This is a genomic window from Pseudoalteromonas sp. Of11M-6 (assembly GCF_022347905.1).
Classification (GTDB): domain Bacteria; phylum Pseudomonadota; class Gammaproteobacteria; order Enterobacterales; family Alteromonadaceae; genus Pseudoalteromonas.
The window spans coordinates 173,014-223,992 of sequence record NZ_JAKRFW010000013.1; the positions used below are offsets into that span (position 1 = coordinate 173,014).

Annotated in this window: 40 protein-coding genes and 1 pseudogene (1 of these 41 only partly in view); 20 read left to right on the forward strand and 21 right to left on the reverse strand. The window is 42.0% G+C overall.

The window, feature by feature from the left end:
• The 7 genes from MHN32_RS09290 to MHN32_RS09320 form a co-directional block, all read left to right on the forward strand.
• Window positions 1-634: the 3' portion of a LysR family transcriptional regulator gene (locus MHN32_RS09290; RefSeq protein WP_010605430.1), read on the forward strand. 254 nt of this gene lie to the left of the window's left edge; only the last 634 of its 888 coding nucleotides appear in the window; its start codon lies off the left edge, out of view; it ends in the stop codon at window positions 632-634.
• A 144-nt stretch (window positions 635-778) separates the two neighbouring features.
• Window positions 779-1,747 (forward strand): substrate-binding domain-containing protein, encoded by a 969-nt coding sequence (locus tag MHN32_RS09295; protein WP_343224383.1) that lies wholly within the window; start codon window positions 779-781, stop codon window positions 1,745-1,747.
• Between the two features lie 253 nt (window positions 1,748-2,000).
• The gene (locus tag MHN32_RS09300) at window positions 2,001-3,233 is read left to right on the forward strand and encodes a DUF642 domain-containing protein (RefSeq protein ID WP_239421581.1); all 1,233 of its coding nucleotides are present in this window, start codon (window positions 2,001-2,003) and stop codon (window positions 3,231-3,233) included.
• Between the two features lie 180 nt (window positions 3,234-3,413).
• Complete coding sequence (locus MHN32_RS09305; RefSeq protein ID WP_239421582.1) at window positions 3,414-4,622, forward strand: site-specific integrase; 1,209 nt, start codon at window positions 3,414-3,416, stop codon at window positions 4,620-4,622.
• A gap of 36 nt (window positions 4,623-4,658) precedes the next feature.
• The gene (locus MHN32_RS09310; RefSeq protein ID WP_174169221.1) at window positions 4,659-5,363 is read left to right on the forward strand and encodes a response regulator transcription factor; all 705 of its coding nucleotides are present in this window, start codon (window positions 4,659-4,661) and stop codon (window positions 5,361-5,363) included.
• Window positions 5,360-6,619, forward strand: a complete 1,260-nt coding sequence (locus MHN32_RS09315; RefSeq protein WP_227387914.1) for an ATP-binding protein — start codon at window positions 5,360-5,362, stop codon at window positions 6,617-6,619. Before MHN32_RS09310 ends, MHN32_RS09315 begins: the two co-directional genes overlap by 4 nt.
• 85 nt (window positions 6,620-6,704) lie before the next feature.
• Entirely contained in the window at window positions 6,705-8,171 is a 1,467-nt protein-coding gene (locus tag MHN32_RS09320; protein WP_239421583.1) for a S41 family peptidase, read from the forward strand.
• Between the two features lie 100 nt (window positions 8,172-8,271).
• On the opposite strand, the gene MHN32_RS09325 is transcribed toward MHN32_RS09320, so the two are convergent.
• Window positions 8,272-9,825, reverse strand: a complete 1,554-nt coding sequence (locus MHN32_RS09325; RefSeq protein ID WP_239421584.1) for a PAS domain-containing methyl-accepting chemotaxis protein — start codon at window positions 9,823-9,825, stop codon at window positions 8,272-8,274.
• Window positions 9,826-10,061: 236 nt separating this feature from the next.
• On the opposite strand from MHN32_RS09325, the gene hemH reads away from it, so the two are divergent.
• Window positions 10,062-11,081, forward strand: coding sequence for a ferrochelatase (hemH, locus tag MHN32_RS09330; RefSeq protein ID WP_239421585.1), 1,020 nt, complete (start codon window positions 10,062-10,064; stop codon window positions 11,079-11,081).
• 55 nt (window positions 11,082-11,136) lie between these two features.
• Here hemH and MHN32_RS09335 read toward each other — a convergent pair whose 3' ends face one another.
• The 4 genes from MHN32_RS09335 to MHN32_RS09350 all read right to left on the reverse strand — a co-directional run bounded on the left by MHN32_RS09335 (window position 11,137) and on the right by MHN32_RS09350 (window position 18,604).
• Window positions 11,137-13,683 (reverse strand): GGDEF domain-containing phosphodiesterase, encoded by a 2,547-nt coding sequence (locus MHN32_RS09335; protein WP_102058048.1) that lies wholly within the window; start codon window positions 13,681-13,683, stop codon window positions 11,137-11,139.
• Window positions 13,684-13,857: 174 nt separating this feature from the next.
• Entirely contained in the window at window positions 13,858-15,261 is a 1,404-nt protein-coding gene (locus tag MHN32_RS09340; protein WP_239421586.1) for a TIGR00366 family protein, read from the reverse strand.
• A gap of 93 nt (window positions 15,262-15,354) precedes the next feature.
• Window positions 15,355-16,944, reverse strand: a complete 1,590-nt coding sequence (locus tag MHN32_RS09345; protein ID WP_102058046.1) for a sensor domain-containing diguanylate cyclase — start codon at window positions 16,942-16,944, stop codon at window positions 15,355-15,357.
• 475 nt (window positions 16,945-17,419) lie between these two features.
• Entirely contained in the window at window positions 17,420-18,604 is a 1,185-nt protein-coding gene (locus MHN32_RS09350) for an ectonucleotide pyrophosphatase/phosphodiesterase (RefSeq protein WP_239421587.1), read from the reverse strand.
• A 249-nt stretch (window positions 18,605-18,853) separates the two neighbouring features.
• On the opposite strand from MHN32_RS09350, the gene MHN32_RS09355 reads away from it, so the two are divergent.
• From MHN32_RS09355 to MHN32_RS09365, 3 genes are read left to right on the forward strand one after another with little or no spacing between them, the layout of a single operon-like run.
• Window positions 18,854-19,399: a MarR family transcriptional regulator gene (locus MHN32_RS09355; protein ID WP_010605404.1), complete on the forward strand. Its 546-nt coding sequence runs from the start codon at window positions 18,854-18,856 to the stop codon at window positions 19,397-19,399.
• A gap of 15 nt (window positions 19,400-19,414) precedes the next feature.
• Window positions 19,415-20,761 (forward strand): cytochrome ubiquinol oxidase subunit I, encoded by a 1,347-nt coding sequence (locus MHN32_RS09360; RefSeq protein ID WP_039495168.1) that lies wholly within the window; start codon window positions 19,415-19,417, stop codon window positions 20,759-20,761.
• Window positions 20,754-21,752 carry a cytochrome d ubiquinol oxidase subunit II gene (locus MHN32_RS09365; RefSeq protein WP_010372949.1) on the forward strand — a complete coding sequence of 333 codons (999 nt, stop codon included), beginning with the start codon at window positions 20,754-20,756 and terminating at the stop codon, window positions 21,750-21,752. The genes MHN32_RS09360 and MHN32_RS09365 overlap by 8 nt, the downstream gene beginning before the upstream one ends.
• A 195-nt stretch (window positions 21,753-21,947) precedes the next feature.
• Here MHN32_RS09365 and MHN32_RS09370 read toward each other — a convergent pair whose 3' ends face one another.
• Together MHN32_RS09370 and MHN32_RS09375 are read right to left on the reverse strand one after the other, a co-directional pair.
• Window positions 21,948-22,964 carry a lytic murein transglycosylase gene (locus MHN32_RS09370; RefSeq protein WP_069019253.1) on the reverse strand — a complete coding sequence of 339 codons (1,017 nt, stop codon included), beginning with the start codon at window positions 22,962-22,964 and terminating at the stop codon, window positions 21,948-21,950.
• On the reverse strand, window positions 22,961-23,242 hold the full coding sequence (locus tag MHN32_RS09375) for a YcgL domain-containing protein (RefSeq protein ID WP_010605401.1): 282 nt from the start codon (window positions 23,240-23,242) through the stop codon (window positions 22,961-22,963). The genes MHN32_RS09370 and MHN32_RS09375 overlap by 4 nt, the downstream gene beginning before the upstream one ends.
• 135 nt (window positions 23,243-23,377) lie before the next feature.
• Here MHN32_RS09375 and minC point away from each other — a divergent pair, with 135 nt between their 5' ends.
• From minC to minE, 3 genes are read left to right on the forward strand one after another with little or no spacing between them, the layout of a single operon-like run.
• Window positions 23,378-24,079 (forward strand): septum site-determining protein MinC, encoded by a 702-nt coding sequence (minC, locus tag MHN32_RS09380; protein WP_239421588.1) that lies wholly within the window; start codon window positions 23,378-23,380, stop codon window positions 24,077-24,079.
• Between the two features lie 5 nt (window positions 24,080-24,084).
• Entirely contained in the window at window positions 24,085-24,894 is an 810-nt protein-coding gene (minD, locus tag MHN32_RS09385) for a septum site-determining protein MinD (RefSeq protein WP_010372960.1), read from the forward strand.
• A gap of 1 nt (window position 24,895) precedes the next feature.
• Window positions 24,896-25,156 carry a cell division topological specificity factor MinE gene (minE, locus tag MHN32_RS09390; protein ID WP_010372964.1) on the forward strand — a complete coding sequence of 87 codons (261 nt, stop codon included), beginning with the start codon at window positions 24,896-24,898 and terminating at the stop codon, window positions 25,154-25,156.
• Between the two features lie 125 nt (window positions 25,157-25,281).
• On the opposite strand, the gene rluF is transcribed toward minE, so the two are convergent.
• The 11 genes from rluF to MHN32_RS09445 form a co-directional block, all read right to left on the reverse strand.
• Window positions 25,282-26,259: a 23S rRNA pseudouridine(2604) synthase RluF gene (rluF, locus tag MHN32_RS09395; RefSeq protein ID WP_174169393.1), complete on the reverse strand. Its 978-nt coding sequence runs from the start codon at window positions 26,257-26,259 to the stop codon at window positions 25,282-25,284.
• Window positions 26,260-26,324: 65 nt separating this feature from the next.
• Complete coding sequence (locus MHN32_RS09400; protein ID WP_239421589.1) at window positions 26,325-27,398, reverse strand: ABC transporter substrate-binding protein; 1,074 nt, start codon at window positions 27,396-27,398, stop codon at window positions 26,325-26,327.
• Window positions 27,391-28,488 carry a DUF418 domain-containing protein gene (locus tag MHN32_RS09405; RefSeq protein WP_239421590.1) on the reverse strand — a complete coding sequence of 366 codons (1,098 nt, stop codon included), beginning with the start codon at window positions 28,486-28,488 and terminating at the stop codon, window positions 27,391-27,393. Before MHN32_RS09405 ends, MHN32_RS09400 begins: the two co-directional genes overlap by 8 nt.
• On the reverse strand, window positions 28,488-29,705 hold the full coding sequence (locus MHN32_RS09410; protein ID WP_239421591.1) for an HDOD domain-containing protein: 1,218 nt from the start codon (window positions 29,703-29,705) through the stop codon (window positions 28,488-28,490). The genes MHN32_RS09405 and MHN32_RS09410 overlap by 1 nt, the downstream gene beginning before the upstream one ends.
• A 258-nt stretch (window positions 29,706-29,963) precedes the next feature.
• Window positions 29,964-31,499, reverse strand: coding sequence for a glycogen/starch synthase (locus MHN32_RS09415; RefSeq protein WP_239421592.1), 1,536 nt, complete (start codon window positions 31,497-31,499; stop codon window positions 29,964-29,966).
• Between the two features lie 16 nt (window positions 31,500-31,515).
• Window positions 31,516-32,790, reverse strand: a complete 1,275-nt coding sequence (glgC, locus tag MHN32_RS09420; RefSeq protein ID WP_010372983.1) for a glucose-1-phosphate adenylyltransferase — start codon at window positions 32,788-32,790, stop codon at window positions 31,516-31,518.
• A 32-nt stretch (window positions 32,791-32,822) separates the two neighbouring features.
• On the reverse strand, window positions 32,823-35,306 hold the full coding sequence (locus MHN32_RS09425; protein ID WP_227387910.1) for a glycogen/starch/alpha-glucan phosphorylase: 2,484 nt from the start codon (window positions 35,304-35,306) through the stop codon (window positions 32,823-32,825).
• Window positions 35,299-37,350, reverse strand: a complete 2,052-nt coding sequence (gene glgX, locus MHN32_RS09430) for a glycogen debranching protein GlgX (RefSeq protein WP_227387909.1) — start codon at window positions 37,348-37,350, stop codon at window positions 35,299-35,301. Before glgX ends, MHN32_RS09425 begins: the two co-directional genes overlap by 8 nt.
• On the reverse strand, window positions 37,344-39,584 hold the full coding sequence (gene glgB / locus MHN32_RS09435) for a 1,4-alpha-glucan branching protein GlgB (protein WP_239421593.1): 2,241 nt from the start codon (window positions 39,582-39,584) through the stop codon (window positions 37,344-37,346). The genes glgX and glgB overlap by 7 nt, the downstream gene beginning before the upstream one ends.
• A complete protein-coding gene (gene malQ, locus MHN32_RS09440) occupies window positions 39,585-41,564 on the reverse strand; it encodes a 4-alpha-glucanotransferase (RefSeq protein ID WP_239421594.1) in 1,980 nt (659 codons plus the stop codon).
• Window positions 41,565-41,572: 8 nt separating this feature from the next.
• Entirely contained in the window at window positions 41,573-41,872 is a 300-nt protein-coding gene (locus MHN32_RS09445) for an isoamylase early set domain-containing protein (protein ID WP_010372991.1), read from the reverse strand.
• A gap of 567 nt (window positions 41,873-42,439) precedes the next feature.
• Between MHN32_RS09445 and MHN32_RS09450 the strand changes: the two genes are divergently transcribed.
• Complete coding sequence (locus MHN32_RS09450; protein WP_239421595.1) at window positions 42,440-44,341, forward strand: EAL domain-containing protein; 1,902 nt, start codon at window positions 42,440-42,442, stop codon at window positions 44,339-44,341.
• Between the two features lie 139 nt (window positions 44,342-44,480).
• Here MHN32_RS09450 and MHN32_RS09455 read toward each other — a convergent pair whose 3' ends face one another.
• Window positions 44,481-44,909, reverse strand: coding sequence for an Lrp/AsnC family transcriptional regulator (locus MHN32_RS09455; protein ID WP_239421596.1), 429 nt, complete (start codon window positions 44,907-44,909; stop codon window positions 44,481-44,483).
• 184 nt (window positions 44,910-45,093) lie between these two features.
• On the opposite strand from MHN32_RS09455, the gene MHN32_RS09460 reads away from it, so the two are divergent.
• The 3 genes from MHN32_RS09460 to MHN32_RS09470 all read left to right on the forward strand — a co-directional run bounded on the left by MHN32_RS09460 (window position 45,094) and on the right by MHN32_RS09470 (window position 48,235).
• Window positions 45,094-46,299: an aspartate aminotransferase family protein gene (locus MHN32_RS09460; protein WP_174169237.1), complete on the forward strand. Its 1,206-nt coding sequence runs from the start codon at window positions 45,094-45,096 to the stop codon at window positions 46,297-46,299.
• A 30-nt stretch (window positions 46,300-46,329) separates the two neighbouring features.
• Window positions 46,330-47,355: an arginine N-succinyltransferase gene (gene astA / locus MHN32_RS09465; protein ID WP_010605388.1), complete on the forward strand. Its 1,026-nt coding sequence runs from the start codon at window positions 46,330-46,332 to the stop codon at window positions 47,353-47,355.
• A 76-nt stretch (window positions 47,356-47,431) separates the two neighbouring features.
• Entirely contained in the window at window positions 47,432-48,235 is an 804-nt protein-coding gene (locus tag MHN32_RS09470) for a DUF1338 domain-containing protein (protein WP_239421597.1), read from the forward strand.
• A 79-nt stretch (window positions 48,236-48,314) separates the two neighbouring features.
• Here MHN32_RS09470 and MHN32_RS09475 read toward each other — a convergent pair whose 3' ends face one another.
• Window positions 48,315-49,205, reverse strand: a complete 891-nt coding sequence (locus MHN32_RS09475; protein WP_239421598.1) for a hypothetical protein — start codon at window positions 49,203-49,205, stop codon at window positions 48,315-48,317.
• Between the two features lie 234 nt (window positions 49,206-49,439).
• Between MHN32_RS09475 and MHN32_RS09480 the strand changes: the two genes are divergently transcribed.
• Window positions 49,440-49,799 carry a hypothetical protein gene (locus tag MHN32_RS09480; protein ID WP_206471988.1) on the forward strand — a complete coding sequence of 120 codons (360 nt, stop codon included), beginning with the start codon at window positions 49,440-49,442 and terminating at the stop codon, window positions 49,797-49,799.
• Between the two features lie 161 nt (window positions 49,800-49,960).
• On the opposite strand, the gene MHN32_RS09485 is transcribed toward MHN32_RS09480, so the two are convergent.
• Window positions 49,961-50,503, reverse strand: coding sequence for a cysteine hydrolase family protein (locus MHN32_RS09485; protein ID WP_010605386.1), 543 nt, complete (start codon window positions 50,501-50,503; stop codon window positions 49,961-49,963).
• 228 nt (window positions 50,504-50,731) lie between these two features.
• On the opposite strand from MHN32_RS09485, the pseudogene MHN32_RS09490 reads away from it, so the two are divergent.
• Window positions 50,732-50,979 (forward strand): annotated as a pseudogene (locus tag MHN32_RS09490) (hypothetical protein); the annotation flags it as partial.

A 50,979-nucleotide genomic window follows, 5' to 3' on the forward strand; every position in this document is an offset into this window, starting at 1 on the left:
TAAGCAATCAGTACTGGCAGGGCAGTTAACAGTGACAACATCCTATGCTTTGATGCAAACCATCGTTGCACCTGCACTATGTAAGCTGATTAAAACGCACCCTAAAATCCGCCTGAATTTAATTAATGAAGATCGCCATCTCAATCTAGTGGAGCGGGGGATAGATCTTGCTGTTAGAGTAGGTAAAAGCACAGATGTGGAGCAATCACAACAATATATTGGTTCATTTAGAGACGTGCTATATAAAGCAAAGGACAGTGAATTTAACGACACAACCGCTCCTTACATTGCAAACTCTTGGGAAAGCAAAGTCACAAATTATGAATTTATACATACAACACAAAATATCGTTAAACCGCTTTCATTCAAAGCACATCACAAAACCAATTCCGTTAGCGATACAATAGGGCTCATTGAAAGCGGTTTGGGTATTGGATTAGTGCCAGAAATCATCGCATTTAATAATCATAACTTGGAGCGAGTAGATCCCGAATTCGAGCTGGAAAAAGTGGAGGTATTTTGCATTCATAAAGGTAGTACTGATGTACCCGCGACGATACGAATTGCGCAAAGTGCTATTAAAAGCTATATGGATGCTCATCAATTTGTATTGAAAAATGCTGCGATGCACTAGTGAGCGCCAGATGGAATGCAGTCCTCATTTGCGTTACTAAAAATCTACGTTATGCTTGCAGTAGTTTAAGAAAATTATTTCACTCTAAACATGAAGTTAAAGGAAAATCTATTCTCCCGTTGTACCTTGGTATTTGGGCTAATATTGTTTGCGATACTGAGCCAAAGTACTCAAGCGGAAATAACCATCGCGGTTGTAGGCAAAACTAAAAATGACACCTTTTATGAACAATCGTATAAAGGGTGTGTAGACTTTGCGAAACAACATCCAAATGTAGAGTGTATCTACGATGGTGCAGACGACTATCAAGATTTTAGAACACAAAGCCTAATCATTAATGAACTATTGAGTAAAAAGGTAGACGGGTTATTAATATCAACTACCGATTCAAACTACCTCGTGTCACGTTCACTCAAAAAGGCAAAGCAATTGAAGATACCAGTGATCACTTTTGACTCTGACCTTTTAACAGAGCATAAAGATTACCGTCTCGCCTATGTAGGAACCGATAACTTTGCATTTGGTGTTGCACTTGGAGAAGCCGCTAAACCTTATAAAAAGGCCGCGCTTCAATCGTTTTGTATTCAAACAGGTCATCACTCAACACCTAATTTGGATAAAAGAATCAATGGCGTTAGATATGCACTCTCTACACATACAATAGACAATCTTACAAAAACAGAGAATGATCTCAAGCAAGGCTGGCAAGAGTACGAACGATGCCCACTTTACACAATGGGTAAACGCGAAGATGCGATAAGCCAACTATTGACCTTGCTAAGTTATGAAAATCCCCCGATTTTTATTGCTGTCGCTGGCTTCGCTCAATTTCACTCTAATTATATTGAACGCGTATTACCATACAAAGAGAAGATCAAAAATAACAATGCTGTGATCATTTCCGCAGATACAGAAGAAATGCAACTTAAAGCTTTGGAAAAGGGACTTTCAACAATCAATATTGGCCAAAACCCCTTCGAAATGGGCCAAAAAGGAGCGGAATTACTTTACAATACGATAGCTCTTGGCCAGTCACCTTCCAAGGACAACTACTACTTAGACTTTCATTACTGCAACCAAACAAACGCTCTTAGATGTACCGTTAACCATTAGCTTTAATGACCTTGCTATACGAAACCCTAGTCTCGATCAAAATGACGGATAGGTTTCGACATCTATTTTCCACGCCAAGAAAACAATACTAAAGTACCAATTAAAAAGTCTATTTAAAGACGTAAAACACCATAAAATCTGGTTTTTCGGTTATTCATTGACCGCTGACTCAAAAAATACGACAATGGTAGTATATTAAGTGATGTTATTGTAAACAAAAAATTTACATTAACTCTATTTTATTGGAGTGGCTATGAAACTTAACTTTACAACCTTAGCGTTAATATCAGTTGTTGGTACAGCAAGTGCTGCCGACAATTTAGTCGTTAACGGCTCGTTTGAAACATCAGGCAATATTTCTGGTGATTGGGCGTTATTTGACAACCTCCAAGGTTGGAATAGAGAGGGTGCCAGATTCGAAATTCAAAAGCAAAGCCTTGGTATTATCGTGCCTCAAAACGGCAATCAATACCTAGAGCTTGACTCAACTGCAAATTATACAATCTACCAGAATATCCCAACAACGGCTGGAAAAAAGTATAAAGTGAGTTTTTATTACTCGCCTCGAGTGGTAAACAATAACTCAACTAATCGTGCACGTGCATGGTTTGGTGACAACACACTAGTGACGATGAATGCAACGACCCGAGGCTGGACAAAGTACGAGTATACGGTTGAAGCGACTGGTAGTTCGACACAATTACGCTTTCAGGGGTTAGGCACTTCTGACTCATATGGTGCGTTACTAGACAACGTAGTCGTAACAGAAGAGGAAGACGTTACACCTCCAGAGCCTCCAGTAACTTGTAAAGTAGGCGTGTATGGCATCAATAACTTTGGTGAAGACAGCAATAGCTATGTTTATAAATTCGACATGGTTAATGGTACCTATGCATACATTGATGGCGTCGCTAATACAGCTTCAAACATTGCTGCGCACAATGGTGCACTTTACTTTATGGAACAAAACGACAGTGCATCTAAAGCTTCATCACTTTGGAAGGTTTCACTAGATAGTGCAGAGCAGACTTTAGCTGCTAATGCAGTTTCATGGCCATTATACCGTTCAGCAGTAACGCCAGACGGTACTAAATTACTTGCAAGCAGCAAAACTTATCTTTATGAGTTTGACATGCAAACAGGCGCAAAAACAGTGCTTGGAAAACTAAGCTATGCAGGTGACGACTTCTCACACGGTGATATCGCTTATTCAGCAGATACTAACGTGATTTACGTACTAACAGGTAAAGCACTTTACACACTAGATAAAGGCGACATGTCTTTAGATCTCGTTGGCGAGCATGGTGTAAATTGGGCATCGGGTTTAGCAGTAAGCTCAGACGGCACGTTATACGTATCTGGCCGTAATTCAGGTGAAGACGCGAAGATCTACACACTAGATCCAAACACTGCAGAAGCAACCTTTGTAATGGATGGCCCTGAGCACATCAACGACTTAACGTACGTAGCCAACTACTGCGAATAAATTAAGAAACAAGTAGACTGTAGACAAGGCGAGGGGAAACCCTCGCTTTTTTCGTTTTGGCGCTTTGACGCGACCTATCTATTTAACATAACGTAAATTATAGGCTTATCTACACAGTATTGCATAATATGTGCAGATGTCACTATAATATGTCCAATACTAACCAATATCGGACTTATCATGATTTTACCATTGGTCGACACCTTAAAGCAGCTTAGGTATCAAATCGCCCATCTTGAAGATGATACGCTTGGGCATGAATATCCAGAGCTGGAAAAATTCTTGGCTCGTCAAGGTAAATCAATACCGGTACATAGCGAGCTACAGTTCCTATTTCAGTTTTTGTATGTTTACGGTCGTAAGTCTGAAGCAACTTTTAACCGCTTTCGTAATGAGCTTGAGCGCTTTTATTTATGGTCGTGGCTGGTTGCTGAGAAGTCAGTGTTTGAGCTAAAACGCGAAGACATCGAGGCATATGTGGATTTTGTGGTAGAGCCAGATAACGCATGGACACAAACTTCTGTGCAGTGGCGTTATAAACAAAACCAAGGTATCCGTCAGGTTAACGAAAATTGGCGGCCATTTGTTCTCAAAGAAAACGGCGCTAGCCAGCAAACGTTGGCAGCAATGTTTACCGCGCTCAATGTGTTTTACAAGTTTGCCATTTTAGAAGAAAAATCATTTGCTAACTTTGTTCCAGTGGTTAAGAAAAATAGCCCGTATTTAGTTGTTCAATCGCAAATCAACCTTCCTGATACGCTGAGTGATTTGCAATGGGAATATGTTTTTGGTGTAACACATGATTTAAGTGAACAGCAGCCGGACCTAGAACGAAATCTTTTCGTATTAGCTTGCTTAAAAGGCTTGTATTTACGCATTTCAGAGCTATCTGACCGCCCTCATTGGTCACCAGTAATGAGTCACTTTTGGCAAGATCAAGATGACTTTTGGTACCTAAGAATTATGGGTAAAGGCAATAAGCTAAGGGATGTAACGCTTAGCGAAGACTTTATCAGTTATTTAAAGCGTTACCGGCAGTACCGGGGGTTAAGCGCCCTACCTCGCGTTGATGAGCCCTACCCAATTGTTCATAAACTAAGGGGCCAAGGCGGTATGAACGTTCGTCAATTACGCCGTATTGTTCAGCAAAGTTTTGACTTAGCAGTGGCTAAACTAAAGGAAGATGGCTTTACAGAAGAGTCAGAGCAACTCGAAGCCGCAACTTCACACTGGCTAAGACATACAGGAGCAACGCATGATGCGCAACACCGCCCGCTAAAACATCTATCTGAAGATTTAGGTCACGCTAAAATCGCAACAACAGATCAAATTTATATTCAAACAAATATTAAAGAACGCGCCAAATCGGGTTTGAAACGGAAGATTTAGGCTCAGAACGTTCGGTCTGGATTTTAAGGAGTATATATGAGCTCAAGATCATTGGTAATAATTGAAGATGACTTAGGCCTTGCGGAACTGCTTAGGCGCTTCTTTGAAAAACATGGTTTTATCGTGAGTATCCAAAATGATGGAGTGAGCGGATTGGCGCATGTCCTGCAACTTCAGCCGGATTTTGTATTGCTTGATTTGATGTTGCCAAATAAAGATGGTTTCGAGATCTGCAGGTCACTACAAAACAGGTACAATGGTAAATTGATTGTGTTAACCGCGAGTCACGATGATATAGACGAAATTACGCTATTAGAAATGGGGGCTGATGACTTTATTCATAAGCCAGTCAACCCACGAATTATCCTAGCGAGATTTCGAAAACTAGTTCGCCTAGCAGAAGAAAGTGAGAATAAACAGCAAAACGGGCACGTGATCCGTGTTGGCCCCTTCTCATTTAACTCATCGACAAGGCAAGCAAGCCAAGATGGTATACCGCTTGGTCTCTCAGACAGTGAATACACATTATTCCATTTTTTGGCGTCTAATGTTGACTCTATTCTAAGTCGCGACCAGATTTCAACTCAGCTGTACGGCCGATCATTTGATGGTTTCGATCGTACAGTTGACAATAAAATCATGAAGATAAGAAAGATTATCGGTGATGAAATGCCCTATCAACACCTCATCACTGTAAGAGGGAAAGGATATATTTTTGTAAATAGCAAGGAAACTGAATGACAAGCATACGTTTTGCATTTGCAAGCTTACTCTTTGCTAGTTTGTTTTTAGTGATAAATCCCCTTTTGACTTCTCTAGCTACAAGTTATTTCTCAAAAGAGCTGAAAAAGGATGTAGAGCTTGATTATCTAGCCTATGTTTATGCTTTAGATGCAGCTCGCCCTGGCTTGGATGATGCTCAGTGGCAAGCTTTACTTGCCCAGATCTCAGAAAAAAGTAATCTAAAAGTACAGACACTAGATAGACCAGCATTTGAGCAAACGACTAAGTTAGTCATCGAAAACGTTTATGATGAGGAATTACAAACCGTAATCGCAAAAATACAAGGTAAAGAGTTAATAGCGTTTTCTGCGCTTGGAGTGCAAGGCTCTGCAGGGGCGATCCTCAATTTTATTCAGTATGGTTTACCCTTAGGACTAATCCTAGTCCTATTTTTGTTGCACTCACTTTGGTTGCAATTTCGACTTTCTAGGTTAGAACATGCTAGTAAATTAATTGCACAAGGATTGTTATCTAAACGTGCTGATACCGGACTTTTAGCAGTCGGACGTGTCAATTACGCCTTTAATCAAATGGCTGAAAAATTAGAGTTTGCCTTTGCACAGCAAAGGAATATGATCAGAGCCGTATCTCACGAGCTCAAAACGCCATTATTCCGACTTCAGCTCAAGCTTGAGTTGCTTGATGTTCCACCAAAGAACAAAAATCTGGTTCGAGAGTTATTTGAGGAATGTGAAGAGCTTGAAATGCTGGTGCATGAGATTTTGGAGTTCAGTAAAGTAGAACAGTTTTCCGCAAAGACCAGCGTTTCCAATTTTGATTTGAGTACACTAATTAATGAATACATCGTCACTTTAGAAAAGTATTGTAATCACCCTATAATTATAAATTGTCCAAACTCAGTATGGATAAGAGCCTGCCAAACAGATGTTAAACGCGTGCTTCATAACTTAATTGTTAATGCTGATAAATTTGCAGTCGAGCAGATCCGTGTTTCACTAAGTTTATGTAACGCTCAACTTCTCTTAACTGTGGAAGATGATGGCATTGGCATTGCAGAAGATAAACATGAGTTAGTCTTCCAAGCCTTTTTTACGGTAGATGAAAGTCGCTCAGGAAGAAGACGGGGTGCAGGCCTTGGCTTGACCATCGTAAAAGAAACTTTATTGAACTATGACGCTGAGGTCTCGGTAAGCAGAAGTGAACTCGGTGGCGCATGTCTAACTATCAATTTGTCCCCAATGTTGATCTATTAACTATGACAAACCCCTGACAAATCCGCGACAATCAAATCACTACTTACACTTTAAAATAACTTCATATTTTAATCGATAGGAAGTTATGATGAAAAAATTCAACTTAAGACCGATCACTTTAATCTTGTGTATCGGCCTTGCTGGTTGCCACTTTGACGAAAATAAAAGCAGCGTAGAGGTTGTTCAACAAACGCAAAGAAATGAGCTTTGGTATTCGGAACATTATGGTGAAATAAAACAAATAGTTGATGAGCGTCTAGTGACCTGGCAAGTAACAGGCTCCTCTTGCTATCCAATTCTGACATTAGACCCTCTTCCGTTATTTGACGCGTTTAGCGCCAAAAGTGCAGGCTTGCTTACCTATAAACGACCCTACGATTCTGGCCCTGTAAAATACACTGAAATATCCAGTCTCGATGAAGTCTGTAAAGACGGATTTATATCTACCTCTGATAAAAGTGACTATACCTTTGACGCACAGGCAATCTTTGAACTTTTTTGGCTGGATATGAAAAATCACTATGCATTTTTCTCTGAGCGTAATGTAGATTGGGACGCTGTTTATAACCGGTATGCTGGGCAGCTAAGTGATGCCAATGAGACAAACCTACTAGGCGTATTTCGTGAAATACTTGAACTACTAAATGATGGTCACACCAGGCTTTATTTTAGCCTTGAAGAAGAACCGATAAATTTTGAAGCTAAACCTACCCTATTCAAAAGGTTAGAACGAGAAGCAGTTGATCTAAACTTGACTGGTGAGCTTGCTGAAAAATATATTGAAACGCAAACGAATCAACTACAAATGACGATTGCACAATATCTGGATCAAGAGACAAAGCAAGACTTTATAATACGTAAACAGCAAAGTTCGAATGGCCCTAATTGGGGAGTGATTAACACTGGTGGTCAACATATTGGTTATTTGAAACTCTATCATTTTCAAAACTTTATTGATGTAGCAGGTATTGAGCGTCAAGATATTAGTTATGCCAATGCGGCTTTCAACGATTTACTGGATGAAATTTTCACAGACTTATCCCGTACTAATCAGCTGATTATTGATATTCGCGATAATGAAGGTGGCCATGACATACAAGCACTAGAATTAATCAAGCGCTTTATCTCACAAAATACGCTTGTTTGGGATATTAGTACATTTTATGATGGGGCGTTGCATCAGCTGACATCGGTTTATGCAGAGCCTGATAATGACAGGCCATATTATCTTAAAGATATTTATCTTCTAACCTCAAACGGTACTTTCAGTGCTGGCGAAACCTTTGCGTTGGCGATGTCTGCGCTCCCTCAAGTAACACTGGTAGGACGCGCTACAGCTGGTGCTACCTCTGATACTTTTCCACGGATGCTGCCTAATGGTTGGATTTATGAGCTTAGTAATGAGTACTATGAAAATAGTTTGGATTTGAATGTGGAAGTGCTAGGTGTTCCTGTTGACGTTGAAGTCGATCCCTTCGACATCACATTTAGAAAAGAGAACAAAGATGCGGCGATTGAAAAAGTATTGTCACTACTAAGCTATGAGCCTTAACTATGAAAAAAGGACATCCACTGATGTCCTTTTTATCATTTAAGGATTTTAGCAAAAAAACGATGGATTGAACTACTACATTTAACTCAACTAAATAGCATCACTTACGCTTAAAACGAACAATCAACTCGTGCATTTCTTTAGCAGTCGATTCTAGGTCTTTACTCTCTTGATGCACTTTGTCCGCGCTATCTAGGCTGTTGTTTGCAAGCTGTGCAATGTTTACGACTTGCTGATTAATGTCATCAGACACGGCCGCTTGTTGCTCAACCGAAGTTGCAATTTGCATCGACATATCACTAATTTGGATAACCGCTTGGGTGATTTGTTGTAGCATATCGGTGCTTTGATTCAGCTGTTCAATACCGTGAAGCGATTCTTCTTGGCCTTGCTGAGCAATGTCTACTGACGCTTGTGTGCTGCTGGTTAGTTCTTCAATAATTGCATGGATCTCTTTCGTCGACTCTTGTGTGCGCTGTGCTAGATGTCTAACTTCATCAGCAACTACTGCAAAGCCCCTACCTTGCTCACCAGCTCGCGCAGCTTCAATTGCTGCATTTAGTGCTAGCAAATTAGTTTGCTCAGCGATTTGTTCGATAATTTGTGCGGCTGCTGCAATTTTATCAGTTTGTTTAGAGACACCTTCAACAGAATTGCGGATGTCAGCAATGGTATTACTTAAATCACCAAAAGCAATTTTAGTTTTATTAGCGATCTGTTCTGTTTGAGAAGTCAAATCAAGGGAGTTCTGAGCATCTTTAGCACTCAGTTGCACGCTGTTAGAGACATCGTTGATGGTTGTTGTCATTTCATTCATTGCTGTGGCAACAAGCTCAGTCTCAGTTTGCTGCTTTTGTAAATCAGCATAGGTGGCTCGCGCTTCTTTACTCGCCGTATGCGCTCCTTTAGATACGTTTTGCGCCGCATGTTCAACACGCGTAAGAATTGTATCTAGGTGTGCCCTTTCGCTCTTTAAGCGGACTTGGATTGATGCCATAGTACCATCCCAAGTCGAATAAACTTGCTCAGATATCTCATCGCAAAAACTGTGCGCCAACTCAGATTCTAGTCTTCTCAGCTGTTCTTTATCGCGCCAAGTTGCATAGGCTGAATATGCCAGCATATTTGCCATCAACCAAAAAAATCCTGCAGACTCAGAAGCAAAATACCAAAGTGCCAGTGATGAGATGATGTTAAAGACTGGCCAAATCACGCGTAATTTGGGAAGACCGAAACTGCTTCCTTTATTAGTATTTACGTTTGTATAAAGTTGACTTGCCCGTTCAACCGTAGCCCTATCTGGGCAGCTTCTAACCGACTCATAGCCAATGATTTTGCCATTTTCTGTTATTGGCGTTACATAGGCATCTACCCAGTAGTGATCACCATTTTTACAGCGGTTTTTTACGATCCCCATCCATGGCTTGCCTGTTTTAAGCTGCGTCCACATTGTTTGAAACGCCACAGGTGGCATATCTGGATGTCGTACTATATTATGAGGTTGACCAACTAACTCATCACGAGAAAATCCACTAACATCAACAAACGCTTGATTGCAGTCAATAATATTTCCTTTCAGATCAGTGACGGAGATGAGTTTTACATCGCGAGGAAAGGTTTTTTCTCTTTGGGTTACTGGGTGGTTGGTTCTCATTAGACAAGTCCAAAACTAACAAAAAATTGATTTTCCCTTAAATATTTGCAGAAAAATACGCCCTCAATCCATGAATAGCAATAGAGAAGGGATTAATTAACGATAATTACAACTATAGTGTGAGTTAATTTTAGGCGCAAATTGATTTATGCCAGTTTAGATCGAAATTAGGCTTACTCCCGTATAGCCTTTCTTGTAAAATAATCCTAATAAAATGATAATCTAAGGAGCGTTAAGTGTCTCGCTTTTCAGCCATTACAGATAATCCCCATGAAGGCCGATTTAATTCCAAAACGGGCATTCTTATTACGAATTTAGGTAGCCCGGATGCACCGACGGCTAAGGCACTTAGAGTTTATCTTGCGGAGTTTCTCTCCGATCCCCGTATAGTCGAAATTCCAAGGCTAATTTGGTTAATGATTTTACATGGCATAATTTTACGTGTTCGCCCTAAAAAGTCAGCACATGCCTATCAATCAATTTGGACCGATGAGGGCTCCCCGTTGATAACCATTAGTCGAGCGCAAACTGATAAAATAAAGAAGCAGTTACGCAGTGAAGGTTTTGAAAACATCGAAGTTGAACTCGCCATGCGCTATGGCAACCCGTCAATTGAATCAGGGCTTGAGAAATTAAGAGAAAAAGGCATCACAAGAATTATCATCGTGCCACTATATCCTCAATATTCCAGTGCAACGACAGGCTCAACCTTTGATCAGATCTCAAAGGTGCTAAGAGGTTGGCGCTGGGTACCAGAGCTACATTTTATTAATGGCTATCACAAACATCCGCTCTATATCGAATCTTTAGCTAATTCCATTAGCGAAGATCTTGAGGCGAATGGGGAGCCGGATAAATTGGTATTTTCATATCATGGTACACCAAAGCTATTTTTAGATAGAGGCGACCCGTATCACTGTTTTTGTCAGCAAACGACTCGATTAGTCGTTGAAAAACTTAATCTTGATAAAGAAAAAGTAATAACTACCTTTCAAAGTCGTTTTGGTAAAGCAGAATGGTTACAACCTTATACGGACAAAACACTTGAGAGTTTTCCCAGTCAAGGTATTAAAAACGTCGCTATTTTAAGTCCGGCTTTTAGTGCAGACTGCTTAGAAACACTCGAAGAGTTAGAAGTTGAAAACCGAGAGGTATTTGAGTCTGCTGGCGGCGAAAAGTATCGCTATATTCCCGCACTAAACGACCGTGATGATCACATTAAAGCGATCACAGCGCTGATAAAACCACTGCTGTAATAAAGACGCAGAAGCAATCTGCTATTTTTAGGTGTGATATCAAAATATCACACCTTTATTTTTCTAACGCACTTTGTGTTTGTTCAGCAAAAGCGTCTGTTGTGAGTAGCTCAAGACAGGCATCTATTGGTTTTGCGGGACTGTAAAAGAATCCTTGAATGTGATGACAACCGAGCTCTCGTAATTTTTCGAGTTGAGTAAACTGCTCTACCCCTTCGGCTATCACACCAATTCCCAACTTATCACTGAGCTTAATGAGGCAGTCAATCATTACTTGTTTGTTGTAATCAGACATCAGGCTGTCGACAAAGCTTTTGTCTATTTTTAGGTAATCCACCTGATTTTCTATCAAGTTACTTAATGATGAATAGCCAGTACAAAAATCATCAAGCGAAACCTTGATCCCATGTTCTCTCAGTTGATTAAGCGTTTTCCAAGTATAGCGATTTGTAGCAAGCGATTCGGTAACTTCAATGGTAATTGCTTCATACGGGATCTTTGCTTTTTCGATGGCACTGGTAATTAACTTCACCTGATTAATACTGGCTTTAAACTCACTAACAGAACGGTTAATAGAGATCCCAACCTCTGTAAAACCAGCTTGGTGGATCTTTGCTAAGTCTTGGCAACTACGCTCAAGTACAAACTGTCCAACTAAATGAATAAGACCAAATTCTTCAGCAATAGGAATGAAAGTACCTGGTGATACCATTCCGTATTCATCATCAAACCAACGTACTAGGGCTTCAAACTTTGTGATGTGGTTGGTATCTGCATTAACGATCGGTTGATAATAAACAGTAAGCGCTCCTTCTTTCAGTGCCTGCTTTAACTTGTCTTTAAGCTTTATTTTATTTAAATAGGCATTTTGAATTGCCGCATTGTGTAAGGCTACCTGTCCGCGCTCGGTCTTTTTCACGCTATTGAGTGCATGCGCTGCGTTTCTGAGTAAGTTAGCCGCGGTGATCCGAGAGCCAGCCTCGAGCTGTGCAATACCTGTAGAACAAGTGACTTCTATAGTAATTTCATTAAATACATAGGGCTGAGAAAGTTTCAGTGAAAGCTTTTGAGCAATTTTAAGCGCGCTTTCTACATCGCTATGAGTGAGCAATAGCGCAAATTCATCACCACCATATCTTGCGATAATGTCATTTTGGCGAACTGCATTTTTTAATCGTTTAGCTACAGAAATAAGTACCTTATCGCCAATCTCCGGACCAAAAACATCGTTCACTTCTTTAAACCTGTCTAAGCCAATGAAAAGCAGTGAACAACTGGTATTGTTACTTCTAGAGCCCGATATTTGTTCTTCCAATCGCTGCATAAAACTGCGGCGATTTAATAATGCTGTTAATGGTTCATGGTTGGCGTAGAAGGTAAGTTGAGACTCATTACGCTTCCATTCGGTAATATCTCTAAAAATGCCGACGTAGTTAGCAACTCGACCTTGCTCATCCTTCACCACACTCAGTGTTAATTCCTCAGGATAAATCTGACCGTTCTTGCGACGGTTGTGGATCTCTCCTTTCCAATGGCCAACCGTGCTCAATGATGCCCACATGGCTTCATAGAATGATTTATCTTGCTTACCAGATGATAACACCGCGGGGTCTTGGCCCAATAATTCGTAGCCGGTATAACCCGTTAGCCGCTCAAAAGCACGATTCACCATAATGATTTTATTTTCATTATTGGTGATCATAATGGCTTCTGTAGCATGCTCGAACACAACATTAGTGAGTTCGAGCTGTTTATTTAGCGATGAAATATAGCTAATATCTTGAATAGTCGCAGTGAATACAAACTCATCGCTATGCTGCTCATCAGACTCTACTTGCCCAATAATTCTTAATAACCCATGATTTTCCGTGCGAGCGGCCAATGAAACTTGCAAATCAGTATTGCGAACGGCACCTAACCTCACTTTTTCTAATGCAATCCGCAGCCTTTCACTATCTTCTATCGTGAGTTTATCGAGCAATAATGACAGCGACGGAGAATGAGCTTTTGTCTTAAGTAGATGATTTAGGTGGGGGGAAAAGTAGTGCTTATTTTGTTTAAGTTGCCATGTCCATGTGCATAGGTCCGCTATTTGCTCACCTTTTGCAAGTTGCTTTAGTAAAATACCTTGTTTAGTCAATTCTAAATTGTGGTTAAGCTCCGTTGAGATCAGGTGTCCTAACTCTTGAAACCACAATTTTTCTTCAAAGCTGACTTGTTTTTCTTTATTAAACAAACAGACCATTATTCCTATTGGTTTGTGATCTAAGGCCCTTAGCGTTACCCCTAAATACCCCTCTATACTAAGAACACGAAGAATTTCATCTTCTTCATAAAGTTGTTGCAAGCCACTGGTAACACTGCAAACTTCGTTACTTGCTTTAGCATCAAAACACGGCGTCCCTTCTAGGTCATAAATAATATTATCGACTTCTTTACCATCCGCCAGGTACATAACGGTCTTTACGCGCTTATCGTTATCGATAAACTTACCCACAAAACAATGATCCGCATCAAACCGTTCAAACAGCTGTTTCAATGCAAATTGATATCGCTGATTAGTGGATGTTAAATTGTAAAAATGGCTAAACGTTAAATTCATAGAAGTCTGTATGGCTAATTCTCGACCAAGATTTTTGTTTAATAAATAATAATAGCTTATTAAACTACATAGAATATAAATACAGATCAATAAATTTGCTTTTTGAAAAGAAATTGAGTCTAGTAAAAGCAAGATAGCGCCGATTGGCGCTATCTAAGAAGAAAATTTGTTTATCTACAGTTGTGGTTGCACGTCCAAACCATAACCAAACATCACAGCGAGTACCAACACAGTTGCCGCTGCTACCATGAGTTTAGCCATTAACGGCATACAGAATCTAAACCAATGGGTATATGGGACACCAGCCATGCCGAGTATCCCCATTAATACTGCATTGGTCGGTACTATCATGTTTGAGAAACCATCACCAAACTGATACGCAAGTACTGCAACTTGCCTTGGTACACCAACTAGGTCACCTACTGGAACCATCAATGGCATGGTAACATAAGCCTGACCAGAGCCCGAAGGTATGAACATATTTAAAAGCGTTTGGATAAGTAACATACCAACAGCTGAAACTTCCGCAGCGACATAAGAAAGTGGTGTTGAAAGACCATGTACAATCGTATGAAGAATTTGACCATCCTCTAGAATTAGTGCAATACCACGAGCTACACCAATAAGCACTGCAGTAGTAACAAGATCTGAGACTCCTTCGATAAATCGGTTTGCGGCTTCATCAGCTGAAAGTTTACCAAGAATTGAAATAACGATACCCCAGGCGATAAATAAGCCACCTAGTTCGTAGAGATACCATCCTTGAGTCGCAATACCCCAAACCGCACAGACAAGCGTAACAATGAAGGTAAGTAGAATAGTTCTATGACGACCATTAAGCTGCGGATAGCTTGGCGCAGCCTGACCTGCCAGTGGGCAAGGCACGTCTTTCATCATAGAGTGCTCAGGGTTTTGCTGTACCTTTTTTGTATAGCTCCATACATGATGAAAGCCAATCAGTACAAATGGAACAAAAATAGCAAATCTCAACCATATGCCCGAATAGACAGGTACTTCAGCAATTTGCTGAGCAATTAATACCGTAAATGGGTTGAATGCCGAGACACCGTAACCAATACCATAGCCGGCAATGATCATACCAACAGCGGTCATGGCATCCAGCTTCATTGCTTTACAGAGTGCAACTAAAATCAGCACAAACGGGATGTATTCGCCTGCTGTACCAATAGCGCTTGACGCGATTGCAAAACAGAACACTACCATAAAAATGAGTTTTTGTGGTTTATCGCCATTTTTCTCAAGTAAACGACCGATCAACGCATCAACGGTGCCTGTTGCACGTGCGATTGCGAGTACACCACCAACAATCATAACGAAAAAGATTACGTCTTGCGCAGCAGCAAACGCACGAGGAATAGCTTTTAGCAGATCCCAAGGTGTAAGATGAACAGACTCTTCTGCAATATGGTAGGTACCAGCAAGCACAACCTGTCTGCCAGAGTCAGTAGTTGCAGTATCAAAAAAGCCTTGTGGAATAATCCAAGTCGACAGTAATGCAATTAGCGTCATACCTAGTAGCAGGACTAGTGTATGAGGAACTTTCAATGTTTTTGCCATGGAAAGTACAGCTCCAAATTTGGTAACGGTAAAATTGCAACGCATCTTACCGATATTCGGAGCAAATTTCACTTTTTAATATCAAATTTCCAATTATGCTACATTGTGATTGGCTAAAACGGCATGTTCAACACGGTTCCTGCCGTTTGCTTTCGCCTGATATAGACTTCTGTCTGCAAGTTTAAGTGCATGATGCAAATCCTCAGAGCACAGCGGCCAGTGAGAGATACCAAGTGAAATCGTAATATGCCCAGCTTCACCAAACTCAGTTTCAGCGGTACATGCACGCAAGCGTTCTGCAATTATGTCTGCTTTATCAATGTCTACATATGGCAAAAACATTAAAAACTCTTCTCCACCGCTACGACATAAGTGATCTTGTTCACGTGCATTAGTGCGCATCAGCTCGGCGAGTTTTCTGATTACTACATCACCAACATCGTGGCCGTAAGTATCATTCACATGTTTGAAGTGATCGATATCGAGCGCAATAATGCTAAACGGAGTTTGCTGCTCATAGGCAGTCTCCAGCCACTTTTCCATTCCTCGTCTATTGAATAAATGAGTAAGCTGATCTTGCTTTCTTTCATCGTCAAAGCGTTGGATCTGTGCTCCTAAGTTCTTAACACTGCTGTGCATTGCCTGATAAAGCCATGCGGCTTCATAATACCATGTAGATACATGTGGAAAATCTATGTTTCTACCATCTTGCACTTGCTCTGATAACTTAGCTAATCGCCATAGGGGCTTTGCTATTAAGGTTCCGAGTCCAAGTACACAAATTAACAAAAGTACAGTAAATGGAATGGTAGTTTTGAGTACGTGCCGCATAGTATTAGAAAGGTGCGACATGGTAACTTCTAACGGACGTTGTGCTACTACGCCCCAACCACTTGTGGGAACCAGAGCATAGCCCGCAAGCATCGCAACGCCTTGGGTATTTATCACTTGTGCTGACCCTGAAACTTTATTAAGCAGAGACCCAACGACTTCATTTTCAGTGACATCTTGTCCTATTCGATGATCGTCGTGATGATAGATTAGTTTGCCGTTTGGTCCAGTAACAAAAATATAGGTCTTGTCCTTATGATGGTGGTTAGCAAGAAGCCGCCCTAAGATATTATCTCCTTTTAGATAAATCCCAGCTGCGATAAAGCCGACAAATTTACCTTCTCTATCAAACATTGGGTGTGTTGGGCTCACCATCAAATTTCCGGCGGGAGAGATAAATGGCCCTACAATGAAAGGTGCCTGTTTACGAAGTGGCGATGTTTCGGCTTCATTTATAAGCGTAGTCCCAACAACACCGAGTGAACTGGGTTGAGCACCGATAATTTCTCCATCGGCGTTGACTAGCACGATTGAATCAAAACTATGAGTTCGAGTAAGCATTTGCTTAAGTTCGTTATCGACCAACTCTGGGTTATCTAGCTCCGAGGCGATAGTTTCGCTCGACGCTTTTAATTGCATCAAAACTGATTGTAAAAAGAGATCAGTAACATCCGCGAGCTTAGTTGCATAAGCGCGATTTGCCTCCAAGGTATCTTTTACCATCACTTGCTTTTGAACTTGGTAGCTTGAGAACAGAGCGTTTAGCAACGAAGTAAATACGCATAATGTGGCAAGAATGAGTATGAGCTTTTTGAGGTCTAACCAATGTTTTGCTTTATTTATTTGTACCACTAAGAATTCTCTTTAATGTACTTCCATGACATTTTAGCTATTCGTTTGAATGAAACAGTTAATCTATATCAAACTTCTGGTCAGACCAATAACGAATAAGAACGTGCACATTCTGTGTGCCGGTATTATAACCACATAGCCAAAAATATTTAGTTTTTTGAACGGATTATTGGTATTGTCTCAGCTATCAGGTGTAAAATAATCTGAACATAAATACAGCGAAGTTCTAATGAAGAAAAAGACTACCAATCCACTAGTTGGCCACTTTACACTTGCTTGCCTTGCGCTCGCGGCGATATGGATGTTCGTATCTGATAAAGATGCACTGCTTGTCCTTAATTCCTTGGTTCTTGTCTATATTGTCTTTGCTTTAGCAAAACGATTAATGAAGGCTTCCAATAAAAAGTAGCGCGCTTTACTGCTTTTGTTCAGAGCCTCGTTATTTATCGGCTCTGAACACAATAAATGGCCTGTTTTACTGCCTAACTAGCTTTAATAGGTTTTCCCCCCTACTATCAAGCTCATTAAGTGGTTTAAGCCCCATAATGTGTGTAAGTGTTGGGTAAACTTCTAAATTGCTAGCTTGTTCTATCGTTACACCCGATTTAAAGGCAGGGCCACTTGCGACAAAAAATGCGGCCATATCAGGTGTCACCTCATACCCATGCGTACCATAATAGCCTTGCTTGCCTTTTTGCATAAAGACAATAGGCGCTTTTGCTTGCAGGATAATGTCACCGATACGAGAAGACTCACCGCCATTTAATTGCAGTTTTCGCTCACGATTTAATACTTTATAACGACCATTCGCTTTTTTACGTAACTGCTGTATAAGCGTCTCTGTTTCAAGGACTTTATCACCTAACGCATAAAGTGACACCCTCGTTCCGCTATTTTTTATCGTCCAATCTTCAGGTATATCTAGCTCTTCGAGGATCACGGCTTTGCTTGGCTCTACGCTTGCCATACCGTGGTCAGAAACGAGTACTAAGTTCACTTTAATTTTGTCCCTTTTCAAAACAGCGACAAAATCTCCAATTAAGCCATCAACAAATTGTACCGCTTCTCTCGTTTTTTCATGATCTGGTCCGTATTCATGACCCATGGTATCCACTAGAGAAAAGTAGCTGGCGACAAACAATGGTTTTTCGCTTTTTGGTAATTTTAGCCAGCTGTGTATTTCATTTAGACGGTTCTTGTAATCGGCTTGTTTTGAATAGTGATAGTAATAGTCAGGCGTCATACCATTGATTCTAGCGTCTGATTCAGGCCAGAAATACGCGGCAGACTTATACCCGTGCATTTTTACAAGATTCCATAACGGAATACCACTTATCCACGAGCTATCCACTTTACCCATTCCCATCTTATAACACTCTTCACGCTTCTTATCACAAAAGTAATTATCGACAATGCCATGATTGATTGGTTTTAAACCCGTAACAATAGATAAGTGATTCGGAAATGTCTTAGTCGGATATTGAGGCCATAGCTTAGTCGCGCGGACGCCCTGCTTCGCAAGATTTGCAATATTCTTTGCATCGTGTTTTTCAATGTAATCCCATCTAAACCCATCAATGGAGATCAATATGGTTGTCGCGCGCTCAGCAAAAGCAGTGCAACTAAAGATAGATAAGGTGAAAAGGAGGATTCTTAACATGTATAAATTCCCGTGTCATGTGAGTACCGCTGCAAAAGTAGGAGGCTGTGCAGCATAATCCGTGTGATTGTGGCCGCATTAAATCACAATGATTTGAAATTTATATTGATTTGCGGTCAGTGGATGGCAATTATAGATATTCGGGGAAGGTTAACTTTCACTATGTTGTAGTTGAGCTTAATTAATGCTTGATCTAAGTCAAAGTGACCTTTATATTAAAGTTTCAATAATTACTGAAAGTTTAGAACAATGAACTTATCACCAAAAATAGAAAATTTTGTACTTCATTGCGGCGAAATGGGAAGCCGTTGGGGTTTCAACAGAACTATAGGACAAATGGTTGGTTTGTTGGTTATTAATGAAAAACCATTAACAGCGAACGAAATCGCCGATGCGTTAAAAATTTCACGCGGTAACGTGAGTATGGGAATAAAAGAATTGCAATCTTGGCAACTAGTTAAGGTGCATCATATTCCCGGCGACCGTAAAGAATACTACTCTCCAAACGGCTCTATTTGGGATCTCGCTAACCGCGTATTTGAAGAGAGAAGAAAAAGGGAAATCGACCCAACACTAACTCTACTTCGTGACCAAATCCTAGATAGCGCCAACTCACCTGAAGAAGTGTATGCACAGCAGCAAATGCAATCCATTCATGACCTACTTGAAACCGTCACTAAGTGGTCAGCGGAACTTCAACGCCTATCACCAGAGCAATTGCAATCGTTGATGAAGCTCGGTTCTTCTGTGAGTAAAGTAATAGATTTAAAGGATAAATTATTACGTAAGTCTTAAAGTGCGAGGTGCGTCATGCTTGATACGTTGTTGTTGTCGCGAATACAATTCGCAGCAAATATTAGTTTTCATATTCTCTTTCCCACGATAACCATCGCGTTAGCTTGGTTTCTGGCGTTTTTTAAACTCAAGTATGACCTAACCGAACACCCGGTTTGGTTAAGAGCTTATCGCTTTTGGGTCAAAATTTTTGCATTAACCTTTGCACTCGGTGTCGTAAGCGGCATTACCATGTCGTTCCAGTTTGGTACAAACTGGCCCGGCTTTATGGAGAAAGTCGGCAATATTGCAGGTCCCTTGCTCGGTTATGAAGTATTGACCGCATTTTTTATGGAAGCAACATTTTTAGGGATCATGTTGTTTGGCATGAAGCGCGTACCACCTAAAATACATACTTTAGCCACTTTTATCGTCGCCATAGGTACAACGCTTTCCGCATTTTGGATCCTGTCTTTGAATAGTTGGATGCAAACCCCGACGGGCTTTGAACTTAGAGACGGTATCGTATATCCCACGGACTGGTTTGAAGTTATTTTCAATCCTTCATTCGGTTATCGCTTCTTCCATATGCTACTAGCTAGTGCACTGACGGCTTCATTTTTGATAGCTGGTGTCAGTGCGTATCGGATGCTGAAAAACGACGAAAAACATGCCCCCAAAAAGGCGCTAACCGTTGCGTTAACAGTTGCGGCCCTGCTTACTCCATTGCAGGCTTTCGTTGGCGATTTGCATGGCCTAAATACGCTAAAACATCAACCACAAAAAATTGCAGCAATGGAAGGGGTTTGGGAAACAGAGAAAGGTGCACCACTACTATTATTCGCAATTCCGAATGAGGAAGAAAGACGCAACGACTTTGCGCTCGGTATTCCTAACATGGCAAGTTTTATTCTTACCCACGACGTTAACGGTGAAATTAAAGGGCTTAATGAATTTAAAGGTGAACACCCACCTGTTAAGCCCGTCTTTTTCGGTTTTAGAATCATGGTTGGGATGGGCATGCTGATGATCTTAGTTGCGTTTGTCACTCGTTTTACATTATGGAAAAAGGGCGAGTTACCGAAGTGGCAACTGAAAACGCTTGTTGCGATGACTTTCTCAGGCTGGGTGGCTACCCTCGCAGGCTGGTATGTCACAGAAATTGGCCGCCAACCTTATATCGTCAGTGGTATCTTAAGAGTTGAAGATGCAGTCACAACAATTGCCTCAGAAAATGTCTTATTTACACTCATTGGCTATCTGACGATATATGCAATCTTACTGTACGCTTATATTCGCACTTTGTTCCACACTGCTAGCAAGTCTGTAGAAGTGGAAGAGTACGACATGAAGGAATTTGCTGAGGAGGTGACTCGTGTTTAATCCGGAATATCTATCTCTCATCTATGCCGGTTTGATGGCACTCGCTGTGCTTGTTTATGCAATATTAGATGGTTACGACCTTGGCGTTGGCATGATGATCCCGCTGGACGATAAAGAAACCGCAGACACTATGATAGCCTCTATCGGTCCATTTTGGGATGCTAATGAAACGTGGTTAGTTTTAGCTGTAGGCCTCGCATTTATCGCATTTCCTCAAGCCCATAGTATGATCTTGCAGGCGCTCTACATTCCTGTTGTGTTTTTACTCTTTGGCTTAATTATGCGTGGTGTCGCTTTTGATTTCAGAGCAAAAGCGAGAGTTAAACGCCAAAGGCGGTGGGACAAAGTATTTAAATTTGGGTCGCTACTCACCTCGTTTGCGCAAGGGTATATGCTGGGGCTTTATGTCATAGGCTTTGAAAATACCCCTCTTGCCCATGCATTTGCGGTCTTTAGTGGAATTGGCGTTGTCTGCGCGTATGGCTTGATTGGTTCTGCATGGCTAATTATGAAGTGTGAAGGGCAATTGCAGCAAGATGCGATTAGCTGGTGCAAAAAATTTGCGAGAGTAGCCTTTGTTGGGGTGCTGCTCGTATCTATCATCAACCCAGCGATTAATGAGTGGATCTATGAGCGTTGGTTTGACCTCCCGATGGCCTTAGTCGTATTACCAGCCCCGATTATTTGCTTGTCGCTCTTTGTAATTTTAGAACTTGTGTTACAAAAACTACCAAAGTCGCCGGATAATGGTGCTTGGTTACCGTTCCTGATTTCAGCATTTATCTTTGTGCTTTGCTTCTTCGGCTTAGTTTATAGCTTTTACCCATTCGTAGTGCCAGGCAAGCTAACCATCTTCGAAGCGGTCGCTGACGCATCGGCTCTTACTTTCTTATTATATGGCGTAGTCATTGTGGTGCCGACCTTAATTGCATATACGCTATTTTCGTACCGAGTCTTTTGGGGCAAGGTTCAACCTTTGTCCTACTATTGACACTTGCATACATTAGCCCAACCAAAAGGCAGCGAGTTGGACGCTGCCTTTTTTATTGCTTTATGAATACTACTCGTCTTTGCTATATGTCTTTTTTGTTTACTGCAAATCTAATGCCTGCGAAGCAAGCTTTATCATCCAATAAATAGGCATAAAAAAGCCCGCTATTCGAGCGGGCTAAGTCTGACTTTGTGGCTAAATCTTTGGGTAACCTATTCTGTCAGATAAATATCCAACGCTTGAGGCAAAGTAATAAGATCTATTCCAATTCATTAAAGCCTTGTAATTGTCATAAGCCAAGTACATCCGGCCATTGGCGTCATCTGGCATCACTAATGCTGCTGTGATATTCACTTGTGGCAAGTCAGTACCGTCCATTCTGCGAAGACCAAGCGCTTGCCACTCCTGCAATGAACGCTCTGATTTACTCCACTCCTTTAACCATTCGCTGTGCGTTTTAGTACCACGCTTTAAAATGTAGCTATTGTCAAAACCTTCAGGTAGCTTAACTTGGCGACCCCAAGTGAGATCGTCGTTCCAGCCCACACTTTTCAGGTAATTGGCTATTGACGCAAAAGCATCTTCTTGTGTCGTCCAAATGTCCTTACGACCATCTTTATTATAATCAACAGCATAAGACGTAAATGAAGTTGGCATAAACTGAGTTTGACCCATTGCTCCTGCCCACGATCCTTTGAAATCATCCAGACCGATGTGACCATCTCTTAAAATATCCAGCGCAGCCCACAACTGTCTTTTATACAAAGCTTCTCGACGACCATCAAAAGCAAGCGTCACTAACGCACTAATGACAGGATAGCCGCCTTGAATACGACCAAAGTTACTTTCAAGGCCCCACAGGGCAACGATAAACCGTGCCTGTACGCCATATTCTTTTGCTATTTTTTCTAAAGATTCTTGGTGTTCTTTGTAGAGTTTGCGGGCCTGTTGGATTTTCCATTCAGGGACGCGCTTGGGTAAATAAGTTTCTAGTGTTTCGACAATTTCTGGCTGGGATTTATCAGCCTTAATCACCTTTTCCTTAAATACTGCTGTTGCAAAAGCCTCATCAACTAATTGTTGTGTATAGCCCTTGTCAATCGCTTCTTGTTTTAAGTTTTTGAGGTATTCATCAAACTTCGCTTGAGTGTTAGCAAAGACTGATGTGGACAAGCAAACTGAGGCTACTAGTAGGGAAATTTTTTTTATCACGAATCTGTTACTCCGTTTTGCTTTCTAAATTCATCAAGCAAGCTTTCTGTATGCGGTGGAAGTTGCAAGTAAAACCCATCGTCAGTTAATTTTTGCTTAACCGTTTCAAGATCAGCAATTCCCAATTTTGTTCTTCTCGCAAGGTCAATAATCATGACATAGGTAGGAGTGCCGAAAGTTTCCATTAACGGTGCAGGGACATTGGAAAAATCATCTCTTTTAGTTACAAAAAGATAGGTATCCGCTTTTTTTGGACTTTTGTATATGGCAGTGAGCATTATAAGCCTATAAATTCTTGCTAATCATGGGCGGTCACTATACCATGCTATTAGTAAGTTGTGGAAAGTTTTACTAACCGCTAAAGTCAGCTAGATAAGGCTTTAGCGGCGGTTGTAACAGAAATTTGAGTACATATGGCAAATCAAACATTCGAACTAAAAGGAAATCTATTTACACTCTCTGTGCTGCAGTTGTTTTCTTTAGATCTGACCAAGTTAAGGCAAGATCTTGATAGCAAAATTTCGCAAGCGCCTAAATTTTTTCAAGGTGCACCAATTGTCGTTAATTTAGCTGATGTTCAGGAGCAAACTGTAGAATTCAAAGAGTTAAAGCAAACACTGGTCGATTTACAGCTCAATCCAGTGGGTGTGTGTAGCGGTACTCAAAGTCAGCACGACTTAGCCAAAGAAGCCGGGTTTTCTGTACTAAACTATTCAAGGGATGTGCAACCGAGTACCCCATCACAATCTCAAGCAGAAGTAGTAGAAAAACAAGTTTATCTTCCTGCTCAAATTGTGAACGGAACGGTACGTAGTGGTCAGCAGATTTATGCTAAAGACCGTGATCTGATCGTGCTAGGTGCTGTAAGTCATGGTGCAGAAGTTATCGCCGATGGTAACGTGCACATTTACGGTACTTTACGTGGTCGTGCAATCGCAGGTGCGCAAGGCCAGGAAGACACGAGTATATTCTGTCAGCGCTTAGAAGCTGAGCTGGTGTCTATAAACGGGAGTTATTGGATCAGTGATTCGCTGCAAGGTGAACACTGGGGTCAAGCTGCTCAAATAACACAACAAGACGAATCATTAAAAATTACAGCTTTGGTCAAAGGATAAATCAGATGGCAAAAATTATTGTCGTAACTTCAGGTAAAGGCGGTGTTGGTAAAACAACGTCAAGTGCAGCAATTGGTACTGGCTTAGCGCTAAAGGGTTATAAAACAGCCATTGTCGATTTTGATATTGGTCTTAGAAACCTCGACTTAATCATGGGATGCGAGCGTCGCGTTGTTTATGATTTTGTCAACGTTATCAACGGTGAAGCAAATTTAAATCAAGCATTGATTAAAGATAAGCGCGTTGAAAAACTTTATATTCTTCCAGCTTCTCAGACTCGTGATAAAGACGCCCTCACTCGAGAAGGGGTTGAACGTGTGCTAAATGAGATGAAAGAAGAATTTGATTTCATCATTTGTGATTCCCCTGCAGGTATTGAGGCAGGCGCAATGATGGCATTGTACTTCGCTGATGAAGCCGTGGTAGCAACTAACCCTGAAGTTTCATCCGTTCGTGACTCAGACCGTATTTTAGGTATTCTACAAAGCAAGTCGAAGCGCGCTGAAATGGGCCTAGAGCCGGTTAAGGAACACCTATTGCTTACACGTTATAACCCAGAGCGGGTAGATAGCGGTGAAATGTTGTCGGTAGACGATGTTAAAGAAATTCTAGCGATTGACTTACTAGGTGTAATACCTGAATCAAAAGCAGTACTTAATGCGTCGAACTCAGGCCAACCGGTTATCTTAGACCAAGAGTCTGATGCAGGCCAAGCATACAGCGATGCAATTAACCGCTTATTAGGTGAAGTCGTTGATTTCCGTTTCTTACAAGTTGAGAAGAAAGGTATCTTCAAACGGATCTTTGGAGGGTAAGGTGTCATTACTAGATTATTTTCGTTCTGAGAAAAAAAATAGCGCGTCACTAGCGAAAGAGCGACTGCAAATCATCGTTGCGCACGAACGCTCAAAGCGTGGTACACCTGACTACTTACCACAGCTTAAGCAAGACATACTCGATGTTATTCGTAAATATGTGAAAGTAGATTCGGATGCTGTCAACGTCCAGTTTGAACAAAACGAGGATGACTTAGCAGTATTAGAATTGAACGTTACTCTACCTGATGATGAAAAGTAACAGTTTGAGTAAATGTGATAAGGGCTATTTCTATAGCCCTTATTTATTTCGTTTTGCCCATTCTAATTAAGCTGTCAAGGGGCTTTACATTGCCCTACTCTTTGCTGAATTGTCCGAACTTCAGATTACTTACTCTTATTTAAGGACAAAGTACCTTTGACCCTTTTTGCAGGCTTAGTATTGTGCTTTGGGCTTGACTTACGTTTGTTGTGACTGTGATTTTGTTCACCATTTCGCGTTTTTGGCTTAGACTTAACGCTATTTTGTTTGTCGAGTTCAGTTGTTCGATCTTTGCTGTTATGCGCTCGCCTATCTTGCTTTGGACGAGCAACTTCACTACTAGGCTTATCATGCTGTTTTCCCGCACCAGCCCCCGCTGATGCCTCTTGCGTTTTACTCGATGACTCTGTTGCGTGATTAATCGCTCGCATTTCGTTTTCGTTAAGGTGACGCCACTTACCAGAGCTAAGGCCAGTTAGATCGATATTCATTATCCGAATACGTTTAAGGTGTGTTACTTCAAATCCTAGATATTCACACATTCTGCGAATTTGACGATTTAAGCCTTGGGTCAATACAATGGTAAATGACTTAGCCCCGGTTTTACGAACTTTACAAGGCTTTGTGACGGTGCCAAGGATTGGAACACCAGAGGACATACGTTTTACAAAGCGCTCATCAATAGGCCTATCGACCACAACCTCATACTCTTTTTCATGGTTATTGCCGGCGCGAAGGATTTTATTGACCATATCGCCTTGGTTGGTCAAGAAAATTAATCCTTCGGATGGACGGTCTAAGCGACCAATAGGGAAAATACGCTCAGGATAGTTGATTGCACTGACAATATTGCTTCTGATTTTACGCTCGGTGGTACAAGTTACACCAACAGGTTTATTATAAGCAATAAATACAGCCTTTGGCTTTGCTTTCAGAGGCTTACCATCAATGATGATAGTGTCAGCATCAGACACTTTGGTGCCCATTTCTGGTAGAATTCCATTTACTTTGACACGACCTGAGGCGATTAAGTCATCAGCTTCTCGACGACTGCAGAATCCTGTTTCACTGATGTATTTATTGAGGCGCTTTTGCTCTGTCACGATACAACCACTTTGAGTAAAAACCCGTATTGTAATCGCTTCAACCGCTTTACACTACTGCATTTCTACTTTTGCAAACTTTTTCTTAATAGCTCAGGAGAAAAATGATACTGCTCTTTAGGCTTTCCTCTAAGACTCATTGCCTTGTAATCAATAGATTGCCAGTTTTTCGCTGACTTTATCCAGTAATAGTCAGCTAGATTTTCCTTGGTGATCACAGTTAAATCAAACGCAAGTTCAGTGTTATCCTTCCAAAAAGGGTGCCCATAATAATGATCGTACACCGAAATCAACGCCCAAGCCCCCATCATAAAGTGTCCACCAACGGATGCTTGCATCTCATTGTGTTCAATAAGGTCAAAAGTGTCAGACAACCAATCAAATCCACCAAACACTATTTGTGAGGTGCTTGATGCTGCTGCGGTGATAGCTCCCATCGCCATCAAATCTGACGCACACCAAATAAGGTTTGTTTTTGGATAGCGGTGCAACAATTTCTTAGTCTTATCAAGCGCTTGCTCTTTTGACCACCCAGCGTAGACAGTTTGCTGAACCACCACGCCAACTTCATCAAAAAAGCGCTTTGCACCGTTGCTTCTAATATCTGACTCTGTGCCATAGTGACCATTGATAGCAATAGGGTAAATTGTCTCATGACCGTTAGTTTTAGCTTGTTGGTATAGTTTCTTTGCCAGATCGTAACCAGCTTGGTCATTATCATGATGTACTTCCCCAAGCCAATACTTATAGTGTTCTTTTGGATTACCTATCGCCTGCCTTTCAGGGCCCGAAATCGTTTCTTCTAAAGTAATATGATTGATCCCATATTTTTCTAAAAGCTTTAGGCTTTCTTCGGCACCACCAGGATAATTAATGAGGATGACATAGTCGGGCGTAGCACGATAACTCAAGTATTTTTTAAGCTCAGCGAGCTGTATAATTCGGTTTCCTTCTCCATAGATCACATCTAATCTAATATCGAATTGATCCGCTGCCGCTTCTGTAATGCCTTGGACGCGCTGCCAAAATGGTTCACCAGGCACAGAAGGATTAACAAACAAGACATTTAAAGACTGTTTAGCATCAACACTAAAACACACCATCCATAGCACTACCCCAATTAGTACTTTTTTAATCATAGCGGGCTCTTCGTATTACTAGCAACTTCAATAATTTCTCAAATGGGCCTTGCTTAAACAACTTAAAATAAATAGACGCAAGGGCTAATTGAATTATAGACGCAATTACAAATGCCGAGAAATAATCCACCCGCTCCCAAGTGCTGATAGCGCTCGGGTTTATAAAGTAAAAATAGCTTACAAACACAATTGACTGGAGAAGATAAAACGAAAGCGCTAGGCGCCCAACACATTGTAAACTCCAAAGTTGACGTTTTGCACCTCGCATTGCCGCCTTAATTACAACGACATAAAACAACGCAACGGGTATCGCAAGGATCCAATCTATTCCTTCAAAAAACTCGACGCCTAGCTTACGCTCAAGAACAAAGCCTACAAATGACAAAATAATGGCTACAACGGCAAACAAATTAATTTTATGAACAGGTTCAGTACGCTCTAAATCAAACATTCCACTTCGATATAAACGCATACCAAGTAGCATTAACCCGGCGGTATACCACAAAGTAATAACCGGGATAAGCAAACTAATAATGATAAAGTACAGGCCATTAAGGGTGAGTAGTTCTAAGTAGTTTGCTGGAATTTGCTGCAAAAACTCGAGGTAGACTTCTGAAGTTCTATTTATTTGTGGTTCTGGATCAATTAATAGCAATAAGCTGATAGCAATAGAAGGGACTAAAATGAATCCTATCGCATAGCGGTTTAGCTTTTTGTCGCTCGCATCTATAAATCGTAGTGCTACAAATCCACTCAACGCATAATTAAATAAAATATCTCCAGGCCAAACCAACACGCCGTGTAACACACCGAAAACCATTAACCATGTTAGTCGATGTCTTGCAAGGCTCTGATCATCCGTCTTTGCTACCTGAATGCACAATGCCGCCCCAAATAACATGGCAAATAAGGTTCTGAATCGACCATCAAAGAAAATATTGTTAACCATTGCGAAGAACGGATCAAGATAGTGGGCAGTTTGAGCTGGTACATAACCCAACTCAAAATTGGCCATATGTACCATATTCATGGAAAGCAAGCCAAGCAGCGCGAACCCGCGGATCGCATCCATCGCAATAATTCTATTCATCAATACACACGGTTTTTATACATATCAGCCCAGTTTATCGCAGCGGCATGAAAATCAGGAAGGTTTTCGTCTTTATAGTTTAAATAACTGCACGCATTCTGCAGAGTCCACCAGCTTCCAGACTCATAGGCTCTAACGATATTTAAAATATAATATAGTGTGTTGGGTTTGCCTATCAAAGCATCATGGAGTTGCTCAGGAAAAGGTAGCTTGTTTACAACCTGCTCCATTGGCCTGTCAAGAATGGCATCAAGCAGAGAAAATAACCCTGTCATAAAGCTCATATTGGCAAGCCCTGGCGATATTTGCTGTGCGATAAGTTCACAAAACCGTGAACGAACGATAGAAAGGCGTGTTAATTCTGTCGGTTTTCCCTCGGCTACGTGGGCTGTCATAATTAAATTTACAAACTTTTTTACACGCTCGTTTCCTAAATATACCAGGGCTTGCTTTAAAGATTCGATACGACTTTTGATCGGAAATACGCCGGAATTAATAAGCCTTAGCAGTTTATACGCAAGCGCAGTGTCCTGAGCAAACAACTCGGCTAATCGCGTAATACTCATATTCGGTTTGAGTGCTTCTTCATAAATGAGCATGACTATCACATAATTGATAGTAATGTCTTTTTGCTCAATCATTTTTGGTTTTGCAAAGAAGTAGCCTTGAAAGAACTGAAATCCCATCTTTTTAGCTTGCTCGAATTCTTCTTCGGTTTCGACCTTTTCCGCAAGTAGTTTAATGTTCTTTCGCTCTTTAATCATGTCAATCACTGGCACTATAGTGTCCAGCGGGTTTTCCATGACGTCGAACTTAATCAACCTTACGAGCTTTAAGAAAGGTTCCCATTCTTTTGAGTATTCAAAATCGTCTAACGCGAGTCTAAAGTTGCTGTGAAATAAGCCTCTTATCCGCTCATAATTTTGTTTTGTTGGCGGAATAGTCTCCAATAGTTCTAAGATCACATCATTTGCTGGGAGAAACTCACACAGCTCCTGACGTAACGAGTCTGGACCAATATTAATTAGCGCTTTCTTTCCCGAAGTGAGATATCGCATGCCGAGGTTAAGTTGATTATTCATTATCAGCTTGGCTGTCGCTGCATCATCTGCAATATTTGGAAAGCTATTTTTTACACCATCGCGAAACAACAATTCGTATGCAACAACTTGTTTTTTACGATTAAATATGGCTTGGCGGGCCACAAAAACCTTCAAACAAAAACTCCTTCGTACCTAAAGTGAACAATCGCACTTTTGGTTTAGCAATTTTTAGATTTTAACCCTTTATGATGATAAAGAAAATCAACCTAAGCTATTAAGAATCAAAATAATAGCTTAAAAGATAATGCAAAATGACAAAAAAGAAAGGCCAAAGCTATCTTTTGATACCTTTGACCTAGTTTTTTGTTTAGCAACTGAGCCAATTGCTAAATACTTAACACAGATGCGAAAATTTTTTTAACTACGTTTTTTCTATCTATATAATTGTTCGCAGTATTTTTGTGCAACATCAGACCAGTCAAAGCGCTGCATACGAGCTTTCAGCCTGAGTTGTTGATATTTTTCGCAGTCTCCTATCAGATCAGCAAGCGCTAATTCAAAAATCGCAATAAACTGATTACCTTGCTCTGCGAGTGTTTCCCCTTCAAAGCAATAGCCGGTTTCATTGTGTTTTACCGTATCATATAGTCCACCCACTTTATGTACGATACAAGGTTGTCCAGCGCGCATCGCAAGCATTTGGCTGATACCACAAGGCTCAAAGGAGCTTGGCATTAAAAACAAATCACCTAATGGGTACAGTTGCTCGCCGAGTGCTTTACCATAACCATTTAAAAACAAGACATTGTTATGGCGTGCCATTACTTCGGTAAATAGCTGCTCAAGACTTGGGTCACCAGAGCCTACAATCACAATACGTGCTCCTTGGTGCTTGGCTATTTTTGCAATGTCATCGAGCACAATGCCTGATTGGGTAGGCTGTCTTAAAATAAGTGCTTTTTGATCGGTGAGACGACCAACACTTGTAATTAGCTTGCCGCTAAAGGCTTCGTCACGCCAAGCGAGTATGCGCTGATGAGCAATGTAAAACCGAGATAATACTTGGCTAGATTTTGCCATCCATTGAAACACATGCTGCTCAGCAAGCACCAAATAGTCAGCAAAAATTAGATTCTCTTCGTCACCTGACTCATCATACACACAACCGTTTAAAATACCCGCTAACCGTCCTTCATGAGACGCATGCTGCATGTCGCTTTCTAACCCTTCGCCACCAAAAAAACCAAGCTCAGGATGACTCGGGATCATCACTTCTTTGGCATAATTAGGAGAAACAACATGCACTTTGTCTGAAAGATTAATAGCCGCTCGCATCGGATTAAAGCAGTGAGGATATTTAGGATCGCAAATACTGAGCCCATCATAGGTGAGTGTCGGAAACCAAGACTCAAGGCTGGAAAAGTCATGATTAAAAGGCCGGATCCCTTGAAGCGCAAGGTTATGCACAGTATAGACTGTCCTTAGCGCCTTTAAGCGTTTGAATCTTGGACTAAACTGACGAAGTACAGCAACGACAGCAGCGTGCCAGTCATGTAGGTGTACAACATCTATCTCAGCTATCAACTCATGTTCAATAAGTTCAGCAACTGCCGCACTAAAAAACGCAAATCGATTTGCATCTGTCGCAAAGGGCTGGTGAGGATCATTACAGTAAATAGCGCCGTGATGCTCACTAAACAATGAGTGTGAAATGACATACTGAGTGACATTGTCACTTTCTTCAACAGACCAAAGAGTCGCCGTTTCTAGGTGTTGACGAAAAGGGACGGCAATATCAGCGACTAAGCTTCGATTTAAAGCAGCTTGGCCATAATCGGGTGTGACCACCGATACTTTAATGCCAAGCTGCGCCAATGCATAAGGTACGTCGCGTATTACATCTGCGACGCCCCCCACCTTACAATTTGGCAACCGATCGTTTTCGGCTGCCACTAAAATTACATGCATAGTACCTCTACATGGATCATTTATTATTTTTTTCCGCAAGCTCTGCGAGCATATCTCGGGTCACCAATACGATCCCCTTATTCGACACTCTAAAGCCATTCTCTTTGTCTAGGTCAGTATCGTAACCAATTGTCATCCCCTCTGGTATTTGACAACTGCGGTCAATGATTGCGTTTTTGATTTTGCAGTTACGCCCGATTTTGGCACCAGGCAACACAACGGCTCCTTCAATTTCACAATACGAGTGAACATGCACATTGGAAAACAGCAATGAACGCTTAACTTTAGAACCAGAAATAATACAGCCACCAGAAACCGTCGAGTCTACGGCCATACCGCGTCTATCATCATCATCAAATATAAATTTAGCTGGTGGTAGCTGTTCCTGATAAGTCCAAATTGGCCAATGAGGATCATAGAGATCAAGTTGTGGTTCAGGAGAAACCAGCTCCATATTTGCTTCCCAGAATGAATCAAGCGTCCCTACATCTCGCCAATACGGCTGCCCTTCATGTGATGGGTCGCAAAATGGATACGCATATACATTATGCTCTTCTATGATGGATGGGATAATATCATGACCAAAGTCACGACCAGATCCTTCTCGTTCCGCATCCTTTTTTAACTGCTCGAATAAAAACTCAGTGTTAAACACATAGTTCCCCATAGACGCCAAACATACACCTGGCTTTCCAGGGATTGACGTCGGATCTACCGGCTTTTCATCAAAGCGACGCACACGGTTGCTTTCATCCACGGTCATTACACCAAACGTTTTCGCTGCTTCTTCACAAGGCACTTCAATACAACATACGGTCATATCTGCACCTGTCTCAACGTGCTTTGCAAGTAAGCCACCGTAATCCATTCTGTAAACATGATCACCCGATAAGATCATAACGTATTTGGGAAGCTCATGACGAATAATATCCATATTCTGGAAAACTGCATCTGCTGTGCCGCAGTACCACTCATCACCATATCGCTGTGATGCTGGCAATATTTCTACAGATTCTCCAAGTTCCTTTTTAAAGTGTCCCCATGCGCGATTAACATGGCGAATAAGGGAGTGCGACTTATACTGCGTGGCAATACCAACCCGTCGGATCCCTGAGTTAATGCAGTTAGACAGTGGGAAATCGATAATTCGATGTTTGCCGCCAAAATAAACAGCGGGTTTCGCTCGCCAATTGGTGAGCTCGTGAAGGCGCGAACCTCTTCCACCCGCAAGTATTAAAGCATATGTTTCTCGAGTGAGGGTACTAATATAACGATTCGCATAATTAGGCATGATTTCTTCTCTCCATAACTTTTTTGCGGTGACTACTGCATTGGGCTCAAGCGCCAAATATCATCGCTGTAATCTTGAATTGTTCTATCGCTAGAAAATTTTCCACTTGCTGCGGTATTGAGAATACTCATGCGCAGCCAATGTTCCTTGTCTTTATATGCTTGAGCCGCATGCTCCTGGCTCTCAACATAGGAAGGAAAATCTTGTGCCACTAACCAAGGATCGGTACTACTCTTAATTGAGTTGATTACGTCATCAAAGATATTAGGCTCAAATAGGTTAAAGTGACCACTTTCGAGCAAAGCCATAACACGTTTAAGGTCATTGTTGCTTTCTATTATCTTAAGGGGCTGATAATTTTGGCGCACTTGCTGTGCTTGTTCAGCAGTTACACCAAATAAGTAAAAGTTGTCTGCACCAACGCATTCTCGTATTTCAATATTTGCACCATCTAAAGTACCTATGGTGATCGCGCCATTCATCATAAACTTCATGTTGCCTGTGCCAGACGCTTCTTTTCCAGCGGTTGAAATTTGCTCTGATAAGTCTGTTGCAGGACAAATCACTTCCATTTTTGAGACATTGTAATTGGGCATGAAAGCCACTCGAAGATAGGGCCTCGCCGCGGGGTCATTGTTGATAACATTGGCAACATTATTTATTAATTTAATGATCTTCTTCGCCATGTAATAACCGGGTGCAGCCTTACCTCCAAACAGTACGCAACGAGGAATAAGCTCTGCCACATCGCCACGACAGATCCGATCGTAAAGATGGATAACGTGCAATACGTTAAGCAACTGACGCTTGTATTCATGAATACGTTTGACCTGAACATCAAACATCATAGTTGGGTCAAACTCTACCTGACATTCATGAGCAATTAGCTCAGCAAGACGTTGTTTGTTGTTTTGTTTGACTGTTAACCATTGCTTTTGGAAGGCGTGGTTATCGTAAAAACGACGTAGTTCACTAATTTTAGAAAAATCAGCTTGCCACCCGTCGCCAATTTTATCGCTAATCAATCGTGCCAGTTCTGGATTACAATGCGATAACCAGCGCCTTGGCGTCACACCGTTGGTTTTATTATTAAACTTCTCTGGGCACAGTTGATAGAAATCGTTAAACAAGCCAGCTTTTAATAACTCGGTATGAAGTGCAGCAACACCATTGACAGAATAACTACCTACAATCGCAAGATACGCCATGCGAATTTGAGGATGGCTAGACTCCTCAATGAGTGACAGCGCGCGCTGCTTTTCGATATCACCGGGCCATTTAAGTGCAACTTCCGACAAAAAGCGGGCATTGATCTCATAGATAATTTCTAGCAACCTTGGTAACAAGCGCTCAAATAAACTCACAGACCAGCGCTCTAATGCTTCAGGCAATAAAGTATGATTGGTATATGCCATGGTTGATGTCGTTATCTTCCACGCGGCATCCCATTCCAGCTCGTAATCGTCTAATAAAATACGCATTAGCTCAGCTACGGCAATACTGGGATGGGTATCATTGAGTTGGAATACGTGATAATCCGCAAAATCACTGAAATCATCGCCATATTGCTCAACCCAAGTTGCAATCACGTCTTGCAAGCTCGCGCTGGATAAAAAGTACTGCTGCCTTAATCTCAGTTCTTTGCCATTTTCACTGGCATCATTGGGATACAGGACCATCGTTATCTGCTCAGCGAGATTCTTCTTCGCCACTGCTTCTGAATAACTACCGGCGTTAAATTCGTTAAGGTCAAACTCATCGGTTGCCTCTGATTTCCATAGTCTTAATGTGTTTACCACCTCATTACGATATCCAGGCACAGGAACATCGTAAGGCACCGCGAGAATATCTTGAGTATCAAGCCACTCACGATGCTGCCTACCATTTTTGTCAGTATGTACTTCAACATGACCAAAAAACTTAACTCTGCGGGCTTGTTCTGGTGCGGCAAGCTCCCATGGATGACCTTCACGGAGCCAATTATCTGGCTGTTCTACTTGGTGACCCTGTTCACAGGTTTGGTTAAACATCCCAAACTCGTAACGCAAACCGTAACCAACAACAGGAAGGGCTAATGAAGCACAGCTATCCAAAAAGCAGGCTGCAAGGCGGCCTAAACCACCATTACCAAGACCTGCATCATGTTCAGCCTGCGCGACTTCTTCAAGCTCAGTACAGTATTCTTGTAATGCCGCTTGAACTTGTTCTTCTAAGTCTAGATTTAACACCGCATTAGACAGTGCTCTACCCATTAAAAATTCCAACGAAAGGTAAGCTGCTTTGCGCGTCTTTTTACTCTTAATGTGCTCTTTGGTTGCTCGGCAACGGGCGACTAATCGGTCACGAATAGTCAAAGCTAATGCATGGTACAAATACAGTCGCGACTCTCCTACTTTGTCTCGACCTAAGGTGTAGTAAAAGTGACGAGTCAAATCATCACTCAAGGTGTTTTCATCTATCTTTGGTGCATCTTGCCAATGTTTTACCACGCATACTGGCGCACTTTTATTAGCCATGCTTTTCATCCCCTTTGATTGATGTAAATATCCATGCTGACTTAGCTGGAACCTGTAAATAAGAATCTAACTCTGGTCGATGCGGCTCAACCGCGGTGGTGATTGCTTGCTGCCAATGAGATGAAAACGCACTAAATGGCAGCTTTATTTGCAATGCACTTTCACTGGCGTTCAGTATTATCAATAAGCTTTGCCCTAACTGCTGATCGGTGATGGTGTAACTCAACCATTTGCGGCTCGGCTCTCGCCATTGTTCAGGCGATAACGGCTTTGCTTGTTCATTAAACCAATTCACCGCAAAACGACTGTCACTGTCATGGACATAAAATGAGTGAGAAAACGCGGCAAATTGCTTACGAAGTGCAAGTAAATCTTGGATAAAAAAAGTTAACGTGTGGTGTTGCTGGTGGTTTTTCCATGCCAGCCAGCTAGTGCAGTTGTCTTGGCAGTAAGCATTATTGTTGCCACTTTGCGTATGTGCCATTTCGGTTCCCGCACAAATCATCGGGATCCCTTTGGATAAAAACAAAGTGAGTAATGCATTTTTCTGCATACTGAGACGCAATTCATTGATTTGAGGGTCTGCACTGAACCCTTCTACCCCACAATTAAATGAAAAGTTTTCACTGTGGCCGTCTCTATTTGCCTCACCGTTTGCTTCATTGTGTTTATGCTCGTAAGCCGTCCAATCAAACAATGAGAAGCCGTCATGACTGGTAAGAAAATTTATGGAGTTCAAAGGACCCCGTAAGTTATGTTCAAACAGATCACTGGAGCCATGAATACGCATCGCAAGCTCTGGCAATACTCCCTCATCACCACGCCAGAAGCGTCTAACGGTATCTCGATATTTATCATTCCACTCACGCCAAGGAGAAGGAAATTGTCCAAGTTGATACCCACCAGGACCAATATCCCAAGGCTCGGCAATCAGTTTTACTTTGCTAAGCACTGGGTCTTGATGGATCGCTTGCAAAAATGCATGTTGATTTGAAAATCCCGAGGCTTGACGAGCAAGGATCGTCGCCAAATCAAAGCGAAAACCGTCCACCCCCATGTATTCCACCCAATAGCGCAAGCTGTCCAAGACAAGTCTTAATACCACTGGATTCGAGATATTCATTGTGTTTCCACAGCCGGTGTCATTAATGTAGACATTGGGCTTACTCGGCAAGGTACTGTAATAAGTCAGGTTATCAAACCCTTTAAAGCTAATTGTCGGGCCATCCAAACCACCTTCCGCAGTATGGTTAAACACCACATCCAAAATAACCTCAATGCCGGCTTGATGGAGTCGCTCTACCATTACCTTAAATTCGTTGATGTCGTCGTTAACGAGATAACTTTTGTGTGGCGTAAAAAAGTTGAGGCTGTTATATCCCCAATAATTTTTTAGTCCTTTGGTCGTAAGAAATTGCTCGTTGATAAACGCATGCACAGGTAGCAGCTCAATCGCAGTAACACCAATATGCTTGAGGTGATCGATAAAGGTTTGTTCAGCAATCCCTAAATATTTTCCTTGGTGTTTAGTTGGAATATCTGGGTGCCTAACAGTTGCCCCTTTAACATGACATTCATAGATCACCGTTTTACTCCACGGAGTCTTCGGTCGCTTCCCTTGATACTTCTCAATCGCCGTCACTTTACTCTTTGGCATATCACAGGCGTTATCAGATGGGTTTAAATGGCCTACTGGCAAATGGCAAAAATGCCGTTCACTCCAAGTAAACTCACCGAAAAAGTCGCGACAATATGGGTCTAAGAGTAACTTATTAGCATTGAAAAGCAGCCCTTTTTCCGCACTATACTCTCCGTCTACACGATAGCCATATAAGTCTCCGACTTGTGCTCCCTCGATAAACAGTGACCAATTTCCGCCCTCATGCCGAAACATCCCTATCCGATTCACTTCGCTATGGCCGCTTTTGTCGAACAGACACAGGGTTACGCGTTTTGCTTTCGGTGCATAAACACAAAAGTTAACGCCTTTATCACTGGCCGTTGCACCCAATAATTGATGATCGCCGCGATAACTGGTTAGCATGTGCCACCAGAGATCAGTTGCAAATACACGGTTGCCAAAGGCGGAACGGTTATATCGATACTTTGCTCAAGGCCATGGCTTGCTATGCTTTTCGATTCAATGAGTTGTTGTTTATGTGCAACGACTCCAACGCCGCTCCCCCAAAATGCTTTGTCATCCGTGTTTAAGACAACTTGATACACACCCGCTGACGGCACGCCTAAGCGGAATTGAAAATGGGTTTGTGGCGTAAAGTTTGCTATCACCACCAGCGGTGTAACACCATCTCGTCCATAGCGTACAAAACTATATATGCTTTGCTCCGCATTCCCACCATCAATCCAATTAAATCCTGTTGATTTGTTATCGCACTCGAATAATTGCGGCGTTGATTTATAGGTCGTATTGAGCGCTTTGACACACTCATACACGCCTTGGTGCGCTTCACTTTCAAGCAATTTCCAGTTGAGTTGTTGGTTATGATCCCACTCCTCTCGGGGGGCAAGTTCAGCGCCCATGAACAGCAACTTTTTACCTGGGTGGGCAAACATAAAGCCATAGTAAGCACGTAAATTAGCGAATTGCTGCCAATCGTCTCCTGGCATTTTGCTCAGTAGCGCACCTTTGCCATGTACCACTTCATCGTGACTTAATGGCAATATGTAATTTTCAGAATAGGCATACACCATCGAAAAGGTCATTTCATGGTGATGGTACTTGCGATGAATTGGGTCTTTGGACATATAGTTTAGCGTGTCATTCATCCACCCCATATTCCACTTATAACCAAAACCCAAACCATCGTGTTCAACACTGCGGGTAACACCGGGCCAAGCTGTGGATTCTTCAGCGACCATCATTATACCTTCATCAACGCCATAACATTTGGTATTGACTGATTTGAGGCATTCTATTGCACCTAGATTTTCACGGCCACCATATTGATTTGGCACCCATTCCCCATGCTTACGGCTGTAATCCAAATAAAGCATCGATGCCACAGCATCCACCCTTAAGCCATCGATGGCGTATTCTTTTATCCAATACATCGCATTCGACAACAAAAAGCTTTTTACTTCAGCGCGGTCGTAGTTAAAAATATAGGTGTTCCAATCTGGATGAAACCCTTGCCGCTTATCAGCATGTTCGAATAGGTGTGTGCCATCAAATTTATGTAAACCATGGGGATCTGATGGGAAATGTCCCGGTACCCAGTCGATAAGTAATCCGAGCTCTTCACGATGACAGCACTCAACGAAGTAAGCAAAATCCTCAACGCCACCAAAGCGACTGGTTGGCGAGAATAACCCCACCGGTTGGTAACCCCAGGAGCCATCAAAAGGATATTCACTGATAGGCATCAGTTGCAAATGAGTAAACCCCAGTACCTTTACATAGGGGATAAGGTCGTCCGCTAACTCTCGATACGTAAGATAGCGATTACCTTCTTCCTCTCGGCGTTTCCAAGAGCCCAAATGCACCTCATAAATACTAATGGGTGCATTGATTTTATTACGCAGCGCCTTTTTATCATGATCTGCTTGGCTCAATGTGAAAGCGGCTGGTCGAGCCTGAGTTATACTCGCCGTGCCCGGTGCTTGTTCCATTTTAAATGCAAAGGGGTCGGCCTTTTCTATGCGCTCACCCTCAAATGTAGTAATTGCAAATTTATAGCAGCAGTCTACCTCCAGTGCCGGAATAAAAAGCTCCCATACACCACTGGCTGGGTGTAATCGCATTGGATGCTGCACGGCCTGCCAATGGTTAAACTCACCTATCACAGAAACAGACAACGCATTTGGCGCCCAAACACCAAAGCGAAACCCAATTACACCCTCTATTTCTACTTGATGTGCTCCTAAATGCACATAAGCTTGGGCTTGTGTTCCTTCATTGAATAAGTACAAGGCATCATCAGCCAAGCAACTTTCAAAACTATATACATCCCTCGCAGTGACGGTTTGCTCTGGGTAGTGCACTTCAAGCAGGTAATCTTTGCTGATGTCATCCGCTTTAAAATCTAATGTGAATAGCGCACTTTTGCGAAACCGTTCAAGCCCATAGCTGCTATTGTTGGTAAGCACCTTAACTTCTGTCGCACCTGGAATAAAACAGCGCACGACTGAGCGCTTCGCATCTAGCTGGTGTAGCCCTAAGAAGGCAAATGGGTCGCGACACTTACCGGCTTCCAAAGCGGCTAATTGACTGATGTAGTCATCTACTTGGGCGTCTTCTATTTTTGCTCTTGTATTCATCTATTCTTTCCTGCTGGTTACCGCATCTCGGATCAGCGGCCGAGAACTTGCAATAATTTCCGCTGATGTCTGATTAAGTCGCCTTCTCCAGTTTGGATACTCTTGGTCAGTACCAGGAATATTCACTGGTAACTTCTGTTCGTCGAGGTCATCAAACTGAATTGTCAGCATTTTTGCAGGCGACTTGGCGAGCACATTGATAAGCGACTGATACACATCACGGGCTTCGCTCGCAAGGCTGACACTTACCTCACCATAGCGACTAAGCCAATGACAAAGCTTCTCTCGCTCGGATGTTCGCTCTTCATCCGCTTTTGTTAGTTGGGGTTCGCTCAATAACTGATATTCGCGTTTCAACCTAAGGTCATCATGGCTCCACCAGCCAAAAAATGGCGGGACGTCATGGTTAGCAACCATGAGTAACGCATTGTGCTTATAGTGCGTAGGTGCTAAAAACTGACCGTGATAATCCTTCTCGAAGTAAAAAAGAATATTGCTGTATATATGAGACTCAGACATTGCTTCTTTGATTTCGATTGGAACAACCCCTAAGTCTTCACCAATGATCATTACTTGATGTTTGACAGACTCAATTTTGAGGATCGCTAAAAGGTACTCAAATGGATAATATACATAGCAACCTGTTTGCTGCTGATCTTGATAAAAGCACCACCACAACCTTCTTAGGCCCATCACATGGTCAATTCTTAATGCCCCAACACCGGTGATGTTCGCTTGGATCAGCTGTTTAAAAAATGCAAAGCGCTGCGCTTTTAACTTAACGGGGTTTAACGCTGGTAACCCCCAGTTTTGACCGAGCTCTGCCCAAGGGTCTGGAGGCGCGCCCACGCGAGCATGTGCGGCATACAAACTTTTATTGCTGTTGTATTCACTTGAGCCGTCAGCACAACCAACGGCTAAATCATTGATTAAACCTACAGCCATACCGGCATTCAGTGCCGAAGACTGGCATTGCGTTAATTGTTCAAACGCAAGCCATTGTATAAATTTAGCGAAGTCATCGTCCTCAAATGCCTTAAGCTCTTGCTGCTTAACCTGGCAAAATCGAGTAAAGTCTGCACGCCACGCTCCAGTTTGTTCACACAATAACTGCCACGCAAAACGTAACGCGTTAAGCTTACTTTCCATACAGTGAGTCATATCAAGATATGTCGCGTTCAAGTTACTCTTTGAGACGTCTAGATAGTCGGCGAACACACTCACATCTAAGCCAAATTGTTCACACAAAAGCTCGATAGAAATGTAAAAAGGGTGCAGTAGGCGGCGGTCATTTGGGCTGTACGGGCTCGCTTTTTCTGGTTCATCAACAAACAACAAATGCAGTGGGTTTAACAAAATGTAGTCAACCCCTTCAGCTGCGCTAGCCTCAACTAATTGCTTTAGCTCATAAAAATCCGCACTTAGCTTGCTGCCAGCAGGCTTTAACGAATATAGCTGAATAGACAATCCAAGGAGCTTTTTATGTTGTTCAATCGGGTCATAACACTGTCTAGGCGTCACCCAAAGTTCTGTCCCAAACCGCGCACCATTTAACATTACCTCAGCGCTATGATAACCGACTTCAATCGCGTTTATTGGCACTTCAAGTTGAACATAACGTGTATCTTGATAGCGGTAATCCCCAATCGCTACTTGCTTGTTTGGATCGCAAACACAGCAATAACCCAATGCGGGGATCGACACAGTTAATTCGTTAATTTGCAGGCCGGCATCCACTCTTATCGTAATAGTTGGCATCTCTTTGCAAACCAAAGTAATGGCTTCAACTGGTGTTAACCACTTAGCAATATCCAACTCAAAGTTGAGCGTATTTATTTCATCTAGATTGCTGACATCAACACCGCACTCCTGCAATGCCTGTAGGCGAATTTGGTGATCAAATACCACATGATCACCCGTGTATTTATGGTACTCATAACCAATACCATAGAGATAAAGAAGCTGGGCAATGTTGTCCATTTATAATGTTACGCTCTCGCTGTGGACACAACACTGTTGTCTTCTCCAAAGCCGTTGGGCACATAATCATCTGCTTGATGATCGTTGTCCCAAACTTCACCATCAATCAAATATCTGAAGTGGTAATCTTTGTCGGTTGGTAAACGGTGTTTGAGCTTAAACGCACTGTCTTTTTTGATGAATTTCATCGGCTCAGGTTGCCAATCATTAAAATCACCAGCAAGTTCCACCGTTTTCGCTTCTGGGTGTGAAAATGAAAATGTAATTTCTGCTTCGTCTTTTGTTTTGAAAAACCGTTTAGTGAGCATATAACCCCCATTTACCTTTTGTGAGTCCTTATTTCACAGTGACGTACGCTAATACTGCAAACGACTGGTAACTGTGTACGATTTATGTCGAGCATATTGAGATTTAAGCGAAATTAAATTTTAATTAGCTGGCAACTCACCGTTCGCTTTAAAAATCAACAGCCCTAAGTACAGCAAACAAATATTGAGTTTGTATGACAGTACAAATTTGGTGCAATTTTGCACCGCTTTGGCGCAATCTAAATCAGATAAGCAGTGATTTCAGTTTGCTATGAGTTCCTTGCAATCACTGAGCCAATCACATTAAGAGTCAACAAGAAAGCTAGTTAAGAATGGTTATCATGTAAAGTGAATTTAACTAATAATTGATCCCGCTCATATAAAGCAGTCTGCAAAGTGAAATTTTTAGTACTTTTGCACGATGAAGTTTGCAACTGAATGCTAAAGTGTGTAAAAAACTAGGTTAGCAACTATAATTTCAGATTACATTTTTTGCGATGAAGATCGCATCTGCGTACTATTACTCCGTAATATGCAAGAGTCTGAATTACTAAGGAAAGCCTATTCATGCCAAACGCGATAAGACTAACAAGTACCCTACTTCTGGGCACAATATTTGTTGTCATATTGCTGCATCTGTCTTTTAAGGCCCACGTGCTTGAGCTGATCGCTACAACCCCGATAAATGAGCACCTTACAGTATCAATGATATCACCTTGGTATTCCCCACTTCTGCACGGTTTGAGCTTTGCAGCAAGCGGAAACCACACTTATGTTGCAGTAGAATCAACTCTCGGAATACCCAAATATCTGGATGTAAGTACAGTTTGGTATGCCGTATTTACTTCTCCAATCACTCTCATTTCAATTGCAACTTTACTCGCGATTGTTGCGTATCTTTTTAAATCAGAGCGCCGCTACCGTAATCAAGATGAAGATATAAGCGAGGTGAATAAGGACGTTGGAGGAATATTGATGCGTTTAGAGGTTGATAGTGCGCCACTGCACCATAAGTCCTCTCTTGCCAAACTCAGCCATGCGATCCACGACTTGTCTAGCCATCTTGCACGCGTAAAACGCAATTCAGAGTCTCAAATTTTTCAAGACAAGCTCACAAAGCTTATAGATAGACATGCATATATTGACCATATTGAGGCAAAGTTAAAGCAAGCTGAGTTGGCGCAACAAAAATGTGGCCTGCTATTTATTGATTTGGACGGCTTTAAGCAGGTCAACGATTCCTTTGGCCACAGTTTTGGCGACGAAATTCTGATCCAAGTTGCTGCTCGGCTCTCAAAAGTGGTTCGCCAATATGGTTTAGAAGATTGCCACCCTATTCATGGCCTTGAACAAAACCTCTCAAGACTCGGCGGCGATGAATTTTCGCTATTTATTCCCAAATTAAGCAATCCAAGTTTGTGCACAGAAATCGCGCAGTCCATTCTTAGTGATATAGAGCGTGATTTCTTGCTTGGCAATAAGCTTGTCAAAATTGGAGCAAGTATCGGCATCGCGGTATACCCAGATAGTGCAGCAACACCAAACTCATTACTGCAGATGGCTGATGTTGCCATGTATAGAGCAAAAACGGATGGTCGTGGAATTTTTAAAGTTTATTCCCCCGAAATGGGGTCGAAAATGCGACGTTATCACTACCTCTTAGAAGAGTTACGACTCGCTATCTCTGCGCAAAGCTTTTATCTGTCATTCCAACCGATAGTGCATGTTGAAGATTGTGCTATCGACTATTTTGAGGCGCTTATTCGTTGGAACCACCCGATAGAAGGGCAGATTCCACCGGCCGAATTTATTCCAATTGCAGAAGAGTCAAATTTAATTTTAGAGCTTGGTGATTGGATCCTACTTGAGTCGTGTAGGCAAATGTGTGCATGGCATAATGCAGGGATGAAAAAGGTAAAAATCTCGGTCAATGTTTCTGGAATACAATTAAAGCACAGAAAAGTCTTTGAATGGGTAAATGCTGCCCTAGAAAAAACCGGTTTACCAGCTACTGCTTTGATGTTGGAAATCACAGAGTCCACTCTTATCAAGGCCAGCAATGAAACGATTTCACAATTACAACAATGCCGAGATGCAGGAATAAGTGTCGCGATTGATGACTTTGGAACAGGCTTTAGCTCGCTAAGCACCCTCGCCGATTTACCCATTGATGTGATAAAAATCGATAAACTGTTTATCACTCAAGCCAATAGCAACCCCAAGTACCGTAAGATCCTCAATTCCATCAGCGAACTTGGACAACAGTTAGAATTAAAGATTGTTGCCGAGGGCGTTGAACAAACCGAACAATTTGAGCTAGTTAAAAACTTAGGAATTAGCTGTGTACAGGGGTACTTAGTTAGCCGGCCTGAAAGCTCAAATAATGTGGGTAGCAAAGTGTTAAATGGCAATGTGAATCACATCGCAGCCACCGGCACCAGCATTTGGTTACCAGAGCAAGTTGGGTAGCTGCTGTTAATAGTTAAGCGAAAAAAGTTAGCTACATACAGCACCTTGCACGCTAGGAAACCTATTATGCTAAAAGTGGGGTGCTTGGCAAATCGTGATGAACGCCCACAGTATTTAATCTGAACCAAGGCAAGGTTATTTATCGCTTAAATTTGGTTTCTAGGATAACCGATGAATTGGTACGCTCAATCCCCTCTAAATTACCAATTTCATCTAGCAGATGGCTCAACTGCTCCAAACTCTGTGCTTCAACAATGGCAATCAAGTCATATTCCCCACTAATGGCATAAAGCGCAGAAACATTTGGCAACTGCTGCAATGCTAAATTCGCCTTTGTAGTGAGTTTTTGTTTTACCTTAATAGAAACGTGTGCAGATACTAAATCGTCCATATACTGCTCCGCGAACTCTACGCGATATCCTTTAATTACGTCATTTTGCTCTAATTTTGCGATACGATTTTGTACTGTGGTTCTGGAAAGGTCTAACTTACGTGCCAACTCAGAGATGCTCTCTCGTGCATTATTACGCAACAGTGCAATGAGCTTTTCGTCTTGTGAACTAATCATTTTGCAATTTAATCATGTTAATTTGACATAAATGATAGCAAATATGTGAATTATTGCACTGCAAATTATTACAAAAGCGCGTAATAATGAAGAAATAGCAAGTTGGCTGCGAGCAGAACAACAAGTAATCAGCTTCTGCTCGACAGTAATACCGCACAATGATAACAATTTAGGAGAAAGCGTCATGCAAGCAAATCGCGAATTATTCGATGAAGTCATGGTTCCAAACTACAACCCGTCAGCCGTTATTCCAGTTAAAGGCCAAGGCTCTCGCGTATGGGATCAGACAGGTAGAGAGTTCATCGATTTTGCAGGCGGTATCGCCGTAAACTGTCTAGGCCATTGTCATCCAGCACTAGTCTCTGCACTTAAAGAGCAAGGCGAAAAGATTTGGCACTTATCAAATGTGATGACCAACGAGCCGGCGCTTCGCCTTGCCAAAAAGTTAACTGATGCAACATTCGCAGAAAAAGTCTATTTCGCAAACTCAGGCGCCGAAGCAAACGAGGCGGCACTTAAACTTGCGCGTCGTTGGGCACTGGATAAATTTGGTGCAGAAAAAACGCAAATTATCGCATTCAACAAAGGCTTTCATGGTCGTACTTTCTTCACGGTAACGGTTGGTGGTCAAGCAGCCTATTCAGATGGCTTTGGTCCAAAACCTGCTGATATCACTCATATCGACTATAACGATTTAGCTGCGTTTGAAAAAACAATCTCAGACAATACTTGCGCAGTTATGATGGAACCGCTTCAAGGTGAAGGCGGGATCATTTCTCCAAATGCTGAGTTTGTCCAAGCTGTGCGCGAACTATGTGATAAGCACAACGCGCTACTTATTTTTGATGAAGTACAAACGGGTGTTGGCCGAACTGGTGATCTATATGCTTATCAAGGACTGGGTGTAACACCTGATATCCTAACTAGCGCAAAAGCACTAGGTGGCGGTTTCCCGATTGGCGCGATGCTTACTACCACTGAAATTGCAGCTCACCTTAAAGTAGGCACCCATGGCTCAACTTATGGTGGTAATCCACTAGCCTGCGCGGTAGCGGAAGCTGCATTTGACACCGTAAATACAGAATCGGTGTTAGCTGGCGTAAAAGCCAAAGAACAACTATTCAGAGATGGCCTAAATGCTATTAACGACAAATACAATGTATTTTCTGAAGTGCGCGGTAAAGGTCTTCTTCTTGGTGCAGTGCTCAATGATAAATTTGAAGGCCGTGCACGCGACTTCCTAGTAGCAAGTGCAGAGCACGGTTTAATGTCATTAGTTGCTGGTACTAACGTAGTTCGTTTTACGCCTTCCCTTGTGATCACTGATGAAGAGATCCAAGAAGGTCTAGCACGCTTTGAACAAGCGGTTGCTGCAGTAGTAAACGGCTAAGGAGCTGGGGACCTCGGTCTCCTCTTTCTCATGTTAGTATTAAGACCAATACAAAAAACTGACTTCGACGCGCTAAAAACCATTGCGGTTGAATCTGGCCATGGGTTTACCTCACTGCCAGTAGATGACGAATTGTTGTCTAATAAAATTAACCGCTCGGTTGAAAGCTTTGCAAAGTCAGTATCAAAACCATACGACGAAGGCTATTTATTCGTTCTTGAAGACACACAAACGGGCGAAATTATAGGTACCACTGCGATTGAAGCCGCGGTCGGTATGTCAGTGCCTTTATATCACTATCATCTTGGTAAAACAGTACATCACTCAAGAACTTTGGGTGTCTATAATACCGTCGATATTCTGTCGATGTGTAACGACTACACTGGAAGCTCTGAGATCTGCACGCTATTTTTACGTGAAGGTCATCGTCAAGGCTTCGCTGGTCGCTTTCTTTCAAGAAGTCGTTTCTTATTTATGGCAGAACATGCAGAACGCTTTAGCGACACCGTTATTGCGGAAATGCGTGGTGTAAGTGACGAACATGGCCATTCGCCATTTTGGCAGTGGCTGCAAGAACACTTTTTTAGCATTGAATTTCCGCAAGCAGATCACTTGGTCGGTCTCGGGGACAAAGTTTTTATTTGTGAACTTATGCCCAAGTATCCCATCTATGCAAACCTACTAAGTCCAGAAGCACAAGCTGTGATAGGTAAAGTGCACGAGAAAACCAAGCCTGCTTTGCGTTTATTACAAAAAGAAGGGTTTGAACACCGTGGCTATGTTGACTTGTTCGACGCAGGTCCAACGGTAGAAGCCAAACTAGACAACATTAGAACGGTTAGAGAGTCGTTTAAAGGTGAGGTTGAAATAGTCGCTTCACTACCTGACAAGCTCCCTAATCTTGCTATTTCAAATGGTCGATTAGACGCGTTTAAAGCCACGTTTACCGATCAGGCTTATCTGTGCGAAGCGGAAGAAAAAATTCAGCTGACCGTAGAGGTAGCCAATGCGCTTGATGTCACTCAAGGTGAACTGATAAACGCATTTAAACTATAGATTTCAATGTCGTGCTGATACCAATTGGTATAAAGTTTAACAAGCTGTCACCAAGACAAAAAATTAGGAAACCATTATGCACAACAACGTAGATACACTATTTGAACACCTGTGGGACAACTACCTAGAAGTAACACCTTCTGCAGTTAAAGTTCATGAACTACTCGGCTCAACGCAAAAAGACGACGTGATCAATGACCACATCGCATTGCGTACTTTTAATATTGAAAAAGTAGGTCTAGAAAAGCTCGCTGCACATTTTAAAGCAGTAGGTTACACAGAATGTGGCGAATACCACTTTGAAGCGAAAAAGCTATATGCCAAGCACTATGAACACCGAGATCCAACGAAACCAAAGGTGTTTATCTCTGAGCTGCTCGTTGAAAAATGTTCAGAAGAACTACAAGCTATCGTTAAAGACATGGTTGAGCAAATCGACGAGTCTGCAGTAACAGCTGAAAACTTCCTGTATTCTGGCACCCACTGGCGCGTTTCTCACGAGACATACAAAAAACTACTGGCTGAGAGCGAGTATGCCGCATGGATGTCTGCATGGGGTTACCGCGCTAACCACTTTACGGTAAGCATCAACTACCTGAAGAACTTCACCACAATTGAAGCTGTAAACCAAGCGCTCAAAGACAACGGTTTTGAACTAAACACCTCTGGCGGCGAGATCAAAGGCTCTCCAAAAGTGTTACTAGAACAATCTTCGACGCTTGCTGATCATCAAAACGTACAGTTTAACGATGGTGAATTTAGCATTCCAAGCTGCTTCTATGAGTTTGCTCTGCGTTATGCCAAGCCTGACGGCGAGATCTATACTGGTTTTGTTGCAGCTTCTGCTGACAAAATCTTTGAAAGTACTAACGCAAGATAATCGCGTTTAAAATCAGTGCTTGCCTAAGCACTCTGCCCAAATTGTAAAGCAGCCTTTATGGCTGCTTTTTTAGTTAATATTAGCCACAGCTCCAATCAAACTCGCGGTTTACCAAATCAAGCATACCTATCCCTCCGCCAAAGTTATGCCCACCTAAGATCTCTTCGAATTCGATGTAGTAAGGTGTAAGAAAATCTGGGATCCCTTGACCGTTTAAACTCGTCCCACCTAAATGGTTTGGCGAAACACTCTCTAACCACTCAGGGTCGCCTTCGTACGGGTCAATATAACCTGTATCTTCATATTCGTTGGGCACCTTGCCTGCATTAGGATCACTAGGGTTGGCAATAAGCACAATTGCACGGTTAAAACTCACTGCTTCTGGGGGAATTCCACCAAGCTCGCGATATATTTGGTATTCTTCAGCTGGCAAACTGAGGTACTGGGAATAGTTCATTTTCCAAAAGCAACTCGCCCCACCCTCGACTAGCCATCCAGGGACGCAAACATCATCTTCAAAATGCCGTTCAATAATGGTTGGCGGTGAACAGAGCTCGCCGTAAAACTCAGCTTCACTAAGCAGGAGCGTTGCGTAATAACAATCTAGCGTATCCGCTGCAAACTTACAGCTAGGATGAACCGTTTGCATCGCCTGCCAAAAGGGTTTGAATAGCGGTTCATCTGGCGACTGCTCGGCAAATAACGCCTCTTCTAACCCTTCAATATATTCGGGCCCGCCATCATTGTGATCAACCGCGATTGCAAAAAAGCTAACCGCATACGCATTCTCATCAGTGCGATAACCCTCTGGCAATTTTAGTGTAAAGCTGTGTTTTAGCGGGTAGCCGGTATGTGGGTCCAGCGGCCATTGATTGGCTTTAATTCCGGGGGGCAAACCAAATACCCAGCCATCAAAGCGTGTTTTATCGTCAATGGATTGTTTCAATATTTCGATATTATAAGCATTCATTACTATCTCCTTATTAAATAACGTTGCTTACTCGTAAGTTAGGGCCTGTTTATCTTTCAAGTTTGTTTTTGCAGCAGCAAAGAACAACAGACCCTAGTATAAAAGTATTAACCCCACAATTGAAATAGGTACTTAGACTTTTTACAGTGTTTGAGACACTTAAAAATATTGTTTATATTCATTACCTGTTGTTGAAAAATCAGTAGTGAAGATGATTAGACAAGGATAATAGTTATGAATTATTTTGGAACGTTTGGTTCAACTGAAAAAGAGGCGCTTCGCCTTCTCATGCCAGTTGTCGACAATGCTTTGAAAGCGCATGAGAGAGGAAACTATCAAGCATATTTATCTGTAATAACCGCCGACTTAGCCAAAAAGGTTTCTGAGGAGGGATTTTTACGGGCATACCATGAAATCGCGCCGCAGCTTGGCCGCTTAAAATCCAAAACCTTGTTAGCGTCTCTTCGAAGAGGTCAGGATCCAATGCTGATATTTGCAGCGAAATACGAGAACACACAGGACGATATCGTAATTAATATCACATTTAAAAACGCGACTACCCCTCCTTTAATTGCATGGATGTGGATTGAATAGTCCTTTGGTTCAAAGACTTAGATCAAAACTTATAGGAGGACCATTTCCGGTTTGCTTCACACTTGTGTAATAACATGTATAACCCTTAACAGCCGGTTATTAGGACGAGTAAGTGAAAACAGTGACAGGAAATGGTAATCCCTCAACAAAATTAGACTGTATCAGTCACCTAAAGCAATAATTTTGGCAGTAGACACCGCGGATATTTTCACTCCAAAACTGGAGATACTTGGCAGTGTGGCATTATGATGTATTCTTATTTGTTCACCTGACATGTGCTTTTTGCAATGTGTGGTATGGGCATCCGCCACTAATGTAACTGCATAACCCAAACCCGCGGCTCGCCGACTCGTTGTATCAACACAAAACTCTGTAGCATAACCACAAACATAAATATGTTGAGCTCCATGTTCTTCAAGTATGTTAGACAGATTTGTGTTTAAAAATGAATCTGGGGTGGTTTTACGCACGAACTGATCATTGGCGTCAACTTGAAGTACTGATTGTAATTGCCAACCTTCACTACCATACTCAATCGCAGTACCGTTTTGCTCATGTTGAATATAGATAACTGGCATGCCTTGCTTTCGAGCCCAATCTGTCACTAAGTTAATTTGGCTTAACACCTCTTCACTTGCATACGGTTTGGGCTCTGGGTCGAATAAAAGACTCTGTACATCAATTACCAATACTGCAGATTTCATAGCATACTCTTTTTGGGCATAATCTTGCTTATAAATTAAAAAGCCGCCAACAGCTTGAACAGCATTCATTCTTTCAAGGGTTGTAGTGCCCAAGCAATATAAATCACAAGCGTTATATTGTCATTTTAATATTTATACATTGGTCTTACTGCCACATTGGCTATGTTTCAATACAGCTAAACAAGTTATGATAAATGTGTATGCAAAGACCTTGTGGATAGCACACTTATGGACAAGATTGATCACCAGATATTAACCCCTTTAACGGCATTACTATGCTTGGTCATAAGCGGTTGTGACGACCTAGGCCAACAAATAGACGCGCTTACTGGCGAGCAAGACAAACAAGTGCAAACACTAATTGAGCGCACTAAAGACCAAATGGTGTTTGTTGAAGGCGGCAGCTTTATGATGGGCGATGGTGGAGGTCCTAATAACTTGCCTTGGACCATAGCTCGCGATAATAAGCCCGCTCA

What these genes read in the sequence shown, in the direction of transcription:
- MHN32_RS09300 (WP_239421581.1), top strand. Translation starts at nt 2,001, where the DNA reads ATGAAACTTAACTTTACAACCTTAGCGTTAATATCAGTTGTTGGTACA.
- MHN32_RS09305 (WP_239421582.1), top strand. Translation starts at nt 3,414, where the DNA reads ATGATTTTACCATTGGTCGACACCTTAAAGCAGCTTAGGTATCAAATC.
- MHN32_RS09310 (WP_174169221.1), top strand. Translation starts at nt 4,659, where the DNA reads ATGAGCTCAAGATCATTGGTAATAATTGAAGATGACTTAGGCCTTGCG.
- MHN32_RS09315 (WP_227387914.1), top strand. Translation starts at nt 5,360, where the DNA reads ATGACAAGCATACGTTTTGCATTTGCAAGCTTACTCTTTGCTAGTTTG.
- MHN32_RS09320 (WP_239421583.1), top strand. Translation starts at nt 6,705, where the DNA reads ATGATGAAAAAATTCAACTTAAGACCGATCACTTTAATCTTGTGTATC.
- MHN32_RS09325 (WP_239421584.1), bottom strand. Translation starts at nt 9,825, where the DNA reads ATGAGAACCAACCACCCAGTAACCCAAAGAGAAAAAACCTTTCCTCGC.
- MHN32_RS09335 (WP_102058048.1), bottom strand. Translation starts at nt 13,683, where the DNA reads ATGAATTTAACGTTTAGCCATTTTTACAATTTAACATCCACTAATCAG.
- MHN32_RS09340 (WP_239421586.1), bottom strand. Translation starts at nt 15,261, where the DNA reads ATGGCAAAAACATTGAAAGTTCCTCATACACTAGTCCTGCTACTAGGT.
- MHN32_RS09350 (WP_239421587.1), bottom strand. Translation starts at nt 18,604, where the DNA reads ATGTTAAGAATCCTCCTTTTCACCTTATCTATCTTTAGTTGCACTGCT.
- MHN32_RS09355 (WP_010605404.1), top strand. Translation starts at nt 18,854, where the DNA reads ATGAACTTATCACCAAAAATAGAAAATTTTGTACTTCATTGCGGCGAA.
- MHN32_RS09360 (WP_039495168.1), top strand. Translation starts at nt 19,415, where the DNA reads ATGCTTGATACGTTGTTGTTGTCGCGAATACAATTCGCAGCAAATATT.
- MHN32_RS09375 (WP_010605401.1), bottom strand. Translation starts at nt 23,242, where the DNA reads ATGCTCACTGCCATATACAAAAGTCCAAAAAAAGCGGATACCTATCTT.
- minC (WP_239421588.1), top strand. Translation starts at nt 23,378, where the DNA reads ATGGCAAATCAAACATTCGAACTAAAAGGAAATCTATTTACACTCTCT.
- minD (WP_010372960.1), top strand. Translation starts at nt 24,085, where the DNA reads ATGGCAAAAATTATTGTCGTAACTTCAGGTAAAGGCGGTGTTGGTAAA.
- MHN32_RS09400 (WP_239421589.1), bottom strand. Translation starts at nt 27,398, where the DNA reads ATGATTAAAAAAGTACTAATTGGGGTAGTGCTATGGATGGTGTGTTTT.
- MHN32_RS09405 (WP_239421590.1), bottom strand. Translation starts at nt 28,488, where the DNA reads ATGAATAGAATTATTGCGATGGATGCGATCCGCGGGTTCGCGCTGCTT.
- MHN32_RS09415 (WP_239421592.1), bottom strand. Translation starts at nt 31,499, where the DNA reads ATGCATGTAATTTTAGTGGCAGCCGAAAACGATCGGTTGCCAAATTGT.
- glgC (WP_010372983.1), bottom strand. Translation starts at nt 32,790, where the DNA reads ATGCCTAATTATGCGAATCGTTATATTAGTACCCTCACTCGAGAAACA.
- MHN32_RS09425 (WP_227387910.1), bottom strand. Translation starts at nt 35,306, where the DNA reads ATGGCTAATAAAAGTGCGCCAGTATGCGTGGTAAAACATTGGCAAGAT.
- glgX (WP_227387909.1), bottom strand. Translation starts at nt 37,350, where the DNA reads ATGCTAACCAGTTATCGCGGCGATCATCAATTATTGGGTGCAACGGCC.
- glgB (WP_239421593.1), bottom strand. Translation starts at nt 39,584, where the DNA reads ATGAATACAAGAGCAAAAATAGAAGACGCCCAAGTAGATGACTACATC.
- malQ (WP_239421594.1), bottom strand. Translation starts at nt 41,564, where the DNA reads ATGGACAACATTGCCCAGCTTCTTTATCTCTATGGTATTGGTTATGAG.
- MHN32_RS09445 (WP_010372991.1), bottom strand. Translation starts at nt 41,872, where the DNA reads ATGCTCACTAAACGGTTTTTCAAAACAAAAGACGAAGCAGAAATTACA.
- MHN32_RS09450 (WP_239421595.1), top strand. Translation starts at nt 42,440, where the DNA reads ATGCCAAACGCGATAAGACTAACAAGTACCCTACTTCTGGGCACAATA.
- MHN32_RS09455 (WP_239421596.1), bottom strand. Translation starts at nt 44,909, where the DNA reads ATGATTAGTTCACAAGACGAAAAGCTCATTGCACTGTTGCGTAATAAT.
- MHN32_RS09460 (WP_174169237.1), top strand. Translation starts at nt 45,094, where the DNA reads ATGCAAGCAAATCGCGAATTATTCGATGAAGTCATGGTTCCAAACTAC.
- astA (WP_010605388.1), top strand. Translation starts at nt 46,330, where the DNA reads ATGTTAGTATTAAGACCAATACAAAAAACTGACTTCGACGCGCTAAAA.
- MHN32_RS09470 (WP_239421597.1), top strand. Translation starts at nt 47,432, where the DNA reads ATGCACAACAACGTAGATACACTATTTGAACACCTGTGGGACAACTAC.
- MHN32_RS09475 (WP_239421598.1), bottom strand. Translation starts at nt 49,205, where the DNA reads ATGAATGCTTATAATATCGAAATATTGAAACAATCCATTGACGATAAA.
- MHN32_RS09480 (WP_206471988.1), top strand. Translation starts at nt 49,440, where the DNA reads ATGAATTATTTTGGAACGTTTGGTTCAACTGAAAAAGAGGCGCTTCGC.
- MHN32_RS09485 (WP_010605386.1), bottom strand. Translation starts at nt 50,503, where the DNA reads ATGAAATCTGCAGTATTGGTAATTGATGTACAGAGTCTTTTATTCGAC.